The sequence below is a fragment of the Chloroflexota bacterium genome, from assembly GCA_026713825.1.
Taxonomy (GTDB): domain Bacteria; phylum Chloroflexota; class Dehalococcoidia; order Lucifugimonadales; family UBA1127; genus UBA1127.
In genome coordinates this window covers 1-56,501 of sequence record JAPONS010000051.1, presented here as the reverse complement: position 1 = coordinate 56,501, position 56,501 = coordinate 1, and the positions used below count along the sequence as shown (strand labels likewise).

General features: G+C 63.5%; 57 protein-coding genes (1 of these 57 running past the window's edge). 29 read left to right on the top strand and 28 right to left on the bottom strand.

From position 1 onward, the window contains the following. Positions 1-511, bottom strand: partial view of a Rieske 2Fe-2S domain-containing protein gene (locus tag OXC99_06875; protein ID MCY4624704.1) — the start only. Its footprint begins 860 nt before the window's first position; the window shows 511 of its 1,371 coding nt (coding positions 1-511); its start codon is at positions 509-511; the stop codon falls past the left edge of the window. A gap of 31 nt (positions 512-542) precedes the next feature. Then, a complete protein-coding gene (locus tag OXC99_06870; GenBank protein ID MCY4624703.1) occupies positions 543-2,249 on the bottom strand; it encodes a thiamine pyrophosphate-requiring protein in 1,707 nt (568 codons plus the stop codon). 225 nt (positions 2,250-2,474) lie between these two features. On the opposite strand from OXC99_06870, the gene OXC99_06865 reads away from it, so the two are divergent. Further along, positions 2,475-3,986: a 4-hydroxyphenylacetate 3-hydroxylase gene (locus OXC99_06865; protein ID MCY4624702.1), complete on the top strand. Its 1,512-nt coding sequence runs from the start codon at positions 2,475-2,477 to the stop codon at positions 3,984-3,986. Between the two features lie 627 nt (positions 3,987-4,613). Here the strand turns inward: OXC99_06865 and OXC99_06860 are convergent. Next, complete coding sequence (locus OXC99_06860; GenBank protein MCY4624701.1) at positions 4,614-5,309, bottom strand: uracil-DNA glycosylase; 696 nt, start codon at positions 5,307-5,309, stop codon at positions 4,614-4,616. A gap of 18 nt (positions 5,310-5,327) precedes the next feature. Then, positions 5,328-5,552 (bottom strand): Lrp/AsnC ligand binding domain-containing protein, encoded by a 225-nt coding sequence (locus tag OXC99_06855; protein ID MCY4624700.1) that lies wholly within the window; start codon positions 5,550-5,552, stop codon positions 5,328-5,330. A 101-nt stretch (positions 5,553-5,653) separates the two neighbouring features. On the opposite strand from OXC99_06855, the gene OXC99_06850 reads away from it, so the two are divergent. Further along, a complete protein-coding gene (locus OXC99_06850) occupies positions 5,654-6,055 on the top strand; it encodes a zinc ribbon domain-containing protein (protein ID MCY4624699.1) in 402 nt (133 codons plus the stop codon). A 111-nt stretch (positions 6,056-6,166) separates the two neighbouring features. Here the strand turns inward: OXC99_06850 and OXC99_06845 are convergent, their stop codons facing one another. Together OXC99_06845 and OXC99_06840 are read right to left on the bottom strand one after the other, a co-directional pair. Continuing rightward, positions 6,167-7,219 (bottom strand): amidohydrolase family protein, encoded by a 1,053-nt coding sequence (locus OXC99_06845; protein ID MCY4624698.1) that lies wholly within the window; start codon positions 7,217-7,219, stop codon positions 6,167-6,169. A gap of 157 nt (positions 7,220-7,376) precedes the next feature. Next, positions 7,377-8,324 (bottom strand): NAD(P)-dependent oxidoreductase, encoded by a 948-nt coding sequence (locus tag OXC99_06840; protein MCY4624697.1) that lies wholly within the window; start codon positions 8,322-8,324, stop codon positions 7,377-7,379. A 269-nt stretch (positions 8,325-8,593) separates the two neighbouring features. Here OXC99_06840 and OXC99_06835 point away from each other — a divergent pair, with 269 nt between their 5' ends. From OXC99_06835 to OXC99_06765, 15 genes are all read left to right on the top strand, one after another. Then, positions 8,594-9,541 (top strand): cobalamin-binding protein, encoded by a 948-nt coding sequence (locus tag OXC99_06835; protein ID MCY4624696.1) that lies wholly within the window; start codon positions 8,594-8,596, stop codon positions 9,539-9,541. A gap of 80 nt (positions 9,542-9,621) precedes the next feature. Beyond that, a complete protein-coding gene (locus tag OXC99_06830; protein MCY4624695.1) occupies positions 9,622-10,293 on the top strand; it encodes a DUF5668 domain-containing protein in 672 nt (223 codons plus the stop codon). Between the two features lie 412 nt (positions 10,294-10,705). Further along, positions 10,706-12,127, top strand: a complete 1,422-nt coding sequence (locus tag OXC99_06825; GenBank protein ID MCY4624694.1) for an aromatic ring-hydroxylating dioxygenase subunit alpha — start codon at positions 10,706-10,708, stop codon at positions 12,125-12,127. Positions 12,128-12,159: 32 nt separating this feature from the next. Continuing rightward, positions 12,160-12,405 (top strand): hypothetical protein, encoded by a 246-nt coding sequence (locus OXC99_06820; protein MCY4624693.1) that lies wholly within the window; start codon positions 12,160-12,162, stop codon positions 12,403-12,405. 24 nt (positions 12,406-12,429) lie between these two features. Then, positions 12,430-12,969: a 3-phenylpropionate/cinnamic acid dioxygenase subunit beta gene (locus OXC99_06815; GenBank protein MCY4624692.1), complete on the top strand. Its 540-nt coding sequence runs from the start codon at positions 12,430-12,432 to the stop codon at positions 12,967-12,969. A 57-nt stretch (positions 12,970-13,026) separates the two neighbouring features. Then, a complete protein-coding gene (locus OXC99_06810) occupies positions 13,027-13,377 on the top strand; it encodes a hypothetical protein (GenBank protein MCY4624691.1) in 351 nt (116 codons plus the stop codon). Between the two features lie 116 nt (positions 13,378-13,493). Next, positions 13,494-15,284 (top strand): ABC transporter substrate-binding protein, encoded by a 1,791-nt coding sequence (locus tag OXC99_06805; GenBank protein ID MCY4624690.1) that lies wholly within the window; start codon positions 13,494-13,496, stop codon positions 15,282-15,284. A 79-nt stretch (positions 15,285-15,363) separates the two neighbouring features. Next, complete coding sequence (locus OXC99_06800) at positions 15,364-16,308, top strand: ABC transporter permease (protein ID MCY4624689.1); 945 nt, start codon at positions 15,364-15,366, stop codon at positions 16,306-16,308. A 114-nt stretch (positions 16,309-16,422) separates the two neighbouring features. Then, positions 16,423-17,253 carry an ABC transporter permease gene (locus OXC99_06795; protein MCY4624688.1) on the top strand — a complete coding sequence of 277 codons (831 nt, stop codon included), beginning with the start codon at positions 16,423-16,425 and terminating at the stop codon, positions 17,251-17,253. Between the two features lie 8 nt (positions 17,254-17,261). After that, on the top strand, positions 17,262-18,200 hold the full coding sequence (locus tag OXC99_06790) for an aldo/keto reductase (GenBank protein ID MCY4624687.1): 939 nt from the start codon (positions 17,262-17,264) through the stop codon (positions 18,198-18,200). Next, positions 18,197-19,210 carry an ABC transporter ATP-binding protein gene (locus tag OXC99_06785; protein ID MCY4624686.1) on the top strand — a complete coding sequence of 338 codons (1,014 nt, stop codon included), beginning with the start codon at positions 18,197-18,199 and terminating at the stop codon, positions 19,208-19,210. The genes OXC99_06790 and OXC99_06785 overlap by 4 nt, the downstream gene beginning before the upstream one ends. A gap of 71 nt (positions 19,211-19,281) precedes the next feature. After that, positions 19,282-20,223 (top strand): ATP-binding cassette domain-containing protein, encoded by a 942-nt coding sequence (locus OXC99_06780; GenBank protein MCY4624685.1) that lies wholly within the window; start codon positions 19,282-19,284, stop codon positions 20,221-20,223. A gap of 57 nt (positions 20,224-20,280) precedes the next feature. Continuing rightward, positions 20,281-21,003 carry a hypothetical protein gene (locus OXC99_06775; protein ID MCY4624684.1) on the top strand — a complete coding sequence of 241 codons (723 nt, stop codon included), beginning with the start codon at positions 20,281-20,283 and terminating at the stop codon, positions 21,001-21,003. 27 nt (positions 21,004-21,030) lie between these two features. Next, positions 21,031-21,813: a hypothetical protein gene (locus OXC99_06770; GenBank protein MCY4624683.1), complete on the top strand. Its 783-nt coding sequence runs from the start codon at positions 21,031-21,033 to the stop codon at positions 21,811-21,813. A 498-nt stretch (positions 21,814-22,311) separates the two neighbouring features. Beyond that, positions 22,312-23,172, top strand: a complete 861-nt coding sequence (locus OXC99_06765; protein MCY4624682.1) for an isocitrate lyase/phosphoenolpyruvate mutase family protein — start codon at positions 22,312-22,314, stop codon at positions 23,170-23,172. A gap of 10 nt (positions 23,173-23,182) precedes the next feature. Here OXC99_06765 and OXC99_06760 read toward each other — a convergent pair whose 3' ends face one another. From OXC99_06760 to OXC99_06700, 13 genes are all read right to left on the bottom strand, one after another. Then, positions 23,183-23,959, bottom strand: a complete 777-nt coding sequence (locus OXC99_06760; GenBank protein MCY4624681.1) for an AAC(3) family N-acetyltransferase — start codon at positions 23,957-23,959, stop codon at positions 23,183-23,185. A gap of 15 nt (positions 23,960-23,974) precedes the next feature. Next, positions 23,975-25,030, bottom strand: coding sequence for an Ldh family oxidoreductase (locus OXC99_06755; GenBank protein ID MCY4624680.1), 1,056 nt, complete (start codon positions 25,028-25,030; stop codon positions 23,975-23,977). A gap of 64 nt (positions 25,031-25,094) precedes the next feature. Then, on the bottom strand, positions 25,095-26,075 hold the full coding sequence (locus tag OXC99_06750; GenBank protein ID MCY4624679.1) for a D-2-hydroxyacid dehydrogenase family protein: 981 nt from the start codon (positions 26,073-26,075) through the stop codon (positions 25,095-25,097). A 71-nt stretch (positions 26,076-26,146) separates the two neighbouring features. Next, positions 26,147-27,070 (bottom strand): 2-dehydropantoate 2-reductase, encoded by a 924-nt coding sequence (locus tag OXC99_06745; GenBank protein ID MCY4624678.1) that lies wholly within the window; start codon positions 27,068-27,070, stop codon positions 26,147-26,149. A gap of 9 nt (positions 27,071-27,079) precedes the next feature. Further along, positions 27,080-27,472 (bottom strand): arsenate reductase ArsC, encoded by a 393-nt coding sequence (locus tag OXC99_06740; GenBank protein ID MCY4624677.1) that lies wholly within the window; start codon positions 27,470-27,472, stop codon positions 27,080-27,082. Further along, positions 27,469-28,197: an MIP family channel protein gene (locus OXC99_06735; protein MCY4624676.1), complete on the bottom strand. Its 729-nt coding sequence runs from the start codon at positions 28,195-28,197 to the stop codon at positions 27,469-27,471. The genes OXC99_06740 and OXC99_06735 overlap by 4 nt, the downstream gene beginning before the upstream one ends. A 605-nt stretch (positions 28,198-28,802) precedes the next feature. Further along, positions 28,803-28,997, bottom strand: coding sequence for a glutaredoxin family protein (locus OXC99_06730; GenBank protein ID MCY4624675.1), 195 nt, complete (start codon positions 28,995-28,997; stop codon positions 28,803-28,805). Between the two features lie 104 nt (positions 28,998-29,101). Beyond that, positions 29,102-30,106 (bottom strand): extradiol ring-cleavage dioxygenase, encoded by a 1,005-nt coding sequence (locus OXC99_06725; GenBank protein ID MCY4624674.1) that lies wholly within the window; start codon positions 30,104-30,106, stop codon positions 29,102-29,104. A gap of 52 nt (positions 30,107-30,158) precedes the next feature. Further along, the gene (locus OXC99_06720) at positions 30,159-31,469 is read right to left on the bottom strand and encodes a Rieske 2Fe-2S domain-containing protein (protein MCY4624673.1); all 1,311 of its coding nucleotides are present in this window, start codon (positions 31,467-31,469) and stop codon (positions 30,159-30,161) included. Between the two features lie 42 nt (positions 31,470-31,511). Continuing rightward, a complete protein-coding gene (locus OXC99_06715; protein MCY4624672.1) occupies positions 31,512-32,810 on the bottom strand; it encodes a Rieske 2Fe-2S domain-containing protein in 1,299 nt (432 codons plus the stop codon). A gap of 48 nt (positions 32,811-32,858) precedes the next feature. Then, positions 32,859-33,953 (bottom strand): amidohydrolase family protein, encoded by a 1,095-nt coding sequence (locus tag OXC99_06710; GenBank protein ID MCY4624671.1) that lies wholly within the window; start codon positions 33,951-33,953, stop codon positions 32,859-32,861. A gap of 26 nt (positions 33,954-33,979) precedes the next feature. Beyond that, positions 33,980-35,074: an amidohydrolase family protein gene (locus OXC99_06705; GenBank protein MCY4624670.1), complete on the bottom strand. Its 1,095-nt coding sequence runs from the start codon at positions 35,072-35,074 to the stop codon at positions 33,980-33,982. A gap of 70 nt (positions 35,075-35,144) precedes the next feature. After that, on the bottom strand, positions 35,145-35,894 hold the full coding sequence (locus tag OXC99_06700) for an SDR family oxidoreductase (GenBank protein ID MCY4624669.1): 750 nt from the start codon (positions 35,892-35,894) through the stop codon (positions 35,145-35,147). A gap of 365 nt (positions 35,895-36,259) precedes the next feature. Here OXC99_06700 and OXC99_06695 point away from each other — a divergent pair, with 365 nt between their 5' ends. Beyond that, positions 36,260-38,059 carry an AIPR family protein gene (locus OXC99_06695; GenBank protein ID MCY4624668.1) on the top strand — a complete coding sequence of 600 codons (1,800 nt, stop codon included), beginning with the start codon at positions 36,260-36,262 and terminating at the stop codon, positions 38,057-38,059. Between the two features lie 105 nt (positions 38,060-38,164). On the opposite strand, the gene OXC99_06690 is transcribed toward OXC99_06695, so the two are convergent. Beyond that, the gene (locus OXC99_06690) at positions 38,165-38,914 is read right to left on the bottom strand and encodes an SDR family oxidoreductase (protein MCY4624667.1); all 750 of its coding nucleotides are present in this window, start codon (positions 38,912-38,914) and stop codon (positions 38,165-38,167) included. A gap of 153 nt (positions 38,915-39,067) precedes the next feature. Further along, complete coding sequence (locus tag OXC99_06685; GenBank protein ID MCY4624666.1) at positions 39,068-39,961, bottom strand: cytochrome c biogenesis protein CcdA; 894 nt, start codon at positions 39,959-39,961, stop codon at positions 39,068-39,070. 148 nt (positions 39,962-40,109) lie between these two features. Between OXC99_06685 and OXC99_06680 the strand changes: the two genes are divergently transcribed. Next, on the top strand, positions 40,110-41,558 hold the full coding sequence (locus OXC99_06680) for an MFS transporter (protein ID MCY4624665.1): 1,449 nt from the start codon (positions 40,110-40,112) through the stop codon (positions 41,556-41,558). A 1-nt stretch (position 41,559) separates the two neighbouring features. Here the strand turns inward: OXC99_06680 and OXC99_06675 are convergent, their stop codons facing one another. From OXC99_06675 to OXC99_06655, 5 genes are all read right to left on the bottom strand, one after another. Continuing rightward, a complete protein-coding gene (locus OXC99_06675; protein MCY4624664.1) occupies positions 41,560-42,726 on the bottom strand; it encodes a pyridoxal phosphate-dependent aminotransferase in 1,167 nt (388 codons plus the stop codon). A gap of 150 nt (positions 42,727-42,876) precedes the next feature. Then, a complete protein-coding gene (locus OXC99_06670) occupies positions 42,877-43,338 on the bottom strand; it encodes a hypothetical protein (protein MCY4624663.1) in 462 nt (153 codons plus the stop codon). A 9-nt stretch (positions 43,339-43,347) separates the two neighbouring features. Then, on the bottom strand, positions 43,348-44,556 hold the full coding sequence (locus OXC99_06665) for an amidohydrolase family protein (protein ID MCY4624662.1): 1,209 nt from the start codon (positions 44,554-44,556) through the stop codon (positions 43,348-43,350). Between the two features lie 491 nt (positions 44,557-45,047). Then, entirely contained in the window at positions 45,048-45,329 is a 282-nt protein-coding gene (locus tag OXC99_06660; protein ID MCY4624661.1) for an antibiotic biosynthesis monooxygenase, read from the bottom strand. Positions 45,330-45,532: 203 nt separating this feature from the next. Further along, a complete protein-coding gene (locus OXC99_06655; protein MCY4624660.1) occupies positions 45,533-46,339 on the bottom strand; it encodes a hypothetical protein in 807 nt (268 codons plus the stop codon). Between the two features lie 338 nt (positions 46,340-46,677). Between OXC99_06655 and OXC99_06650 the strand changes: the two genes are divergently transcribed. From OXC99_06650 to OXC99_06615, 8 genes are all read left to right on the top strand, one after another. Then, positions 46,678-46,962: a carboxymuconolactone decarboxylase family protein gene (locus OXC99_06650; protein ID MCY4624659.1), complete on the top strand. Its 285-nt coding sequence runs from the start codon at positions 46,678-46,680 to the stop codon at positions 46,960-46,962. Positions 46,963-47,064: 102 nt separating this feature from the next. Continuing rightward, the gene (locus OXC99_06645) at positions 47,065-47,346 is read left to right on the top strand and encodes a hypothetical protein (protein ID MCY4624658.1); all 282 of its coding nucleotides are present in this window, start codon (positions 47,065-47,067) and stop codon (positions 47,344-47,346) included. A gap of 219 nt (positions 47,347-47,565) precedes the next feature. Then, positions 47,566-48,483 (top strand): hypothetical protein, encoded by a 918-nt coding sequence (locus tag OXC99_06640; GenBank protein ID MCY4624657.1) that lies wholly within the window; start codon positions 47,566-47,568, stop codon positions 48,481-48,483. Positions 48,484-48,587: 104 nt separating this feature from the next. Continuing rightward, positions 48,588-48,905, top strand: coding sequence for a non-heme iron oxygenase ferredoxin subunit (locus tag OXC99_06635; GenBank protein ID MCY4624656.1), 318 nt, complete (start codon positions 48,588-48,590; stop codon positions 48,903-48,905). Positions 48,906-48,911: 6 nt separating this feature from the next. Then, entirely contained in the window at positions 48,912-49,199 is a 288-nt protein-coding gene (locus OXC99_06630; protein MCY4624655.1) for an acylphosphatase, read from the top strand. A 25-nt stretch (positions 49,200-49,224) separates the two neighbouring features. Then, positions 49,225-49,965: an arsenite methyltransferase gene (gene arsM, locus OXC99_06625; GenBank protein ID MCY4624654.1), complete on the top strand. Its 741-nt coding sequence runs from the start codon at positions 49,225-49,227 to the stop codon at positions 49,963-49,965. Between the two features lie 3 nt (positions 49,966-49,968). Continuing rightward, positions 49,969-50,118 carry a hypothetical protein gene (locus OXC99_06620; protein MCY4624653.1) on the top strand — a complete coding sequence of 50 codons (150 nt, stop codon included), beginning with the start codon at positions 49,969-49,971 and terminating at the stop codon, positions 50,116-50,118. A gap of 18 nt (positions 50,119-50,136) precedes the next feature. After that, positions 50,137-50,367 (top strand): OsmC family protein, encoded by a 231-nt coding sequence (locus OXC99_06615; protein ID MCY4624652.1) that lies wholly within the window; start codon positions 50,137-50,139, stop codon positions 50,365-50,367. Positions 50,368-51,555: 1,188 nt separating this feature from the next. On the opposite strand, the gene ilvD is transcribed toward OXC99_06615, so the two are convergent. Together ilvD and OXC99_06605 are read right to left on the bottom strand one after the other, a co-directional pair. Then, a complete protein-coding gene (gene ilvD / locus OXC99_06610) occupies positions 51,556-53,241 on the bottom strand; it encodes a dihydroxy-acid dehydratase (protein ID MCY4624651.1) in 1,686 nt (561 codons plus the stop codon). A gap of 183 nt (positions 53,242-53,424) precedes the next feature. Continuing rightward, positions 53,425-54,222, bottom strand: coding sequence for a hypothetical protein (locus OXC99_06605; GenBank protein MCY4624650.1), 798 nt, complete (start codon positions 54,220-54,222; stop codon positions 53,425-53,427). Between the two features lie 227 nt (positions 54,223-54,449). On the opposite strand from OXC99_06605, the gene OXC99_06600 reads away from it, so the two are divergent. Further along, the gene (locus OXC99_06600; GenBank protein ID MCY4624649.1) at positions 54,450-55,793 is read left to right on the top strand and encodes an MFS transporter; all 1,344 of its coding nucleotides are present in this window, start codon (positions 54,450-54,452) and stop codon (positions 55,791-55,793) included. A 4-nt stretch (positions 55,794-55,797) separates the two neighbouring features. Beyond that, on the top strand, positions 55,798-56,501 hold a 704-nt coding region (locus OXC99_06595; protein ID MCY4624648.1), incomplete at its 3' end, for a Gfo/Idh/MocA family oxidoreductase.

Here is a 56,501-nt window from a genome sequence, read left to right as displayed (position 1 = left end):
GCACCCAGTTGCACTCCTCAACCATGATGTGGGGAGGAAGCACGTTTTCTTCCGGAAGGGTATTGATCTCAAATGCGGGGAAGGGCGGCGGCGTTTCCCGCGGCCCCATGTAGGCCCACAGCATGTGGTTGACGTCTCGGACGGGGTATGCGGTCGCGCGCACCTTGTCCTTGAAGTTGCTCTCCGCCGGCTCATTCGGCATGTCAATGCAGGCGCCGGTGGTGTCGAACTTCCAGCCGTGGTAGTTACAGGCGAGGCCGGCGTTCTCGTTTCGGCCGAAGAAGAGCGACGCGCCCCGGTGCGGGCAGTTCTCTGCGACAAGGCCCACGTCACCGTTGGAGTCGCGGAAGCAGACGAGGTCTTCGCCCAACAGACGCACGCGCTTCATCGGCCCGTCGACCTCCACGTCGCGGGAGGGCATGAACGGGTGCCAGAACTGACGCAGCAGCTCGCCCATGGGCGTGCCCGCACCAACTCGAGTCAAGAGTTCATTGTCTTCTGTGGTCAGCATTTGCCATGCTCCTTTCCAGGTAGTGCTTGACTTACCCGCCTACAACGTTCAGCAGGGCCTGACGCTTTTCAACACGCACTGCGTGCAGCGCGCGCTGGATGGCGGCCGGGACCTCTGCCGGATCTTCCACCCGCTCGCCATAGCCGCCAGACGCTTGGCAGATCATTTCATAGTTGAAGCCCTGAGAAAGCGTTGTCACGGCCCAAGTGTCCGTCTGCGCAGCGTAGCCGTTCGGGTTCATGTTCCGGGCTGAGCTCTTCACGGCGTTCCAGATGCCGTTGTTCCAAACAATGTACAGCACCGGCAGGTCCTGGGCCTGTGAGACGATGTGGCCCGCGGTCCCGGAGCCGAAGATGTAGGAGCCGTCGCCCACGCAGCACACGATGGTCTTGTCCGGGGCTGCCAGCTTGGCGCCAAGGGCCGCGCCCACGGCCCAGCCCAAGCTGCCTGCAGGCGAGATGCCGTAGGTGGCGCCCGGCGATGTGAAGGCAATCTGGGTCAAGTCGATGCCGAGCTCGGAGAGAACGATGGTGTCGTCGTCCAATGCCTTCCCCAGTTCGCGGCTGAAGTAAGCTTTGTTGATTGGAACCTCAGCCTTGCCGGCCTCGGCCCTTGCTGCGGTGGCCTCTCCTCGCTTCTGCCGAGCCTCCGCCCACTTGGCTGTGCGTTCCTTCACCGCCCCGGAGTCCACGCCGATGCGCTGCACGGCTTCGTTCAGCGCCGTGAGCGTTTGCTTGGGGCTGCCAGCCAGCGTCACGTCAATGCGGTACCCGCGGATGGGGTAGCGGGAGTACAGGGGGTCCTCGCCGATGGCGATGACTGTCGCGTCCTCGCGGGGCCCGGTACGCTTGGGCGTCCAGGGCGCGTCGACTTCCATGATTATCACAGCGTCGGCCTCTGCCAGGGCGCTTGCAACATCGCCGCCGGCGTGCAGCGGGTGGCCCTGTGGGAAGTTGACAAAGGAGAGCCCGGACTCGAAGACGGGCATGCCCAGCGTCTCGGCCAGCGCCACCAGTGGCGCAACCGCCCCGGTGTCTCTGCCCGATGCTCGTGTGACCAGTATCGGGTTCTTGGCAGACGCCAGTACCTGTGCGGTTTCCTCAATGGCCTCCGGAGAAGGCATGGTTTCCTTGGCAGGCGCCATCCGAGGTTTGTCCGCGTAGGAAAACTCCTCAATGCGCTTACCCAGCACTTCACGGGGCAGCGTCAGGTAAACGGGGCCGGCGGGCTCGGACTGCGTAAGCGCCATCGCCCGGTCCACCACACCCTCAACGTCGGAATCAGAGCGCAGTTCGTAGTCCCACTTTACCCACTCGCGCACCATGGAACCCTGGTCGAAGGACTCCTGTGCCCAGTGGATGCCGCCGTCGCGAGAGCCACTCAGGTCGCCCTCGGTCAACGGCGTGCGTCCGGCGGTGAAGAGCATCGGTGTGTTGGAGCGAGCGGCGTTGATGATGCCGCTCGTCGCATTGGCCGTGCCGGGGATCGTGTGCACCATGACCACCTGGGGTTTGCCGGTCACCATCGTGTAGCCGTGCGCCATAGCCACAGCCGTGATTTCGTGGGGAACGGGAATCGGCTTGGGCAGCATCTGCTCCTGCGTGAACCGCTTGGCATAGGCCTCGACAATGGGCGCGAAGTCCGTGCCGCCGTTGCCGAAGAAGTAGTCCACACCCCGTGCCGCCAGCAACTCCAGGTACGCCTCGGCAACCGTGTCTACTTGGACAGTCTTTGCCATCCTATACCTCCATTATTCGCAATTCTGATGCTCCGACATAAGTGGCGTTATGCTATTCCTGCCCCCTGTAACTGTCAACACACGCGCAGCGCGCGTGCGATGTAAAACTGCACTTGAACAGCCGACGGCATGGGCGTATGCTACGGAACCGAGGATTGGGACTCCCCTCATTCAGAAACTTGTGGCAAGACACGTACTGGCAGGGGCCGCTACGAGGAGGCAGCTATGGTAACCGAAACAACGAAACCCCATGGCGCGCATACCGCTGAGAGCTTCAAGGAGAGCCTGCGCGACGGCCGGGAAGTCTGGGTCGACGGGGAAAGGGTGGCCGATGTCACGACGCATCCCGCCTTCAAGGACACGATTGACGAGCTTGCCCGCATCTACCAACTCCAGCACACGGACGAATATCGTGACCAGATGACCTTTGTCTCGCCGGAGAGCGGCATCCGATGCAGCCTCTCATACCTTTTGCCAAGGAGCGCCGAGGACCTGCGCAAGAAGCGCCGCAACAGCGAGATCTGGAACCAGCAGGCGTGGGGCCAGTTTGGGCGCGGTCCTGACCTCCTGCCCCAGTTCGTCCTTGGCCTGTACAACAACCGTGAGGCCCTGAGCGCCGTCAAGAATCCCCACTGCGACTTCGGCGAAAACGTGGTCAACTATCACACGTTCTGCCAGGAAAACGACATCTTCCTGACGCACGCTCTCGGTGACCCGCAGGTCGACCGCAGTCTGCAGCCTCAGAATGAGACGCGGCAGGTGAAAGAAGAGGACCTCTCCCTCCACGTCGTGGAGGAGACCAATGAGGGCATCATCGTTTCCGGCGGCAAGCAGGTTTCAACCGCCGCCCACATGAGCAACGACACCTACGTCTCCCTCTCCGCCACGTTCGTCCGCCGGGCTGACCCGCGCTTCATCCAGGCCTTCTCCATTCCGTCCGGCAGCAAGGGCTTGAAGATCTTTTGCCGGGAACCCGTCTCGCAGTACCCCGGACACTATGGCCACCCCTTTGGCATCAGGTACGACGAGCAGGACTGCATGCTCTTCTTTGACAATGTGCTGGTGCCTTGGGACCGTGTCTTCATGCTGTATGACGCATCCGCTATGGTGCAGCGGCTGGCCGGCGGAGCCAACTTCATGGGTTGGAGCAACTACGTCCGTATCCATGAGCGGATGAAGACCATGACGGCCGTGGCCTCAATGATCGCGGAGGCTATCGGCGTCAACGAGTTCCGTGAGGTCGCCGCCAAGCTCGGCGAGATGATCATGTTCACGGAGGTGTGGCGCCACGCCATGAACGGGTTGGAGCACGGCGCCTACATGACGCAGGGCGGCCTGATGTCCCTGGGTCGTGGCACCGGCATGAACCTTTTCTTCGCCCAGTTTTCCCAGCGCATGGTGGAGCTGCTCCGGCAGATCGCCGGCTCCGGCGTCCTGATGCAGCCTAGCGAACGCGACCTCGCCAACCCCGAGATCCGCCCCTACCTCGACCGCTACATGCGCGGCAAGGACGTCGGCGTCGAGTACAAGTCCCGCCTCTTCCGCTTCGCCCACGACCTCGCTGCTTCCTCGTTCGCCATGCGTCAGGAGGTCTACGAGTACTGGCACGGCGGCGACCCCAACCGCAACCGTGTGAACCTCTACCGCGGCTACGACCAGAGCGAGATGATGGACCGCATCCGGGAGATGGTCTCCGAGCCCCTGCCCTACACCGGGCCGATGGAGTCTACCGGCTAGCAATTCCCTCGGCTTTGACACACGCAGAAGCGCAGCAGCCCCGCCCGTCACGGGCGGGGCTGCTGCGTTGCTATCAGCGACTCCTCATTCCGGCGAAAGCCGGAATCCAGTGGGGCGAGGATGCCCCCCTGACACATACCCCTCGCGCGAAACCCGCCGCCCCCGCTACCCTCAGTCCATGACATACGCATCCAAGCGCATCCACCACGAGAACAGCGGGCACGCAACCACCCCGAGTGCCGAAAGAGCGACACAAAACTGCACAAAAACGCAGTCTTTTGTAACTCGTAGGCGGCTCGACAAGGCTCGACACCCACTGGGCGTGTTCAATCGAGTCGTATCTGTAGAGGGCAGTTTCGTAGGGGATTCATTCCGCAAAACTTCACTGGGAGCGACTCGAATCGAATCGAATGAGGCCGGCCGTGGAAGGTCGCCGGCTAAGCCCGGGTACCCGCAGTCTCGGCCGTGGTGCGAGACACGTTGATGACGCCCTTGATCCCGTCCAGCCGAGTGAACAGCCGCGAAAGCTGCGCCATCCCCGCCGCGTCATTCCGCGAAGAGCTTCCCCCGTACCCCGATACGGGGTGAAATTCCAGAAGGGAGGTCCTGGAACAGTGGGAGAGCGCCCTACGCGCCCCGCAGAAACGCCTGGATGTCGTTCAGCACGTCCACAAGCCCATCGTGCGTGAGGCGTCCGGTGTAGGTATTGTGCGGGCTGGGGTGGTAGGAGCCGAACAACGTGGGAAACCCGTCGCCAAGGTCGTACCGGACGCCGTGGCCGAAGACGACGCCGCGAGGCCGAGGTAACCCCATCGCCTGCGCCGTCCGCAGGTAGGCGTCGAAGCCGAGCTTGCCCAGGCCCAGGACGGCCTTGAGGTTGGGCATCAGCCGCAACTCCTCAATGAGGTAAGGCAGGCACCGTGCCTGCTCTTCGGCGTTGGGTTGGTTGGCCGGAGGCGCGCATTTCACCGCGGAGGTGATGTAGGCGTTGATGAGGGTCAGCCCGTCGCCGCGGTGCCGCGAGGTTGGCTGGCTTGCGAAGCCGCCCGCGTGGAGGGCCGCCGCGAGGAAGTCGGCCGACGGGTCACCGGTGAACATGCGCCCGGTGCGATTGCCTCCATGGGCAGCGGGAGCCAGCCCCACAATGCACAGCTCGGCGTCCGGTGCCCCGAAGGCAGGGACGGGTCGCGCCCAGTAGTCCCACTCACGGTACCTGCGCACCTTTTCGACGCCCGCTCTCTCCCGGTGCTCCACCAGTCGGGGGCACGCCCGGCACGCAGCAACGCGCTCCATGAGGGCGCGGTGTTCAGAAATCGCCGTCATAGGTTGGCGCTTGACCGGCTACATGACCGAGCAGGTCAGCGTCGTGTTGACGCCGCGAAGCGAGCGGATGCTGTTGCGAAGCGTTGCGGCGAGATCCTCGGGCGTGTCCGCCTCCAGGTCCACGATGAAGTCGAATGGGCCGAAGACTTCATAGACCACGGCGCCACGAATGGCCTTCAAACGCTCGGCAATGCGGTTTGTCTCTGTGGGCTCCGTGTTGACCATGATGAACGCCTTGGCCATGGCCACCCTCCTGGATGTCGAATGGGGAACGGTCGCTGTCTGACCCTAGTGTACAATAAGGGGTTGGCGCAATGGGCGCACCCGACTATACTGGCCGAACTATGCCCATATATGAGTTCCGGTGCAAGAGCTGCAACGCCAGGGTATCCATCTTCTTCAAGTCTATGAAGGTGGACGCGACTGGCACGTGTGAGCGTTGCGGAAGTGAGGACCTTGTTCGCATATTCTCCAGCTTCCGGGTGCTTCGCACTCCGTTCGACATCAGCAACTTCAACAAGAAGGAGTTGCTCGACGGCGTCAACTATACGGACCCCCATTCCATGGCCAACATGTTCAAGCGCATGCAGGAGACTTTCCAGGACGAGCCCAACGAGCACATGGATGAGATGGTCCAACGCTTAGAGCACGGCGAGGCCGTTGAAAAGGCAATGGACCTCAATATGGGCTCAAACTCCAAGGGAGACTCTCACGGTCACGGACACAGCCACGACGGCGGAGAATAGCAGCAGAATTCGAAGCGCTCTAGCTAGCGGAAAAGGAGAGGGGACCGCGTGAGCGGTCCCCTCTCCTTTTGTCCAGATTCGTGTCTGAATCTAGCGTGACTTCTCGGTGGACTACACCTTGGCGAACTGCGGGAAGACCTTCAGCGGGTTGTTGTGGATGATGTCAACAACATCCTCTGCCGACAGAATGCCCTGGTCGATGTAGTACTGGAAGATGGGCAACAGGTCGTCGGAGGTCCTGCCAAGGTTGGCGTCGGACTTGTGGTCGCCTGCCTGGCGGACTGCGCCGCCGGAACCGGGAGCCTCAGTGCCGAACGCCGTGGCTGCAGGGCCCCACTGCCGAATTGACAGGGCCAAGTAGTCGATGTCGTACAGGCAGGTGTCAAAGTAGAGGTTGCCGCCTTCCCAGTCACCGCGGTGCCGGGATGAGTCGATGAACCGGTCAAGCGCGCCGCCGCCGTGGGCGATGCAGATGCGCAGGCCGGGGAACCGGCTAAAAAGGTTTTTGCTGTCATAGGCGAGGATGCGGGAGGCCAGGAAGGTCTCTACCACGAAGCCGACCTGGTAGTTGCCGGGGATGTGCGCGATGCGCTCGTCCAGGCAGTTGGTGCCGTGGATGAACACGGGCACGTCGTACTTCTGGCAAATTTCGTAGACGGGGCCCCAGTACTTAGTGTCGTTCATGCCGGGGGAGTTATGGCGGCCGTCGGGGTCGGGGCTCAGGTACGTGCCGGCGAAGCCGCGCTCCTGGATGTTGTACTCGAACTCCTCCACGCAGTTGCCGAGGTCCGGCGCCTCCGCGATCTGCGGCAGCATGGTGGTGGACAGGAAGCGATCGGGGAAGTTCTGTGTCTGGTGGTGTATGGTGTCGTTGGTGAATTCGCACCATCGCTTGAGCAGGTGGCGCGGCATCCAGCCCATCATACGGAAGGGCCGGGGGCCGATGACCTGCACGTCAATGTTGCGGTCGTCCATGAAGTCCACGTGGTACTTGTTCCGCTCGTACATCAGCTCGTCGCTGAGGTTGGCGGGCCTGTTCCCGCCGGAGCGAAATGGGCTCTCGCCCACATGGCCGGAAGCGAATCCCATGTCGATCCAGCTTACCGTGCCGGGCGGTCCGGATACGTGACCATGGACATCCAGGACTTTCGTGCCGTTGAACATAGTGCTCCTCCTTTGTTTGGGCGCCGGTTGCCCCATGTATCAGTTTGGACTGGCGCACATGGTACCACAACAGTCAATTACTGAGACGCGATTGGCTCTTGCGCGCAATGCGCGACCTTATGTCAGCGCCCCCTTTCCGCCTGCGGGCTGTCGACGATTACCGCCAGTCCGGCGTGGCCCGCATCCACTCGGCGTACTCCGCAATGGCAGGCCCGATGGTGTACTGCGGCGCGTAGCCGAGTTCCTCGCCGATGCGCGATATGTCCATGAATGGGTCTGGCCGGAAGGTCGGACTCTTGCCCGGTTGAAGCTCGAAATTGACGCCTGGCACGGCAGAGGAGATCGCTTCAGCGACTTCCTGGTTGGAGGTTCCGCGACCGCTGCCAATGTTGTAAGTGGTGTGACTCAGGGAGTCGGCCATTGACAGGAGCTGCACGCCTTTGGAGACATCCTTGACATATGTCCAGTCGGTGAGGTCATCGGAAAACGGGACGCCGCCTCGGCCGTAGTCCGGGGGGTTGCCCGTCACCGCAGCACGGGTCATGCGGCTGGGAAGGTTGAAGCCGCTGTAATACAAGGGGCCGTAGATACTGCCGATGCGCATATATACCACGCTGATGCCCGTCTGGCTGGCGTAAAGGGAGCCCAGGGTCTCAAAACTCTTCTTGTAGGCCTCTGTTGCGTTGCCGGTCGCAATGGGTAGAGGCGCGTCCTCAGAGAAGGGGCCCTGCTTCAGACCCAAGTACACGGACTGCGAACTGGCCACGAGCACCCGGTCTACGCCGCAAATGCGGGCGGTCTCCATCACACTGATGAGTCCACCCATGTTCGTGCGGTACTCGTCGCCCGGCGAGAGGGAACCCAGCCGTGGCGCCACCATATGCGCGATGCGGTTGACGCCGTGTTTGCTGACGGCTTCCACGATGGACAGCGGGTTTGTGACGTCGACAGAGGCGATGTGAACACGCTTGCCGATCTCGTCCCTAAACAGATCAGGCTCGCGGCGGGAACTGTGGACCCCGATGACCACGTCCTCGCCAGCGTCCAGCACGTGGCGGACCGTGTGCATCCCGATGAAGCCCATCCCGCCGATGATGAGTAGCATGCATACCCCCTCGTGTTGGCGGCGCACTAGGCGGGGGGCGTAGGTTGCCCCTACCTGTACAGCGTAGGCGGTAGGATATGCACGCGTTTGGGGGGTGTCAACCCTTGTCGTAGCTGCGGCAAACGTGGCCGAATCTTGCGCCGTGCGACGACATTCACCTTGACACTGACACCCCTCGCCGATAGATTCAAACCAGCTTGACCGCATTCCAGACCCCAAGGCTTCGGGATGGGCCGCTCCCCGAGGCGGCGTACGAGAGGGAGGGCGATATGGTCCAGAGCGCCCAGCGCATCTGCTCGCTCCTGCCGAGCGCCACGGAGATTGTCTACGCCCTTGGCCTTGGTGACCGCCTCGTTGCCGTCACGCACGAGTGCGACTATCCCCTCGACGCGTCGGGGCATCCCGCCGTGACCAGCGCCGGCTTCAACCCGGCCAGCATGTCAAATAAGGACATACACAACCATGTGACCGAGAACGTCCATAGCGGCAGCAGCATCTACACCCTCGATCAGCCTCTATTGGAGCAGCTCAACCCAGACCTCATCCTGACGCAGGAGTTGTGCGACGTGTGCGCCGTCTCCTACGACACGGTGAAGGACGCCGTGCGTCACCTTTGCGGCGACAACACCATTCTCTCGTTGGAACCGACATCGTTGGCGGCCATCCTCGACACCATCATGCAGGTCGGCAGCGCCACAGGCACCGAGTCGCAAGCTGAGCAAGTCGTAGCCGAACTGAAGGCACGCATTGCGGCGGTGAAAGAGCGCGCCGGGGCGGCGGCAGAGCGGCCCCGCGTCTTCACGATGGAGTGGATGGACCCGCCATTCGCGGGTGGACACTGGGTGCCGGAGATGGTTCGCCTCGCGGGTGGGACAGCCGGCATCGTACTCGCGGGGCAGCCGTCGCGAGAGGTCACGTGGGACGAGATCGTGACGTTTGACCCGGAGATCATCGTGGTTATGCCGTGCGGCTACCACCTTGACGCACTGGAGTCGGAGTTCCGCCTGACACCGTTTCCTGCGGCTTGGGGCGACCTCAAGGCCGTGCGCCGAGGGCAGGTGTACGCCGTCGACGCGACGGCATACTTCAGCCGGCCCGGCCCCCGCGTCGTAGACGGGCTTGAGGTTATGGCGGAAATCATCCACCCGGAGATCTTCCCCCGCCAGAAGCCACTCGATGCGTGGCGAGCGCTGGAGCTCCGCGACTGCGAGCAGTAAGCGGGAGAGGCCCCGGCTAAATGCCCAACCATCAATCATGATGTCGTGCTCACGTGCGAGCGCGAACGAAGCAGGAAGTGATGAGTAGCTCAAGGTTCTGGCATCGCCTCTTCTTCGGCGCCCTCCTGATCGCCGTAGGAGTCGGATTCCTGGTGGAGAATCTCACTGACTACAACATTGCTTGGGGCGACTGGTGGCCTGTGATACTGATTGGCTTGGGCGTTTTGAATGTACCGTCATCACGCTGGGTCGGCGGCCTCCTGCTGTTCGTGGGAGCGGTTTTTCTCGTCGACAACCTGGACATCCTGGACCTCGACATTGGCGACTTCTGGCCCGTGTTCCTGGTGGTCGCTGGTCTTCTCGTCATCTTTGGCGGGAGGGCTAACTGGCGCACAAGGGGAAAACAACCGCGCAAAGCGACGTCAGCGGACATCCTGGATGTGTCCATTGTCTTCGGCGGAAGTGAACAACAGGTGACGAGCCAGAACTTCAGGGGCGGAAGCGTGTCGGCAAACTTTGGGAGCGTCACGATTGACCTTCGTGGCGCCTCCCTCGCCGATGGAGCAGCCACTCTGCAAGTAGACGCGATTTTCGGCAGCGCCGAGATCTTTGTGCCGAGCGACTGGATGGTCAACATCCAGACTTCCGGCAACTTCGGCGGCGTGGAGCTTAAGCGCGCACAGCCTGCAGCGTCCACGGAAACACTCACCGTCACCGGCTCATGCACCTTCGGTAGCATCACGATCGCGTAACGGGACACCATACAGTCACAGATTCAGGCCTTACAGCGCCATCAATATACTGTCCGTAGACGTGGCCTCAAGGAAACTCAGAAGCCGCGTCCGCTCCTAGTCGCCACGCGCATCGCTCAGGAAGAAGCTGCGTTGTACCCGCCGACTACCCTGCCATCGTGCCCCAAATTGCTGAACTGCATCAGGGAGTTGCCAGGGCCCATGCGCCGACCCGCGCTACGGTGAAGGCGCCAGGGCAGCTTGGCGACGGCATGGGCAAAGAAGGCGATGTGTTGGCCCCATTCCAGAATGGAGACTATTCGGACACTAGGGGAATTGACAAACATTCACAGTTAACATAGGTTTATGCAACAACGCGGGAAGTGACTCGCGTACTAGTGGCGTGTGGCTATTGAGCAAGGAGGACGAGGACATGGTCACGTATATCAAGGGTAGAGGTGACCGAAACCTTCGGGACCTTGTGGACCTCGAGAGCGGCGTGATTAGCCGGGAGGTTTACGTTAACGAGGACATCTACGCCCAGGAACTCGAGCAGATCTACGGGCGTGCCTGGCTCCTCGTGGGCCACGAGAGCCAGGTGGAAAACCCCGGCGACTTCGTCCTCGGTCGAATGGGCGAGGAGGAAGTGATCCTCACTCGCGACCGCAAGGGGAAGATCCACGTCTTTCTGAACACCTGTCGCCACCGCGGCATGAAGGTCTGCCGCTACGACGACGGCAACGCCCTCGTCTTCACTTGCCCCTTCCACGCCTGGACTTACGACACGGACGGCCGGCTGGTCGGCGTGCCCCACCACCGGGACGCCTACTTTGAGGAGTTGGACAAGAGTCAGTGGGGTCTGGCGGAAGTTGCGCAGATGTGCAACTACTACGGCTCCATCTGGGCGACCTGGGATCCCAAGGCCCCGTCCTTCGAGGACTACCTCGGGCCCTTCCAGCGGACGGTTCGCTGGGCCTTCCAGGCATCCGACGGCACCGACGCGGGCGTCGAGCTCTACAAGCCCGCGCAACGTTGGCGCCTCCCCTCGAACTGGAAGTTCGGCGCCTTCAGCTTTGCCGGCGACAGCGCCCACGCCGCCATGACGCACCTCTCGGTCAACGCCGCGGCCATCGGCCCGCAGGGCGAGGTCGAAGGCGGCGGACGGCACCCGTTGGCGGCGCCGTTCCCGTCCAAGCGCGGCTACATGTCGAGCCGGGAACTCGGCCACGTCGGCCAGCTCGCAATCTACGAGCAGCCGGGCGTCGCCGACTACCGCGACACGTGGCTGCTCGAACCCGGCGTCGACGACTACTGGCGCGAGACGCGGGAGATCAAGCAGCAGCGCTTTGCTAACGAATACCTCCACATGCAAAGCGACGGCCAGTTCCACATCTGGCCAAACGCCACCATGTCCGACTGGCGCATTCTCATGTGGCACCCTCACGGCGTTGGCATGACGGAGAGCTGGCGCCAATATCAGGTCGACAAGAACGCCCCCAAGCACGTCAAGGACGCCAAGCGCCGCTACGTGATGCGCTACTGCGGCCCTGCCGGCATCACCGAGTCCGACGACATGGAGAACTGGAACTACGCGCACCCGGCCAGCCTTGGTATGGTCGCGCAGAGGTTCCCGTACAACTTCCAGCTCGGTTTGCACCACAACCACCAGGACGAGCGCATTCCCGGCGTGACCATCGGCGACCGCGGGCCGTCGGAGGAGAACCAGCGCGCACGGCTCCGCCGTTGGGTGGAGTTCATGGAGGCCGGCAGCTGGGACGACATCTTCCCAGTGCGCAAGAACGGCAAGTCCAACGGTAAGCCACGTGGCGGCAACGGCATCAGCTCGTCGTGGTAGGCGCTGCCTGACGCATCATCGGAGGGCGCTCTATGACAACTGAGGGCGGCAACAAGTCGGAACGCAAGCGGGTGAATACCCCCGACGGCATGTTCATTCGGGACATGCCGGAAGGCACGAAGCTGGAGTTAAAGAACGGAGACCTGGTTGAGATCACGCTCAACGCCAAGGACGGTGGCTGGCTCGTGGGCCGGGTCATCGAGAGCGAGCGGCCGGAATCGATCGACTCGGAGGACTGGATTTTCTTCGCCGAGGTGGCCGCGGAGATAGAGTCCTAGGAAACCCTACAACGGAGGAAGTCCGTGACTATCCAGAGCGCAGACACCGCATGGGAGCGGATGCTCCTCGAACGGGAGATTGAGCGGTTCCTGTACGACGAGGCCGCCCTGCTGGACGAACGCAGGTTCAGCGAATGGGGCGACCTGCTGGCCGAGGACATCCACTACCACATGCCGATCCGCCGCAACGTAAAGTTCGGCGAGCAACACCGAGAGAACACCGACACCGAGTCCGAGATTTCCTGGTTTGACGAGGGCAAGCGCACACTGATGGGCCGAGTCCGACAACTCAATACCGGCGTCCACTGGCCGGAGGAGCCCTTCTCGCGCGTGCGTCACATTATCACCAACGTCCGCGTCATGTCGGTGGACGGCGATGAGGTGGAGGTCAGCAGCAACTTCTTCGTATGGTCTAACCGTCTGCGCGACGAGTGCGTCATGTTCATCGGCACACGGCGGGACATTCTTCGCCGGGACAGCGAGACCGGCTGGAAGATCGCCAATCGACTCATCCTGCTTGACCAGAACGTCCTCCTGGCCAAGGTGTTTTCGACGTTCTTTTAGGAGTGCGCCAGTTGATAGGGCACTTGAGTGCTCAAGAATCTTGGGGGAAAGTCCGGCATGGCCCTTAGTGCAGAGTGGCGGTCCAGAGGCGCCAAGAACGACGCCATTTTAGTGTTGGACGGCGAGGGCGCTATTCGTGAGGCAATCGTCGCTGACAACGCCATCCTGTCCCGTTTCCTCACCGAGCAACTTGCGGACCTCGACAGCTGGCGCGGGCAGTCGCTCGTCGAGGGCGAGAAGCGCGAGCCTGAGGCTTGGGGCGAACTCGTAATCTCCCGTGCCGACACTGGGGAGGTCATCGAGGCCGACCCGGAGCTCTTCTGGCAGGGTATCTACCTTTGGTTTCGTTCCCACGGCGTTGACTACGACACGCCCATGAAGCGGAGCAACTCGCTGATTGAGGACTGATCGCTGGGAACCTCCGGAGCAGATCCGGCGTTTAATACAGGGTTTAGGACGGGAGCGCGCCCAGGCCGCCCCGTCACAGCTTAGGGAAGAAGGTCAAGATTAAGAGGAGGGGCGCAATGAACGGCAGGTTAAGGTATGGCTATCTCCTGTTGGCCCTACTGGTGTCGATGGCACTGGTGGTGGTCGCTTGCTCCGGTGGTGACGGAGACGGCGACGGCGGCGGAAGCGCCGCGACCACGACGACTACGACTACAACCACCGCCGCAGCAGAGCCGGCCAGCGACGACTCAATGACCAAGGCCGACGACGCCATGATGGAGGGCCCCGAGCCCGTCTACGGCGGCAAGGTCACGTTCGGCCAGAGTCGTGATGTTCGTTCCGGCTTTGACCCGCACGGGACCAGTGGCGGGCAGTCCCAGCACCAGAACACCAACAGTTGGTGGTACAACAACCTGATGTCCCGCTCAGTAGGTGTAGACGTACCAGGTGGCACCCGTGAGTCCTACCCAGACCTCGCAGAGTCCTGGGAAGTCTCCGACGGCGGCCTCACCTACACCTTCAAGCTTCACGAGGGTGTGAATTTCCACAACCGGGCCCCCGTTAACGGCCGCGAGATGACATCCGCAGACGTCAAGTGGAGCTACGAACGGTTCCTGAAGGGGCCGGACTCTTACCAGTTCCAGCTGGCTGACATCAGCGCGGTTGAAGCACCCGACAAGTACACGGTAGTCTTCCGCCTGCATGAACCGGTTGCCTCCTTTATGATTCACGTTGGTGAACCGTTGGCCTATGTCACGCCAAAAGAAGCGGCCAGTTCGCCGCCGCAGAGCCCAGCCCTGGAGGGTGTGCTGGATGAAGAGTTCCTCTCCACGCCAGAGGGCATTATTGGCACCGGGCCATGGATGTTTGACTCGTGGGAGAAGGACAAGCGCTTGACGGCCGTCCGCAACCCCGACTACTTCAAGACGGACGCACACGGCAATCAACTCCCCTTCATCGACACGCTTGAATATGTGGTGATTCCGGACACCCAGGCACGTAGCGCGGCCTACATCTCTGGCGACATCGACACCTTTGGCCCGCCGTCCGGCAGCACTGCGGACTTTAAGGAGCGGAACCCCGACTCCAACTTTGCCCAGGACCTGCCCAGCACGGCCCCCACGCTGAACTTCCGGCTTGACCGGACCCCTGCGTTTAATGACATCCGTGTGCGGCGCGCCGTTGCCATGGGCTTTGAGCAACAGGCCATCATGGACTTGCTCCTGGGATCGGTAACGGAGCCCACCTATGGTGGTATCCCGGCTCTGGTGTTCCCGGAGTACGCAATTACGCCCGCGGAATTGGGCGACGCTGCACGGTGGTGGGAGTACAACCCCCAGGCCGCCGCTGAACTGCTCACCGAAGCGGGCTACGGCCCCAACAACCCCTTGGAGATCACCTACCAGTTCAGCAGCTGCTGCAAGGCAACCTACTATCCGGAACTGGTCGCCGACATGATGGATGAAATCGGCGTGAAGATGAATCTGCAGGAAGTCGACCACTCGGTGCACCTGAAGACCAGCAACATCGGCATGGGCGACTACGACATCGCGCACTCTCGGCTGAAGGCGGCTGAAGTCGACGACCTCCTGGTCAGCTTCCTCCCCGGCAACAGCAAGAACAACAGTCACATCGACGACGCGCTGTTGACCGAGATGATCAAGGCCCAGCGCCTGACGCAGGACCCGAACCAGCGGTTCAACCAAGTCAGGCAGATCCAACGCTACCTGGCGGACCAGGTCTACCTCATCCGTATCCCGGACCGGTTCACCGACTTCTTCTGGCAGCCGCGGATCAAGAACTTCCGGCCCCACGTTGGCAACACGGAAGGCCGCGACTGGGAGATCGCCTGGATCGAAGAGGGATAGCCTAGTAGCCTAGGAGTCTCTAGAGGGATGCTTGGCGGCCCATCGTGGGCCGCCAAGCATCCTTCATTGAACATATGCCATGAGAACGTACGCAATCCAACGGGTCCTCCTGCTCATACCAACTCTGTTGGTGCTGAGCTTCATTGCCTTCGCCCTGATACGCTTCATCCCGGGCGACGCGGCGCTGCTCATGACAGAGGAATTGGGCTACGCTCCGAACCTGGAGAAATTGCAGGAGCGCCTGGGCTTAACGGAGCCCATCCACACCCAATACCTCAAATGGGTAGGCGGCTTCTTCAGGGGTGACTTTGGACGTTCCCTGTGGGATGGCAGCCCGGCCGCAGAGGAGTTGGTGCGCCGATTGCCCGTTACGTTGGAGTTAGCCTTCTTCTCCCTGTTCCTTAGCGCTATCGTCGCTATACCTATCGGTGTCTTTTCCGCCATGCGGCAGGATACGAAGAGCGACTACATAGTCCGCAGCACCGTGGTGCTCGCGGACGCCGTTCCCCACTTCTGGCTTGCCACCCTGATCCTGGTGCTCCCTGCCGTCTACATTGGCTGGTCACCTCCTGTGGGCTGGCATTCCCTTTCGGAGGACCCTGTCAAGCACCTGCTGCTGTTGCTGCTGCCCGCATCAATCATCTCCGTGAGCTCGGCGGCATCCCTGGTGCGCATCACCAGGACGATGATGCTGGAAGTGCTTCGGCAGGAGTACATCCGTACAGCCTGGTCCAAGGGACTCTCAGAGCGGTCCATCATGTACCGGCACGCCCTCAAGAACGCCCTTATCCCTGTAGTCACGGTCTTCGGTCTGCGTGTCCCCAACGCGTTGAACGGCTCGGTGGTCATGGAGGCTGTCTTCGGCATACCCGGACTGGGCCGGTGGACCATCGACGCCATCAACTTTCGCGACTATCCGCAGCTGCAGGTCGCCTTAATGTTCACGGCTATCACTGTGTTGATAGCGAACTTGATCGTCGACCTTGCATACGGCTGGCTCGACCCACGGGTCCGGTACAGGTAATGGGTGCGGAGGGCATACACGATGGCCGATGAAATCGTCCTCCGACCCGGTGTGGCACCCGGGTCCCCGCTTCCACTGAGGTGGGCGCGTGGTCTCTGGTCGTTTGTGGCCACTATGGTGCGCTACAAGCCCCTGGGCGCAGTAGGCCTCTTCATCGTGGTGCTCTTGATGTTCACAGCCATCTTCGCCGACTTCATCGCGCCCTATGAGTACAACGACACGAATCGGCACGATCAATTCGCTCCGCCCAGTTTCAAACACCTCATTGGCGCCGACCACCTTGGCCGCGACCTCTTCAGTCGCATTGTTCACGGCTCACGCATCTCCGTCTCCATCGGGTTCGGTGCTGTGGCCGGAGCGATGTGCATTGCCATTTCTCTGGGCCTGCTGACCGGCTACTACGGTGGATGGTTGGACAAGATAATTCAGCGAATTGTCGACGGCTGGATGACTTTCCCCGGCATCGTGATCGCGCTGGCCATGGTGGCTATAGCCGGGCCTGGTTTGTGGCAACTTATCATCATTCTGGGACTGCTATTCGGCATCAGGGGTTCGCGCGTGGTTCGTGGGCAGGTCTTGTCCGTCATGGCGCGGCCACACATGGAAGTTGCGCGCTCGGTCGGTGTTGGTGACCTGCGGCTCATGCTTGTCCACCTGTTCCCCAATGTTCTCCCGCTGGTCATCATCCTCGCGACCATTGAGATTCCTTTGGCCATCACCATTGAGGCGTCCTTGAGCTTCCTTGGGTTTGGCATTCCGGCGCCGGCACCGTCCTGGGGCCGGATGCTCTCTGCTGAAGCGCGGCAGCACATGCTCATGGCACCTTGGTTGGGCATTGCCCCAGGGCTTGCGCTGAGCCTCACAATCTTCGGGTGGAACATGTTCGGAGATGCCATGCGCGACTTGCTGGACCCAGCCATGCGCGGCAGCTTGGGCGAACGCTAGGGGGAGACATGCGGTATAGCGAATTGGGCGGCACAGGAGTACAGGTCTCGGCCATTGCCTTCGGCTGCGGACCGACGGCAGGCATGATAGTGAAGGGCACGCCGGAGGAGCGCCGCCGAGGCGTGTCCTGCGCGCTCGACCTTGGCGTCAACCTGTTCGACACGGCATCCATCTACGGCGCCGGCGCCTCCGAAGCACACCTGGGGGAGACGCTGCAGGAGCTCAAGGCACGCCCGGTCATCGGGAGCAAGGTCGCGCTGGAGCTGCCAGACCTGGACGACGTAAAGGGCAACACTATCCGATCCGTGGAGGAGAGCCTCGAGCGGCTCCGGGTGGAGACGATCGACCTCATCCAGCTCCACAACCGCGTTGGTCTTGAGCGGGCGGAGCGTTCCGACATGGGCGTGGGCGCGCAGCTTACCGTCGATGACGTGCTTGCTCCCGGCGGCGTCCTCGACGCCTTTCAGGTGTTGCAGCAGCAGGGCAAGGTGCGCTACTTCGGGTTCACGGCCTATGGCGGGCTGCTCTCCTGCGTCTACCAACTCATCGACAGCGGACAGTTCCACAGCATCAACGGCCTATACAACATTATCAACCCCTCCGCCGTCCGTCCGGCCGCGGCCGTGGACCGCGATTTTGGCCAGGTCTTCGACCGTTCGGCCAATCTTGGCATGGGCATCATCGTCATCCGCGTTCTTGCCGCGGGCTTGCTGGCTGGCGCCGGCGATGATCCCGCGGCCGCACGTGTACGAGAGGTGCTCGACGGGCACGGCATCGCCCCTGTCGAAGGCGCGGTGCGGTATGTGCTCAGCAACCCCATCGTTGCCACGTCCGTCATCGGCTTTTCTGAGGTGGAGCACATTGAGGAGGCATGCGCCGCCGAGGAGAGAGGCGCGCTGCCAGACGACGTGCTCATGGAGCTTGAAGCAGTGGTGCCGGCTGCATGACCGAATTTGGCGACATCTCTGAGTACCTGCTTACTGTAGAGGGTCTGAAGACGTACTTCTTCTCCCATAGCGGCGTCGTCAAGGCTGTTGACGGAATCTCCTATGACGTCCGCGAGGGCGAGACCCTCGCCATCGTGGGTGAGAGCGGCTGCGGGAAGAGCGTCGGTGCGCTGTCCATCATGCGCCTCGTCTCCAGCCCGCCGGGCCGCATCGTCGACGGCCGCGTCCTTTTTGACGGCGCGGACTTGCTGGAAGTGAGCGAGTCGCAGATGCGGACCATTCGTGGCAACCGCATCGCCATGATCTTCCAGGAGCCAATGACATCGCTTAACCCCGTGCTAACCATCGGCAAGCAGATCACGGAGTCGCTTGAGCTGCACCTGAAGATGCAGGGCGCGGAGGCGCAGCAGCGCGCGGTCGAGCTGTTGGAGATGGTGGGCATCCCGGACGCGCCCAGCCGCCTGAAGCAGTACCCCCACCAATGCAGCGGCGGCATGCGCGAGCGGTTGATGATCGCGATGGCCATGAGCTGCAACCCGAGATTGCTCATCGCGGACGAGCCGACCACCGCGCTGGACGTTACGATCCAGGCGCAGATCCTGGAGCTCATCAAGAACCTCAGCGCCCAGCTTGGCACCGCAGTCATCATAATCACGCACAACCTTGGCGTCGTGGCGCGCTATGCCGACCGGGTCAACGTCATGTACGCCGGCAAGATCATCGAGCGCGGCACGGCTATCGACATCTACGAGAACCCGCAGCACCCGTACACGCAGGGCCTGTTGGACTCTGTGCCCAGGCTCGACGAGGACCGCAAGCGAAAGCTCGAGTCCATTGATGGGATGCCCCCGGACCTGATGAACCTTCCAACGGGCTGCGCATTCCGGCCGCGCTGCAAGTACGCTATAGAGCGTTGCGGCGAGGAAACGCCGCCCCTATTGCCCGTCGCCGAGGGGCATACTGCGGCATGCTGGGTGACCGCCGGCTCGGCCTCGGAGGTCGGGGCATGACGCAGATGCAGGACCGCGCACCGTCGCCGGGGCAGGAGGTTGCGCCGCTCCTTGAGGTGAGGGACCTCAAGATGCACTTCCCCGTGACCTCCGGTTTCATCCTGCAACGCAAGGTTGGAGACATCAAGGCTGTTGACGGCGTCAGTTTCTCCATCCGACCGGGCGAGACCCTTGGCCTGGTGGGGGAGAGCGGCTCCGGCAAGACGACCGTCGGCCGATGTATCATCCAGCTCAACGAGCCCACCTCCGGGCAGGTCTGGCTGGATGGCGTCGACCTGACCAGGGCCAAGGGAAAGCAACTTCGGGGCATGCGGCGACGCATGCAGATGGTCTTCCAGGACCCCTATTCCAGCCTCAACCCCCGCATGAGCATCGGCACGATCGTCGGTGAGCCGATGCTCGTCCACAATATCGCCCACGGCAAGAATGAGCTACGGGACCAGGTGTCCGAGCTCTTGCACGTTGTCGGGCTAAACCCCTCCATGGCGGACCGGTACCCCCACGAGTTCAGCGGCGGTCAGCGGCAGCGAATCGGCATCGCCCGCGCCATCGCTGTCCGGCCTGAATTCATCGTTGCCGACGAGCCGGTGTCGGCCCTCGATGTCTCCATTCAGGCCCAGCTCATCAACCTGTTGGAGGACATCCAGGAGCAGTTCAACCTGACCTTCCTCTTCATTGCCCACGACCTCTCCGTGGTGCGGCACATGTCCGAGAACGTGGCGGTCATGTACCTGGGCAAGATCATGGAGCTGGCTGACCGCAACGAGCTCTACGAGAACCCGCTCCATCCCTACACGCGGGCGCTGCTCTCCGCGGTGCCCGTCCCCAACCCGCGCGTCGAGGCGCAGCGCGAGCGCATCGTGCTGCAGGGCACTATTCCGAGCCCCATGAACGCGCCGTCGGGCTGCGTCTTTCACACTCGTTGCCCTATCGCCGTCGACGACTGCAAGGTTGTCACGCCGCCCCTCAAGGAGTATGCTCCCGGTCATTGGGCGGCTTGCATCAAGATATAGTGTTGCGCAGGCAGGCCCGCGTCCGGTGCGGGCGCGGATTGGCGCGAGGAGGCACACATGGCGACGAGGACGAACGATTGGCAAGAGGCGCTCCAGCCCGGCGAGTTCATCGAGGAGCTTGAGGGCATCCGCGCCGAATGGCGAGAACGCTTCCCCTTCCGCATCCGCGAGATCATGAGCAAGGACGAGTTACCACGCCTTGCGGCGGCCAAGCGCCGGGCGCACATGGGCGGCGACATCAACCACCGCTTCGAGGGTGAGCGCTACCTGAACACCACCGACAAGGCAAGCCGCCGCATGCAGCTCCGTAAGCTGGTCGACGAGGGCGGACAGGACACCGTCGGCGGCCCGCAGGTAAGCCATCCGCTGCTCTCCCGCTGGGAGTCTCACGCATACGGCGTGAGCCCCGAAGAGGTCGACGCGCTTGAAAAGGGCGACTGTGACCCCGCCGAGTTGGTGAAGCGCGGCTGGTGGGTTGCCATGATGCGAGACAGCGCTTTCGGTGTCGCCATTGGCTCCGGCATGGTCATGGAAGGCGAGAACAAGATCCAGTCGGACAAGCTCCTCGCCGCCATCGAGCGTGACCGGCAGCGCTTCGTCGAGTGGGGTGTCGAGAACCCGGACCAGGCTCTCGAGAACCGCCACGAGCACGCGGGCATCGACATCGACCACGCTGACTTCAACGAGGAAGTCGCACGGCGCTTCGTGAATACGCCGGAGCTCCAGGAGGAGCTTCGCAAGGCCTACATCCTCCGTCTGCAGATGACCTCCGGCGGTTAAACCGCAGCTTCGAGCAAGGAGGACGCCATGGGCGCCCAACCTCCACTTGGGCCGGAGGAGCTCTCCGTTCCTCCGCTCTCCGGTGATGACTTCCTGGCACTGCTCGACGAGCAGTTCAAGGCCAAATGCCCAGAGCCGCCGACCTTCCTGCAGGCGCTGTGCGATGGGAAACTGTCCCAGGAGCACCTGCAGATGTGGGTGAAGGACCAGTACCCCTACTGGGACGAAGGGCTGGTCTTCAGCACCGGCGCCATCTTCATCAAGACAAACGACGAACCGACGCGTACCCACATGCTCCGCCGCATCGTGGACATCGAGGGCGAGGACGTGGTTGGCGACCTCTCCGGCTCTGACATCCCCTCTTGGGAGGAGTTGTGGCTGCGGTTCGGCACGGGCGTCGGCCTGAGCCAGAGCGAGGCGTTGGAGTGGCACCCGTTCACGCGCACGTATTTCGCCATCCAGACCCTCCGCACTTACTCGCGATTCTGGGACTGGACGTGGCTGGACGGCGTCGCCTCCTTCTATGCGTCTGACCTTTACGGCAGGGAGTTCCTGGGCCGCGCCCACGAGGCCCTTCGCGACCACTATCGTGTGCCGAACCATGCGCTCGAATTCTTCCGCGTCTACCTTGGCGACGTGGACTCGCACATCCCGTGGGAGCGAGAGGCGCTGGCCTACTGGTGCTGCACGACGGAGCGGCAGATAACGGCGGCCCGCGCCTTTCGCGAGCGGCTGGACATCGAGCAGCAGCTCCTTGTCGGCCTCGAGCAGACGTGTCTGGGGGGCGAACCTGCGTTCCAGGTGCCGTAGCCGCCCACCATCTGCCTCGTCCTCTGATTGCCGGTCCAAATTGCCCTAAAGCCTTGTCTCCTTGCCTTAGCCCTTCCGCAAGCCTTACCGCGCACATCCTGTCACCAATGGGTTGCGTGGAAGGGGACAACCCGTTGCAGCGTGGGGTTGTTTGCGATTTGACACTTAGCTGGTTTGGCACATTTCAGATAGAAGACAACGAAATTTTTCAGCAGGAACAGCCCTCCAGAATGAGCAAGCGAATCCGACACGAATCCAGCCGCAGCCCCAAATTCAGGGAGAGCGCTTGCGGCAGGGACGGTCCATTGCGACGACTGAGTTGGCCAATGTTGACGTGCATGGCGAAAGGCTAGCGATTGGCGCGATGTTCGGGCAAGGGCACCGTGTCAGGGCGCGGCAGCGCAACGGCGGGGTACACTGCATAGCCAAACCGGTCATCGTCGGCTAGGATGCGTTGGGCCAGAGCTGTAGCCACATCATGAACGTATGAGGAGCGCCATGAACCCCACGGAGCGTCGTCAGCGGTATCGCAGTTACCTGGGGCGGGAGCAGTGCATCCAACCCGCCTCCATCTTTGACCCCATCTCTTCGCGGCTGGCAACGCATTTGGGTTTCGAGATTGGGATGTTCGCCGGTTCTGTCGCCTCCGGCGTCGTGCTGGGGGCGCCCGACCTGACGGTCATTACGTTGAGCGAATTTGTGGACCAGGCGCGGCGCATCACGCGTGCAAGCGACATCAGCCTTATGGTCGACTCGGACCATGGGTACGGGAACGCGCTCAACGTCATGCGGACGGTGTCCGAGCTCGAGGCCGCCGAGGTCTGCGCCATGTCTATCGAGGACACGGCGCTTCCAACGCCGTTCGGCGCAACAAGCGTGACGGTGATCTCGCTGGAGGAATCGGTCGGGAAGATGAAGGCGGCCGTTGCGGCCAAGCGCGACCCTGCGACGATTGTCATTGGGCGGTGCGCGGCCATGCCCGTCGAGGGCATCGAGGGCGTGGTGGCCCGGGCAGCGGCGTATGAGGCAGCAGGGGTGGACGCGCTCTTCTTCACCAACCTGTCCACCAAGGACCACGTCGAGGCAGTCGAGGCGGCCACAACGCTGCCGCTGATGCTTGGGTCGGCGCCGGCGGAGCTGCAGGACGCCGCCTGGCTGGCGGCGCACCGCGTCCGCATCGCACTCAAGGGCCACTTGCCATTCCAGACGATGATCCAGGGAATCTATGAGGCGCTCAAGCACCACGCAGACGGCGGAGAGCCTGCCGGGCTCAGCCATCGCGTTCCGGCCGCCGACGTCATGGCGCAAGCGCTGGCAAACGCAGACTACGATGGGTGGCAGAAGGAATTCTTGCAGTAGGGCAGGCCCGTTAACCCTGCATGCTTGCCCACGCGTCGTCGCACTCCGCGTCGGTGCCAATTGGATGCAGGAACGCTGTTTCGTCGACGCGCAGGCGCTCTACCACAACGTCGACGACGGCCCTCGCGGGTACGAGCCGCGCCTCTGCGTGACCAACGATTCCCCGACATTGAAGTCCTCGCTCTTCCAGCCAGCCGTCCACCAGCGCGAAGCGCTCGCAGCAGTGGTCAATCTCCTCATACTCGTATCGCAACGGCCCGCCGTCGTTCAGCACCGTAACGTACTTGCGACGGCGGTAGCGGACTCCGGCGAGGAGCTCGGCGAGGTGGACGGTGGTGTTGGCGTCGTGTCCGACGCCAAGCAGGAGGACGTGGCCGGCGAGCTCCTGCACGCGGCCGACAGGGCTATCGGGGCCATGCGGCGGCTCGATCGGATGTGGTGAGGTGATGCGCTCGGCGTGCGGGCCCACGGCTGCGAAGGCGTGGGGACTGTCGCTGCGGAGGACGCCTGGGAGCCTCCAGAAGGTGTCGGCGGTGACGCCCATGCCGAGGCAGGGCGTGCTTCTCGGTTCAAAGGGGTGGTCGTCGTCATCGGTCATGCTGGGCATGACGAGGGTGCCATCGGGGCCGATGGCTTCGCGGAGGGCGTCGATGAGGCCGAGAGGGCCGCCCTCGATGGGGCCGGTGAGCGAGAATGAGGTGTGGACTTGCAGCGTATGCCCGCGCTCGACGCCCAATGCCCGCAGTTGCTCCGTGACAGCGGCGATGCTGAGGGGATGCTTCGGCATCGGGGTCGCCGGGAACTAAGTCGGTTCGCCGACTAGGGACTCGATGCCGTACTCCTGCATGATCCCGGTGAGGTCGCTCCAAACGGAGTCCTCCACCGCGATGCCTTCCGCTCGAAGCCTTGCCTCCGTGTGCTTCTCGGCCTCTCCGGGATAGAGGATGCCTGGGCTGCCCGCAGCCAGAGGCGACGTCTTGATGAAGGCGATGAAGTCCGACACCTGCTGCTTGAACCATTCCAGGTCGGCAAAGGCATCAATGCGCCACGCGGCGATGAAGCTCCCGTCGTTGTGCTTGCCCTCTGGGTCCAGGCCGAAGCCGAGGGTAGTCAGGATGCCGGAAAAGACCTCGCCCATAAAGCTGAGGCCGTAGCCCTTGTAGCCAAGGTCGCCGCCGACGGGGAGCAGTGCGCCGCCCTCGTTGTAGGCGTTGGGGTCCGTGGTGTCGTTGCCGTCCTTGTCGATAATCCAACCGGTCGGTATCGGCAGGTTGCGGCGGCGGTACACCGCCAGTTTGCCGGCCGCCACGGCGCTGCTCGCCATATCGATGAAGACGGGGCTGTCCTCGTTCGACGGGACGCAGATGCAGACGGGGTTGGTGCCGAGCCGGCGGCCGCGGCCGCCGAAGGGCGCGACGGCCTTGGGGCCTCGCCCGGAGTCGGTGAACATGATGGCGGCCAGTCCCTGCTCGGCGCACATGGCCGCGTAGGGTGTCAGGCGGCCAATATGGCTCTGCCGGTAGATGGTGACTGCGGCGATGTTCTGTTCCAGCGCCTTCTCGATGAGCATCTGCGTGGCCCGCTTGGTCACGGCGAAACCGAAGCCCCAGTTGCCGTTGATGACGGCGGTGGTGCGTGTCTCCTTGTCGACGACGTAGGGCGCGTCCGGGATGATGTGCCCCGCCTTGATGCGGTCGACGTAGACGGGCACCTGCCCGACGCCGTGAGAGTCGTGACCGGCGAGGTTGGAGCTGATGAGGCCTTCGGCGACATCCTGCGCGGCCTCGTCCGGCGTGCCGGCGGCCTTGAAGATCTCGTAGGACACCTTTCGGAGGTACTCGTGAGAGAAGGTGGGCATAACGATCCTCGTTCAGTTCAGAGTGGGTGCAGTGTATGACGGCCCTAGGTGGCTGGCAAGCTGGCTACCCCTGCTTCTCCAAGGCTTCCGGGTTTATCGCGTTGGTGGGCTCGCCTGCCATGAATGCCTTGATGTTGGCCAAGGCGCTGCGGTAGAAGGACTGGTAGCCTTCCTCCGTCACAAAGCCAATATGCGGCGTCAGGAGCGTATTGGGCAGGCTCAAGAAGGGGTGGTCCTTCGGCAGCGGCTCCTCATCGAACACATCCAAGCCCGCGCCGCCGATCCTTCCCTCCCGGAGGGCATCAACCAGAGCGGCCTCGTCGACGATGGGGCCGCGCGACGTGTTGATGATGAAGGCGTTCGGTTGCATCATCGCGAGGTCTGCCGCGGTGACGAGGCCCCGGCTCTCGGCCGTCAGGGGAATGTGGATGCTAATTACGTAGGACGTCGAGAAGAACTCCTCGCGGCTCAGCAACTGCGCGCCGCTCTCCGAAGCTCGCTCCTCCGTCTGCCATGGGCTCCACGCGACGAGTTTCATGTTGAAGGCCTGGCCAACCTGCGCCACCCGCTTGCCGAGGCGACCGAGGCCGATGATGCCCAACGTCCTTCCCGCAAGGGTCGGGCTGAGGGAGGTTTGCCACTGCCCCTCTCGGGTCTCGCGGTCCTCCTCCCGCAGGCGCTTGGTCAGGCCGAGGATGAGGGCCCACGTCAGCTCCTCGACGCTGCCGCCCGCGGACCCGCCAGTCCTTGTAAGCAGGATGCCGCGCTCGGTGGCGTGAGGGATGTCGATGGAGTTGTAATAGGCGCCGCCGGTACCGGAGAGCATCCGCAGGTTGGGCAGGGCGTCGAGAAGCTCGGCGCTGAACTCTGTCCGCTCTCGCATGAGCTGAATGATGTCATAGGGCTGGAGGCGTTCCACCAGGGCGTCCTTGTCCGTCAGGTGGTCCTGGTAGAAGTCGACCTGTGAGCCTTCCGGGAGCGAGTCCCATTCCGCGAGGGTACTGGCTAAGTTCTGGTAGTCGTCGATGACCGCGATGCGCACCATGAGGCGCCTCCTTGGTGTGGTGAGGTCCTTGTGTGGAAGTGTACCTGACTGCGGGGAGTGTTGCAGCGGGACTAGCCCCTCGCGCGTTGCTCCTGTGGCAGCAGGCTTCCGTAGATGAAGTCGTGGGTGGGCGTTGGCACGCCGGACTCGCGGCCGAGGCGGACGACGGCGCCGTTCTGCGACTCAAGCTCCGAGGGGCGCCCATCCTGGATGTCGCGCTGCATGGAGGCCTCGCCACCTTCCGGCTGGCGGTCGATTGCGGCCATGCCGGTGGCGACGGCGGTGTCGGGAAGGTTGATGCCACGGGCGCGCGCGACGTTGTACGTCTCGGTCATGGCGCCCTCGAGCATTGCTCGCGTCAGGGGCAGTGAACGGGTGACGCCGACAGCGGAGCGGGTGACGGCGCCGACGCCTCCCCATGCGCAGATGAAGAGAAACTTGGCCCAGAGCGCTGCGTAGATGTCGGGCGGGGTCTCTGCCTTGAGACCCGCCTCGGCCAACGCGGCGCGGACTCGCTCTACGCGCTCGCTCGGCTGGTTGTCGAGCTCCGCGATGCCGACGAAGTCGTCGCCGCCGCCGTGCCGGATGTGGCCGGGGCCCTCGATGAGGGCGACGACACGGCATAGGCCGCCGACCACGTTGTCGGGCCCGAGGCCCTCGATGAGCTGCGGCGCGGCTTCGACGCCGTTCTGGAGCGGCACCACGACCGTGTCCGGGCCGACGAGCGGCTGAATGAGCGGGGCGACCTCGGAGACCTGCCACGCCTTGACGGCAACGAGCACGGCGTCGACGGGGCCGACTTCGGCTGGCGAGTCGGTGGCCCTGGCGCCCGCGACGGCGAAGTCGCCGTGGACGCTGCTGACACGGAGACCGTTGGAGCGTATGGCGTCAAGGTGGGCGCCGCGCGCGATGAAGGTGACGTCCTCGCCGGCCTGCGCGAGGCGGCCGCCGAAGTAACCACCGACGCCCCCGGTCCCGTATATCGCTATTCTCATGGTGTTGGACTAGCCCTCCCGTTCCAGCAGCTCTGCGACCTTTATTCTAATCTGGTCACGGATTTGCCGCACGGTCTCGAGGGGCTGGCCAGCAGGGTCGTCGAGGCCCCAGTCCTCGGCGGGCAGGAACGTGGCGGGGCAGGCGTCGTCGATGGCGCAGCCCATGGTGAAGATGAGGTCTGCGTTGTCGGCCATCGCCTGTGTGATGACCTTTGGCGCGTTGACGCTGATGTCTATGCCGACCTCCCACATCGCCTCTGCCACGATGGGGTTCACGTGCTCGGTGGGTACTGTTCCCGCGGATTCGCCGACCAGCCGGTCGCTACCGGCCGCATTCAAGAAGGCCTCAGCCATCTGGCTCCGACCGGCGTTGTGGACGCAGACAAAGAGGACGTTCTTCATTGCTCTTCCCCGTTTTGCATGGCGTTGCCCTCCCGCAGCCAGGCGTAGGTGAAGGCGGCGGCCGCTGCGCCGACTATCGGGCCGATCCAGTACACCCAGTGGGCGGTCCAGTTGGCGCTGACCAGCGCGGGGCCGAATGATCGGGCGGGGTTCATGGACGCGCCGCTGATGGGGCCGCCGAATATGGCTTCCAGCCCTACCGTTGCGCCGATGGCCAGCGCCGCCGCCGTGCCGACGGCCCGGATGTCCGTGGCCATCGCCATGATGACGAACATGAGGAAGAAGGTGAGCAGCGCCTCAAAGGAGACGACGACCCACTCCTCGGCGCCGGGGAGCGTGGCGCCCATGTCAGCGACGTTGCCGAAGAGGCCTCGGAGGACGAGGCAGGCGGCGGTTGCGCCGAGAAGCTGCGAGCCCCAGTACATGGGCACGAGCTTCCACGGGAAGTGCCGCGCGAGGGCGAATCCGAGGGTCACCGCGGGGTTGATGTGCGCGCCGGAGATGTGGCCCGTCGCGAAGATCATTGCGGCGACGGTCAGGCCGAACACGAGGCCGATCCCGACGTTGGTGACCGTGCCGCCGGAGATCTCGTTGATCATGATGGCGCCTGCGCCGGCGAAGAGGAGGCCGAACGTGCCAATGAACTCGGCGACGCACCGGCGCGGCAGGGATGGGGGCTGCTGGGCCATGGCTATGCGTGGCTCCTTGTGGTTGCTAGCTCTCATGTGCCGCAGTCTACTCTATAGCCTCGGACGCTGTCGTTGCGAGTTCGGTTAAGGGACTGTTTACGGGCGCGTTGATTCGACAAATCTGAGTTGTTGCCAGCATACGGAAGCAAAGCGCACCTGACGCGTTTCATAGTGAAGACTGGATGAGGAGCAGAATGCAGGAGAAAGGCTTTAGGGGTGCGTCACCCTCTGCGCCGGACAAGGTCTTGAGCCTACCGTTGCGCAAAGGGGTTGCACAGGTGGGTACGCTTCTACGCAGCTTGGTCTGGTGGAATTCTGCAGACCATTAGCGCTCCCACGCTAGATCCGGGGGCCTACTTACGGGGGCCGTTGGTTCTGCCGCCGCCTGAGGGGTTGCCGGTAGTGCTTGGGTAGCCCGGGTTACCCAAGCCGCCACCGCCTTTGCCGCTGCCGCCCTTGTTCTGGGGAGATGTAAGAAGAAGTGGCAAGATACTCATATGCGTCCTCCTTTCTTTGAATTTGGCCCTTCATATTATCATTGGGAGGTTTCCTTATCAACACGGATGTTTCAGGGCCGACGGGCACAAGAAGAGGCGCCCCCAAAAGAAGGCGCCTCTCGCATGTCCTGTAGTGGTCAGCTGCTAGGCCACACCCTCCGCGGCGAGGGCTTCGTCAATCTGAGCCCGGTCGAATCCCAGCACCTTGTGTCCGCCTATGAGGGTGACCGGCGTGCTGCGGTGCCCCATGTCGATGACGGTCTGTCGCGCCTCAAGGTCCTCGGAGATGTTCCGCACGGCGTAGTCGACGCCCTTCTGTGAAAGGTACCCTTTCACCATCTCGCAGGAGCCTCAGTTGTTGGACGAAAACACCGTGATGGCAACGTCGCTCATGTCATTGACCACCTTTCTGTGATTATTACCAGTGTGCGCCACGTTGGCGGCTATGTCCACTGGGCAAAGGCCATCGCGCAGCCGGTGCCCGCGGGCGACCGGTAGCAGGGCACGTAGTCGAACAGCTCCATGTCGAGGTGCTCCGCCGCGCCGGCCAGGGACATCCAGTTGCGGGCCTCCGAGTTGCCGGAGTTGAGGCGCTCCCGTGGGAGCTGCTGCAACTTGACGATGTTCTTCTCCTGCAGCCCCTCCAGAGTCCACGTGTCGAGCTCCTCGTCGACGACGAAGTGACTCAGGCCGCCGGAAGCGAGGACAGCGACGCGCTCCTTGCCCGACCATGCCTCGATTGCGCTGCGGACGGAGCGACCGATGTCGTAGCAGCGCTTGGGCGTGGGCTGGTTCGGCGGGTAGTAGGTGTTGACCATGATGGGCACGGTGGGAATGTTGAGGCCCTCCATGATGCGGTGGTGGACGTAGGCGAAGGCGTGGCCGATGCCGCCGCGCGAGCGCCCGCCACGGTCCGGGTCAAGGAAGCGAGAGTACCCAACGTCGTACTCGGCCTCGGTGAGGAACTCAATCATGTGCTTGCCGAGGGAGCCGTGGGTGGGGACGACGCTGTCCTCCGGCGGGTAGCCGATGAGGGGCTGGTAGCCGGTGGCGGCCGTGTATGCCTCGCCCTGGCCGAGGACCTTGACCTCATTGCCCCAGTAGATGCTGAAGGCCGGCATGTTGTCGTCGGTCAGATACTCCTGCTGGTCGTCGCCGAACATCACGAGGACGTCCACGTTGGCGTTCTTCAGCGCCTCCGCCACCTGGGCGATGCCGCGCTGGTTGCGCTCGTGGCGCTGCATCTGCAGCTCCGGGTCGAGTTCCCGCTCGAGGCGCTTCTTGTCGACGCGCGCCAGCAGGTCCTCGTAGTTGGACACGATGCCGTCTGTGCCGATGAGGGCGGGGTTGCGCTGGTCGTTGGCGCCCGCACGGGATGCCCACGCCTCCGGCAGCATGCTCAACTGCGGGCTGTGTGACGTTCCGAGCCCGATGACTACCTCTGCCATGTCATTCCTCCTTCGTGGTGCTTCTGTGATGTTGCCTCGTTGTTTGACGAGACTATAGCACTCCGACTGTCTTCTCCCCTTCCGCCTCCAGCAGCTTGAGGAAATCGCCCTCCGGCGACTCGGTGTCCAGCGCGCGGACGTGGAACACCTCCGGGTGGCCGGCGGCGTAGGGCTCGATGCCCTCCTGAAGGTCGCGGACCGCCCGCAGCAGGATGCGCCGCGCGGCGATGATGGCGGTATCGCTAGTGCCGAGGTGTTCCTTCGTGCGATCCGAGACGCCGCCCATGCTGTCCGTCATGGCGAAGTCCTGGTGCCTGCCAAAGAGGATGCCGGTGTAGTTCTGCTTGCGCTGCATCTCCCGGTCGATGAGGTAGTCGTTCTCCGGGGCGCGCACGCTGCGGTAGGTGTCGATGATGCCGCCGTCGGGGAGGGTGTACTTGACGCGCTGCAGCTCCATCGTGTCGACGGCGCGGGCGCGCTCCTCCGGCGTGATGGGCCGCTCGCCGTTGTAGCTGTACTGGAAGGTGATGATGTGCTCGTCGTCGACGGGCACCCAGCCGCGGCCGCCGCGAGGCCAGGCTGGGCCGGGGATGAGGCTGAACATCGGCAGCATCCACTGGGTCACGCGCCAGTAGTAGTTGCCCTCCTCCGGGCCCCGGCGCGAGCCGTAGGTGAAACCGTAGTCGGTCTCCTTCACGGTGAGCTGGGGAGCGCCGAACTTGTAGCTGAGGACGGAGTTGCGGCCGCCCTTCTGCTCGCCGGTCCGCATGTCGCGGTGGTAGTCGATGCTCAGGTCAAAGACGCTGTGGAGGAAGGAGACGTGGCTGGAGTCGATCTCGCCCTCCGTGCACTGCATGTAGTTGGAGTGCTGGATGAAGCGAGTCACGACGCGGTGCTCGTCCGGCACGCGCGCCCATTCGAAGGCCGGGAGATCGGGCTGCAGCTCGCGCGGGCCCATGTAGATCCACACGCAGCTGCCGTAGTCGCGGGCGGGGTAGGACTTGATCTTGACCTTGTCCCTGAAATTGGACTCAGCGGGCTCTGAGGGCATGTCGACGCAGTCGCCGTTCACGTCGAACTTCCAGCCGTGATAGACGCAGCGGAGCCCGCACTCCTCGTTGCGGCCGAAGAACAGGCTGGCGCGGCGGTGCGGGCAGTAGTTGTCGACGACGCCCACGGCGCCGTTCGTGTCCCGGAACGCGACAAGCTCCTCGCTGAGCACCTTGATGCGCACGGGCGGGCAGTCGGGATCCGGGAGCTCCTCGGAGAGGAGGGCGGGCATCCAGAAGCGGCGGAAGAACTCGCCCATGGGTGTGCCCGGCCCCGTCTGGGTCAGCAGCTCATTGTCCTCCCTGGACAGCATGTCTTCCTCCCGCTTGTATTCGGCTGTTGAGGGCGGCCCCGACTAGACCTTGGCCTTGCCGGCGTCTCCGTGAAGTTCCATGAACTTTATGAAGTCGCCTTCCGGGCTGACGATGTCCATGGAGCGGACGCCGTACTTGTCGCCCTGGTGCGCAATGGCGGGCTCGATGCCCTCCTGCAGGTCACGCGCCATGCGCAGCAGCCCGCGGCGGCCGGCGATGGTTGCCTGGTCGGCGGTGCCGAGGTGCTCGCGAGAGCGGTCGACGATGCGGCCCATGCCCTCCTGGAGCCCGCGGTCCTGCTCGTTGACGCCCCAGATGCCCGTGAAGTTCACGGTGCGCTGCATGTCACGGTCGATGAGAAAGTCGTTGGTCTTGTTGGCGACACCCACGTTGTGGTCGATGACTGTGCCATCAGCCAGCTGGAACTTCTCACGCGTGGTGCGGGGCGGGAAGGCCCGGCCCGACTCGATCATGTCGATCTGCTCCTCAGTCAAGGGGGCTTCGGCGTTGTAGTTGTAACCGAAGACGTTGGTGTTCTCGTCGTCGATGGGCACCCACGCCCGGCCGCCGATTGGCCAAGTCTGCGCGGCAATGACGCTCCACATTGGGTAGAGCCATTGGGTGACGCGCCAGTAGTAGTCGCCGTTACCGGTGTTGCGGCGGGCGCCGTAAACGAAGCCGTAATCGGTCTGGTTCAGCGTCAGGATGGGCGCGCCGTCAACGATGGTGAAGTTGCGCTGGGCGTTGCGTCGCTGGGGCGCCTGACTCTGGTCCATCCAGCGGTGCAAGAAGGAGATGTGGGAGGTGTCGATCTCACCCTCCATGCCCTGCGCCCAGTTGGTGGTCTGCAGCCAGCGCGCGTGGTGGCGGTGGGTCTCCGGGACGCGCCCCCACTCGAACTGCGGGAGTTCGGGCTTGAGGTGCGCCGGGCCCATGTAAACCCAGATGAGTCCGCCCCACTCCTCGACGGGGTAGGCCTTAATCTTCACCTTTTCCCGGAAAGCGCTCTCCGGCGGCTCGTTCGCCATCTCGACGCAGGTGCCATCCACGTCAAACTTCCAGCCGTGGTAGACGCAGCGGAGCCCACACTCCTCGTTGCGGCCGAAGAACAGCGGGGCGAGCTTGTGGGGGCAGAGGGCGTCGAGGATGCCGACCTTGCCGTTGGTGTCCCGGAAGGCGACGAGGTCCTCGTGCAGGATGCGCAAGCGCACGGGCGGGCAGTCGGGCTCCGGGAGCTCGTTGGGGATGAGGGCCGGGAGCCAGAATCGCCTGAACAACTCGCCCATTGGCGTGCCTGAGGCCGTACGAGTCAGCAGTTCGTTCTCTTCCCTGGACAGCATGGGTTTTCCCCCTTTGTGTTGATGTGGCTGCCTAACAGCTGTGCTGGCCTACTCTATGCCGTAGAGCTTCTTGGGATTGTCGGACATGATCTTCTTCATGGACTCGTCGGAGATGCCGTCCATCTCCTTGAAGACGGAGATGGCGTCGACCTCACTGGACGGGTCGAAGTGGCCGTAGTCGGTGCCGATGAGTATGTTGTCGTCGCCGGCGCAACTCAGGATGTACGGCACGTCGTCGTCCGTCTGGCAGGTGACGAAGATGTTGTACTCCTTCAGGACGTTGTCCGGGAACCTTCGCCCCGCGCCCATGTAGCGGTTGCGGGACTCTGTGATAATCCATGGGACCCAGCCGGCCGATGCCTCGATGAAGCCCCAGCGCAGCTCCGGGAACCGCTCGGGGATCTTGCTCATGATGAGTGCGTGGCAACTGGCGACCGTCGGGATGCGGAAGATGCCGAACGCCGAGCCGGGGTCCTCCGGCGTGCGGAGGATGTTGACGATGCCGGGGTTGGCGTTCGCGATGTGCACGGCAACGGCCATGTCCAGCTTGATGGCCTGCTCGTAGATCGGGTAGAAGTACTGGTCCAGGATGGTGCGCTCTCCCTCGATGGGGCGCATGGTCACGGCGACGGCACCGTTGGCCTTGGCTTCTTCCATGATCTCCAGCGCGGCTTCCAGGTTGCTGTACGGGGGCACACACGACCACCGCAGCCGTCCGCCGCTCTTCCGCCAGACATCGCCGACCCAGCGGTTCCAACCCTTGCAGATGGCGAGCTCCACCTCAGGCTGCTTTGCCACCTGTTCAATCCAGAGCGTGTGGTGCAGCACCTGGACGTCGATGCCGAGGCGGTCCATGTCCTCGAGCCGCAGGGCGACGTCGTCGAGTTCGCGGGCGGCCTGTGGAGTCGAGATGTTGCGCCAGCGCTGGGAGCGGGCCTCCTGCTGCATCTCCGTGAGCGTGGGGAAGCGGAAGCCCCGCACCTCGCCCTCGATGACCCAGTGCTGACGTGTGGGGTCGTGCAGGTCCTGCACCAGCTTCGGGCGGTACTGCTCGTCCTCCGCGTCCATGAAGTCCCACGTCCGTTCCGTCTCCACCACGTGGGCGTCGGAGTCGATGACCATGTAGCCGACCTTGGTTGTCATGTCTTCCCCCTTGGCTGCGTCAAGCCCTACAGGCCGTACAGGGCCTTTGGGTTGTCCGAGAGAATCTTGCGCATGGCCGTGTCGCTGATGCCGCCCATTTCCTTGAAAACGGAAATGGCGTCCACCTCACTGGAAGGGTCAAAGTGCCCGTAGTCGGTGCCGATGACGATGTTGTCGTCGCCGGCGCATTCCAGGATGTAGGGGATGTCGTCGTCCGTCTGGCAGGTGACGTAGATGTTGTACTCCTTCAGGACGTTGTCTGGAAACGGGCGCCCCGCGCCATTGTAGCGGTTCTTGGCCTCCGTGATGACCCACGGCACCCAGCCGGCCGAGGCCTCGATGAAGCCCCAGCGCAACGTCGGGAACTTCTGCGGAATCTCGCTCATGATGAGGGCGTGGCAGGAAGCGACGGTCGGGATGCGGAAGAGGCCGAAAGCGGTGCCCGGGTCGTAGGGTGAGCGCATCACGTCGACGATGCCCGGGTTGGCGTTGGCGATGTGCACGACGATGGCCATGTCCAGCCGCACGGCCTCCTCGAGGATGGGGTAGAAGTAGGGGTCGATCATGGTGCGGTTGCCCTCGATGGGGCGCATGGTGACCGCGACGGCGCCGTGCTCCTTGGACCACTGCATCTCCTCGACTGCGGCGTCGAGGCTCATCCACGGCGGCACGCACGACCAGCGAAGCCGGCCCTGGCCCTGCCGCCAGATGTCGCCCAGCCAGCGGTTCCAGCTGTGGCACATGGCCCGCTCGATGTCCGGGCGCTCCGTGACCTGCTCGATCCAGAGCGTGTTGTGCAGCACCTGCACGTCGATGCCGAGGCGGTCCATGTCCTTCAGCCGCAGATCGACGTCGTCCATTTCACGCGCTGCCTGCGGCGTGACGATGTTCTTGCCGGACTTCTTGGAGCGCTCCTCAAGCTCCATCTCCGAGAGGCTCTGCGGCTGGAGGCCGCGGATCTTGCCGTCGACCTGCCAGTAGCGCTTGGGCGGCGACTCCTGTGAGAAGAGGAGGTTGGGGCGGAGCTGCGCCTGGGAGTCGTCTATGTACTCCCACGTGCGCAGAGTCTCGACTACGTGGGCGTCTGCGTCGATTACCTGGTAGCCGGTGGTTGTTGCCATTGCGTCACCCCTCAAATCTGAACGTCTGTGCCTCGCCTCATCCCGCTCATGGGGAAGGTGATGCGGAGGCCTACCACATGCTGGTCCCGCCGTTGACGGTGATGTTCTGCCCCGTGATGTAATCGCTGTCCTCGCTGACGAGGAAGACCATCGTGCCCGTCAGGTCGTCTGGCACCTCACGACGGCCGAGCAGGTTGCCGGAGTTGGGCGGGACCTGTGGGGAGTCGTCGTCCCGCCCAACGACAGCGCCGCTGGCGGTGCCGCCGGGGGCGAGGGTGTTCACGCGGATGCCGTACTGTCCCAGCTCGCGAGAGAGCGCTCGGGTCAGGCCGGTGACGGCGGCCTTGCTGCTGACATAGGCGGGCGTGCCGCTCCCTCCCCAGTGCCAGATGCCGGAGCCAATGTTGATGATCTTGCCGTACCCCTGCTCCATCATCTGCGGGACGACAGCGCGGCAGCACAGGAAGATGCCCTTTACGTTGACGTTCATCACGCGGTCCCACTCCTCCATGTCCGTGTTGAGGATGGTGCGTGAGTGCAGGCCGTCAAAGAGGCCGGCGTTGTTGACGATGGCGTCGATGCGGCCGAAGCGTTCGATGGTCTGGCGGGCCAGCTCCAGCGTGTCCTCCTCGCTGGACACATCGGTGCGCAGCGACAGCACGTCTGCGCCGGCCTCCGCCACCATCTCGGCGGTCTCGCTGCAGTCGCGGACGTCGCAGATGACGACCTTGGCGCCCTCCTGGGCGGCGCGGACGGCGTAGGCCTGGCCGATGTGGTGGGCGGCTCCCGTGATGATGACCACCTTGTCCTGCAAGCGCATGTCGCCCTCTCTTTCGCGGCAAGTGGCTGGTGCGAGGTTGCGCGTATTGTACTCGCAGGTAGGTCGAGTCTCAAGCCCGCGCGTGGGCGCGTATGATGCTTAAGGAGGATCCTAAATTGCACCCTCTCTGATGATAGGCCATAATCTACGGATGTTCTGTCTGGCCCACCAACATCATACCCTTGGCACAAGGACTCTCTACTCTAATTTCGAAGGTTTTCTCCGATCCCCGTAGAGTGCGAACCCGAATCAAGTTCGGTGGTTAGTAGCCCATTGAGGCATGCACTTGAGGCGCAATGGGAAAATTATCCTGCGCCTTGCCCGCCAGCATTGCATAGTAGCGGAATCTTGGGGAGGCACAAGCGATGCAAAACGATTCTGGCTTTGTTCAATGGAAAAAGGAACTTCTACAACAAATAGACGCCGAACCTGACACCGTGGCCAAGGGAGATTCCTTTGTCCAACTCGTTCTGCGTTACCGTTACCAACTATCTGACGATGATGCCGTTAACGCGACCGACATGGCAGGGGGCGGTGATTATGGTATTGACGGGCTGATAGTTGAACCCTCCGAAGATGCCAATCCTCCGCATGGAATAATTGTGCAGGGCAAATATGGGACTGCTGGGTTGCAGGTATCTCCCCTTGATGAGTTCAGGAAGTTTTCCGGGGGTCTTGATCGGACTAGGAACGGAGAGCCCCTCACTGATGCACTTGAGCAGTGCGCTTCTGTGCTCCAATCTGGAGGTGCCCTTCAGTACATAGTGGCAACGGTGGATCTGTTGACTGAGGCTCAACTGGGCGCTCTGGATGATGCACGAGCAATCGCAAATCAACGTTATGGCCTTAGTGTCAGCCTTGAAGCCATATGCCTTCAGGATTTGTACGACGAAATAGGAGGAGAAGAGACTCCTGAGAGTAGTGTTTTCCTGACCTGCAAAGGGGTCTCTGTAGAATCAAAGACCTATGTCGGAGTAGCTACGCTTGTTGACGTGTATCAGATGCTCCGTCAATATGCACAACTTCACAATGCTTCCGTTGACAGTATCTACGATCGGAACGTGCGAAAGTGGCTAGGGAAAAGAGCCAAGTCAGTAAATGACGGTATTAGCAACACACTATTGAAGAGTCCAAAAAGCTTCATTGCCTACAATAATGGCATTAGTGTGGTATGCAGGAATTTTGAGTCAACAAGTGAAGGATTACGCATCGATTCACCGCAAATCGTGAATGGCTGTCAAACAACCAGAACACTGTTCGATTTCATGGAGAATCGCTTTGCGGGAGTTCAAGCAAAGCTGACTGTACTGCCAGATGCAGGGCCTTACCGAGAGGCGTCACTGGCTTTCAAATTGATCGCAGTGGATGATTTCAACAGTGACTTTGTTAGGAACATCACTAGATTCTCCAACAAACAGAATGCAGTGCGAGGGCGTGACTTCCTAACCCTTGAAGAAAACTTTCACCGACTTAAGACGGCCCTTCGGGAACAGGGGTATTTCTTGGAGGTACAAACAGGTGAGTACAATGTACTACCCAAGGCAGAGAGGCAAAGGTTTGCTCAAGACCGATTAATCAATGCGTTTGACGCGCTACGATTTTATGGAGCTTCAGTCTTGAGCAAACCACACACAGCGTTTGGGCGAAGCGGAGAGTTTACACCCGGGGGTAGTGAATTCGAGGAAGCAACCAAGGACCTGACTCAAGATGATTTGCTTATCCCGTGGCTCATGGCAAGGCACGCCATGGAGCGGGGGTATTCAATAGGTTCAAAGAAGAATGCAACGCTAAGCGATTATCGGAACCAAACCCGATACCTTTACCTCTATGTAGTGTTTAGGATAGCCAGTCAGGTGCTTAACGGTTCACAGCAGATCGATCGGTCGAGTCGTGACGTGTTCTATGGGCAACTGGCGCAGCTAAGAGATGACTACGTTGCCAACGATGAAGGGAACACTGCCTTCGGGGCAATTTTGGACATAGCTGACGACTTGGTTGCCACCTATATGGGCCTGGCACATCAATTACACTGGTTCTACGATCGGAACGCGTTTCTGAAGAGCCAAGAACTCTTAAATGAGGAGAGAATAGCTCAAGCAAGCGGACAGTTGTTCTTGAAAGCGGGAGAGCTGGAGGAAAAGGTGAGAGCAGCGCTTGCACAGTAGGGTCACTGTGCGCTTCGAATGCAATTTTCTGTAGGTATTCGAAGACCCTTCACTCATCTGAGCGAACTTCTTGTTGCCCCGAGGTTGAACGAAAGGTTGCGGAGCCTAGTGCATGCCGGCGCCGCCGGTGACGGCGATCATCTGGCCGGTGATGTAGTCGCTGTCCTCCGAGGCGAGGAAGACGACGGTGCCGGTGAGGTCCTCGGAGACCTCACGGCGGCCGAGGACGTTGGGAGAGGGAGGAGGAGTCTGCGGGGCGCGCTCGTCGCGGGTGACGACGGCGCCGCTGTTGGTGCCGCCGGGCGCGATGGTGTTGACCTTGATGTTATCCGCGCCGAGCTCGCGAGCCAAAGCTCGCGTCAGACCCGTGACCGCAGCCTTGGATGCGACGTAGTGGGGAATGCCGGAGCCGCCGAAGAACCAGATGGCGGAGCCGATGTTGATGATCTTGCCGCCGCCCTGCTCGCGCATGTATGGCACGACGGCCCGGGTGCAGAGGAAGATGCCCTTCACGTTGACGTCCATGACCCTGTCCCACTCGTCAAGGTCGACTTCCAGCATGGAGCGGGCGGTCAGGCCGTCATAGATGCCGGCGTTGTTGACGATGCAGTCGATGCGGCCAAAGCGCTCCACCGCTTTGCGGGCCATCTCGAGAGTGTCCTCCTCGTTGGCGACGTCGGTGTGGAGGGCGAGGACTTCGGCGCCGGCCTCGATGCACATCTCGGCAGTGTTGCCACAGTCGCGGATGTCGCAGATGACGAGCTTGGCGCCTTCCTGGGCGCAGCGGAGGGCGTACGCCTGGCCGATGTGGTGGGCGGCTCCCGTGATGATGATCACCTTGTCCTGCAGGCGCATGTCGGCCTCACTTTCGAAGCAGCTGGCAATTGCGAGTCTGGGCGCATTGTAGCCGCGTCGAGCGACTGTCTCAAACGCGCGTGGCTTGGTCGAGGAATAAAGTACAGCCGGCCCGAGCACTTGCCCGGACCGGCTGTCTGCGTTTGGGTGAGGCTAGAGGAGGTCGAGGCCGAGGGTGAGCCAGTAGAAGATGATGTACGCGCCTGCCAGCAGCATGATGGCGGCGCTGGCGGGCTGGATGTACGGCAACGCCTTGCGCAGGCCGCCGACCATCGCGCCCTTGAAGACCGCCATCCCGAGGGTCAGGATGAGGATGACGGAGCCCATGCCGAGGCCGTACAGGACGAACTGCCCGAGGGCACTCAGGAAGCTTGTGGTGGTGCCGAAACCTACAACGGCGATGAAGATGGGCAGGGTGCAGCTCAGCGAGGCCGTGCCATAGCTCAGCCCGAAGAGGAAGTAGCTGCGGAGGTTCGTCTGGCGGGCGTCGCCCATGTGGGACGCGGCGCGACTGAAGGCGCCGATGTTGAGCTTTCCGCCCAGCAAGACCCACGCGCCCGCAAAAGTAAGCACCACGCCGATGATCAGTCCCAGCCAGGGGATGACAGACCGGATTGTCGTCAGTCCGGCGGAGAGAACGATGCCCACGCTGCCAAAGAGCAGGAGCATGCCTGAGGTGACCAGGAGGCCGACAATGGCGGCTTGCCGGAGTCTGCTTGGCGTGGAGGCCGCTCCACCGGAGTCGGCAGCGCCGAGGTAGAGGCCAAGGTAAGCGGGCAGCATCGCGAACCCGCATGGGTTTACGGTAGAGACCATCCCGGCTGCGAATGTGAAGCCGAAGATGCCGACGTTGTCCAACTTGTCACCGGACATGCCGGACAGGCCTTCAATGAAACCGTTGACGCCGCCTGTGGCCTCGGCTCCCGATCCGGAGAGGAAGGCGCCCACGGTGGCGATGCCAACGGCGGCACTGCCCACCAGCAAGGGAAGAAACACGCCTCGGAACCACGGGGCCTTGTACCATTCTGACTGCGTTGTTGCGTCCATTCCGTACCCTCCAATGTCCTAACCTCATTATATGACGGCACATTGAAGACGTCATATGCCTCGTAGTTGCGTTATAGAGCCCGAGTGCAGGGCTGTTCCACACGCCGCGCTTTGCCGCTTGTGCTGGGCGAGAGTAAACTCGGAGGGTATGGCCGCTACGAATCTGAACGCCTCAGCCGCAACGAACCCTCGCGCAAGCTTCGTCTCAACATGGCTGCCGCTTGGGCTGGCGGCGATGTGCACGCTGGTGTTCACGATGGACGGCTCGATGAACATCATCGCGCTGCCGTCCATCGCGTCCGAGTTCCACGCCTCCCCCGCCGGCGCGGTGTGGGTGGCCGTCGTCCTCCAATTCATGATCCTTGGGCTGGCGCTGCCGGTGGGCTCGCTGTCGGCGGGGTTCGGTCGGCGGCGGCTGTTTGTGATTGGGCTTGGCGTCTTCCTCGTCGGGCTGGTGGCCTCGTACCTGTCGCCGAACCTGCCGATGCTCATTGCAGGGCGGGCGGTGCAGGGGCTGGGGTGCGCGCTCTTTCTCTCGACGCGCAACGCCATCGGCATGGGAGGCTTTCCTGAGCACCGGCGAGGGATGGCATTGGGGGTCATCATCGCCGCGGTGGGCATCGGTGCGGGGACGGGTCCCCTGCTGGGCGGCCAACTCATCGACGCATTCGGCTGGCGCTCCATCTATATTGCCGCCGCGCCCCTCGCGGTGACGACGACCCTGCTGGCCGTCGTCTTCCTGCGGCGCGAGCAGCGTCTGCCGCTGGCGAACTTTGACTTTCTCGGCGCGGGGCTCGTCTTTGTCGGGCTGGCTTCGCTGGTGGTGGCGCTGAATCGCACGGCGGACTGGGGCGTCACCTCGGTGGGCGTAGTCGGGCTGGCGATTGTCGGCGTCGTCGGGGTGGCGCTGTTCGCATGGCAGCAGGCACGGGCCACGACGCCGGTGCTGGAGCTGAGCATATTCCGGAGCCCGGCCGCCGTCGTGACGAGCCTCTGTCTAGTGCTGCAGGTTATGGGACAGAGCGCGGCGACGCTGGTGTTGCCCTTCTTCATGGTGCACGCACTGGGCATGAGCGCGACGTTATCCGGAATCCTCTTCGCGATAGCCCCAGCCTTCATGTTTGCGGGAAGCACCGTGGCTGGACGCCTGTCCGACCGAATTGGCGCGGGGCCGGTCATGGCTGTGGGGATGGTCGGGCAGGTCTCCGGCGCACTGGTGCTGGTTACGCTGAACGAGACCTCGGCGCCGTACCTGATAGGCGTGGCGCTGGCGCTCATGGGCGCTGGGTCCGGGTTCCTGCAGACCTCGGCGGGCGCGGCGCAGATGAATGCCGTGCCTCCCGCGCACATCGGCATGGCGTCGGCGCTGTTCATCGGGCTGATCATGCTGGCGGCGACGGTCGGCGGGACGCTGGGCGGCATCCTGATGAGCACGGGCGACATCGAGACGGCGCGTGCCGCGCAGGTGGCCGAAGCCTACCACCGCGTTGCGTTGTCGGGCATCGCCATCCTGCTGGTTGGCATGGCCGGGTCGGTGTACTACTGGGTCGGCAGCCGACGCTTGTGGCGGGCGGGCGGCGTCGAAGCGGCGGGCTAGCTTACAGCGACTCCACCATGTCCCGCAGCCGCTCGATAGCCTTCTGGATGTTGTCGATCGAGTTGGCGTAAGAGAGCCGCACGCAGTTGTTGCCATAGCCGCCAAAGGCGCTGCCCGAGAGCACGGCCACCCCCGCTTCCTGGAGCGCCCTCGCCTCGAACTCGCCGCTGGAGAGGCCTGTGCCACTGATGCTGGGGAAGGCGTAGAAGGCGCCCTCGGGCATGGGGCAGGTGACGCCGGGGATGCTCCGCAGTCCCTCGACCACGACGTCGCGGCGCTTCAGGAACTCCTCCCGCATGGCGCTGACGGTGTCCTGCGGGCCCTCGAGGGCGGCGATCATCGCCATCTGGGAGAAGGCGTTGGCGCACGAGACGCTGTTCACGGCGAGCTTCGTCACCCCTTCGACGAGCGGCTGCGGGAAGACGCCGTAGCCGAGGCGCCAGCCGGTCATCGCGTAGCTCTTCGACAGGCCGTCCAGGATGATGGTGCGGTCCTGCATGCCGGGCATGGCCGCGATGCTGACGTGCGAGCCGGAGTAGAGCAGGTCCTTGTAGACCTCGTCCGAGAGCACGTAGGCGTTCGACTTTTCCTGCACGATCTCGGCGATGGCGGCGATCTCCTCGCCTGAGAGGACGGAGCCGCAGGGGTTGTGGGGCGAGTTGAGGATGACGAGGCGGGTGTTCTCATTGACCAGCGATGCGAACTCGTCAAGGTCCGGGTGGTAGTTGAGCTTGCCGCGCAGGGGCATGGAGACGGGTTTGGCGCCGCAGAAGTTGACCATGGACGCGTAGATGGGGAAGCCGGGGTCGGGATAGATGACCTCGGCGCCGGGCTCCGCGAGGGCGAGAAGCGTGAAGAACATGATCGGCTTGGCGCCGGGGGTGATGATCACCTGCTGCCAGTCGTACTCGAGGCCGCGGCGCTCGCCGGCGTTGCGGGCGACGGCCTGGCGGACCTCGGTGATGCCGGCGGAGGGGACGTAGTGCGTGTAGCCGGCGTTCAGAGCATCGATCGCCGCGGCCTTGATGTGGGGCGCCGTCTCGAAGTCGGGCTCGCCGATCTCGAGGTGGATGACGTCGACGCCCTGGGCCTCCAGGGCCTTGGCCCTGGCGAGCACCTCAAAGGCGGACTCCGTCCCCAACCGGCCCATGCGTTCAGCGAGTTCCATGGCGTGACCCCCAATGCGTCAATGTGCGTAGGAGCAATGCCCCCGTTCTAGGGTACAGGGAGATGGCTTGTGCGTACCAGCCAGCGAGAGAATTGGCCTATCGCTCGGGTGCGGCGCCATTACCGGCGCACTACTGTCTTCTGATTCTTACTATGTGAGCCTCGTCAGGAGATCAGCGAGGCTGGCGTCGGTGGGGAGGAAGCCGTCCCACTCGGTGACGCCGCCGGAGCCGTCGGGAAGGTTCATGACGAACTGGATGGGAGCGCCTTCCGGTGGGACCATTAGCACGAGCTCCTCGCCGGACGTGCCGTCCCAGTCGACCTCGACGCTGCCGTCGACCACCGGGACGACCAACGGCTCCGCGATGCGGTTGCCGTAGAGGCGGTCGGCGAGGAGGAGCAGGCAGGCGGCTGAGCTGATGGCGGCTTGGGGGATGGGGAGGCTGTCGTCGTCGCGCCAGCCAAAGCCCAGCTTGGCGAAGAGGGACAGGCGCTCGGCGGCGTCGGCGTTGACCTCGCGCAGGGCGTCAAGCGGGTTGGTGACATAGAGGCTGGCCGAGACGGCTGGGTCTCCGGCGGGGCCGAGGAGCCGCTCGAATTCGGCGGCGTTCACTGGGGCCCGCTACACCGTGATCCGGTTGCAGAGGCGGAGGGCGTTCTCGCCGAGGATCTTGCGCTTGGCGGTGTCGCTGATGCCCTCCCACTCGACGACCTGGTTGACGGCCTCGGGCCACGCCGTGTCGCCGTGGGGCCAGTCGGAGGCGAAGAGCAGGACGTCCTCTCCGACACGGTCGACGACGTAGTCGAGCGTCGACTCCCAGGTGTCGATGCCGTGGAAGTACTGGCCGCTCTTGCGGACGATCTCACTGGGCATCTGCTTGAGCAGGGGCACGTGGCCGGGCGACATGATGTAGTGGGCGTCGAAGCGGTCCAGCACGGACGGGAGCCAGCCGGCCGCTGTCTCGACCACCGCGACGCGGAGGCGGGGGAAGCGGCTGAGGACGGCGCCGCCGACCAGGGCGCCCATCGAGGCCATGCCGGCCCAGGGGTTGGAGAGGCCGTGCTGCAGGAACCACGTGCCCTGCAGGTCGAAGGTGCCGGGCTGGTAGGGCGGGCGAGCCGTGCCGCCGTGGATGAGGATGGGCAGGTCCAGGTCCTGCGCCACCTGGTAGATGGGCATCAGCGCCGGGTCGTCAAGGAGCATATTGTTGGGGCCGTTAGGGGGCATGTAGATGCCGACCATGGTCTTGTCCTCTGACCAGCGGCGGACCTCCTCACATGCCTCGAGGGGGTCGCGCATGCTGGCGACGACCGTCCACTTCAGCCTGTCCGGGGCCTGCGCGGAGAAGTCGTGGACCCAGCGGTGGTAGGCGCGGTAGAGGGCGCTCTCGAAGCCGACGTCGTGGAGGGCGCAGTAGCTGGACACGTGTGTGGGGAAGATGACGTCGATGTCGACGTAGGAGTCGTCCATGCCCTGGAGGCGGGCCTTGTAGTCCCAGCTGACGGACTGGTCGATGGGGCGGAGCTCGCCGCGCTCCGGACGGCCGAAGTTCCGGCGGCCGCCGGTGTGCTGCAGGATGAACTCGCGGCCGACGCTGCCGAAGCCGTCATGGTCGCCCATGGGGTTGTCGGAGACGATGGGGGCGACGACGGCGTAGCGGCTGGACGCGATGGCGGCGCCGACGCCCTTCTCGGCGTTGGAGTCCAGCGCGTGCTTCATCCGGGCGAACTTGTCACGGTAGTCGGCGTCGATGTAGTCGCCGTAGATCTTGGCGGGCTCTTCCCGCACGTGGGAGTCCATGTCGACGACGGTCCAGCCGTTCCAGGCCATAGCGCACCTTCCAGTCTCTATCTGATGGCGAACGAGAACCATTGTAGCACGGGGTTTGCCCATGCCTGAATGGAGCGATCCAACACCGGCTCAGGGCGACCCTCTTCCGAGAACCTCAGGACAGGCCTCGACGGGCTCAGGGCGGGCGGTGGCAGAGGGGGGATTGAGTTGAGTTTCGGAGTGAAATTCTGCGTGATGATGCTATCTGAAAGCGCTGCGACCAGCTTGACTCGAATATCGCTATTGGGCATGGCAAATGGCAGCTGCCCGTAGCTGGAGCCCGATTGTGTTGCATTAAGCCGCAATGCGTTGCAAGAGACAACTCGTAGGGGAATCGGGTTGTGTTGAATTGGCCCGTGGCAGTCAATCCTGCGGGCTTTGGTCATGGCGTGCGCGTTACTGTGGCGCATACGACAAGCGTCCATGCGGCTAGCGTACGGTCGCACGGGTCACAGGCGCAACGCCCGCGTGGCAGGGCCGGCGGCGGGGCGCTAGATGATGCTGACGTACTCGCGATGCCCAGTGCCCTTGCGGAGGTGGGAGATGTCAACGCCCTGCTGCTGAACGAGGATGCGGTGGGCGTCGAGGGCGGCCTCGTTTTCCCACTCCTCGTGGAGGATGAACTGGTTTGGGTTCTCGACGTTGCGGTAGAAGGAGAAGTTGATGCAGCCGGGCTCCTGCCGGATGCCGGGGCAGCGGCCCGCATAGCTCGCGGCCAACTCGTCGCCGCGTCCTTCGACGGCTTCCATGAAGATGTTCATCCAGATTGCCACGTTACGCCTCCTTGAGGGATATCGGATGGCGCACAGGGTAGCACATCGCATGGGACGGGGTTAGGCTTCGCCTCAGAGCGTCAAAGGGATAGCGCCGTAGGGGGGCGGATTCAAATGACGCAAACGAGGCCCAATCATTTGGCCAATGGCTCATCAGTGACCGGTGGGGCAGAAGAAACCCGTGTATTCAGGGGCCCACTCTCCTAGAGGTCGAACCTCGTGAAGAACTCGAAGAAGTCCAACTCGCAGACCATCTCAAAGGTCACCACCGGGCCGCTGCGGTCAACGTCTGCGTCATCGCAATCACGGGGAAGGTCGTCGTCCTCGATGTCGTCCTTGAGGTCATCCTCCTGGTCCTCGGCGTCGTCTTCATCCTCATACAGAGCAGTCTGGACGAGCTTCATTTCATCCGAGCCCGCTTTTTCGAGGGAGCTGGCAGCGAGGCAGTCGCTTCCGCACTCAGTGACCACAACAAGCTGCCCTCCAGGGGTATCGGAGACGATGTCTTCCACCTCGTCGTACAGGGAGGATGAACCGCGGTCCATGCGGCGGAGGACGTCCTCCATGGTGTCTTCATATTCCGCTATCAGCACCCTGCCGCCGTCAAGGAAGGCTACGGCTTCCCAAGAACGGGAGGTGTCTATCCAGACCTCGATGCCCCGGATCTCGTCATCGTCGTAGTCCTGGTCGTCCAGCTCGTCCCTGAGGTCGTCGAGGTCTTCCAGGCCGCCCAGGAGGAACAGGTCGTCGCCGTCCGTTTCTCCGTAGACGAGGTATGTGAGGTCCTCCAGCTCGATGTCAAAATCGTCCTCGAAGCCCGTGTCATCCCATTCGCCCTCTGCGTCGCGGCGTATGGGCCTGAGGTCGTCGTCATCATAGAGGGCGGCGACGTCAGCGTACACCGCGCCTTCGGCGTCGCGGGGAAGGAGGCGCAGCATGTCTTCGACGGCGCCGGAGCCGCCCCCGCCGCCGCAGGCAGCCAAGGCGAGGAGCAAAAGTGCGGGGATCACGGCGATAAGCCCTGTCCTGCTTGTCCTTTCGCCGCCTTGGGGAAGCAACTGACAAGTTTCGTCGGGTGACATCGGCAACTCCTCATCTTTTCTGATGGTTAGCGAGTTGCGCAATAATTGCAAATGTCAATGGTTCCTTTGTGTCGGGTAACGGTATACCACATTCACCATACCGTCAAGGCGCGCAACACGTATTGCATCCTGTGGCATGGACGTTCAGCAATCGACGCCGGCCTGCCGTGCGCCTGAATATGAGAGCGATGCCTGTTGACAAGCGTTCGGCGCAGTGCTGTCATGGGCCAAACCCCAATTACATGCCGCAATGGATGGAGGCGCGTATGCCGTGGATCAAGATCATCCGACCGGAAGAGGCGGAAGGGGAGTTGAAGGAGGTCTATCGCAAGCTGGCGGCGCAACGGGCGGGCGAGGCCATCAACCAGGCGCGGGAGGCCACGACCAGCCCGCCAGCCACGCCGCCGATGCTGCACAGCCTGAACCCGAAGGCGATGTGGCACACGGCCGAGCTGATGTGGGAGGTCATGCGCGGCGAGTCGCGGCTCTCGACGGCGCAGCGGGAGATGATCGCGACGGTGACCTCGGCGACGCTCAACTGCCGGTTCTGAACGGTCGCCCACGCAGAGTTTCTGCGGCAGGAGGGCGGCGACGACCTGACCACCGAGCAGGTCAAGGACGATTGGCGGAAGGCGGACCTGTCGGAGGCCGAGGTGGCGATGCTGGAGTGGGTGGAGAAGCTCACCCTTGCGCCGAGCATGATGACAGAGCAGGACTTCCAGGGCCTCAAGGACGCCGGGTGGTCGGACCGTGACATTCTGGACATCGCCCATGTGTGCGCGTACTTCAACTTCCGCGTCCGTATGGTGGACGGCCTCGGCCTGGAGCTGGGCGACTGGCAGCTAGAGCGGGCGGCGGCCGGGGCGGAGCGGGCCTCGGCGCTGGCGAGCAAGCGCGGCGTCGCCATGCCCGCCGACCCGTGGGGCGTGCGGTAGGGCGTGGGGTAGAGGGCGCAATGCAGGGCAACTACGAGGGTTTCTCCTACAGCGCGGCCCTCTGGATACCGGCATTCGCCGGTATGATGGATGTGAGAATGCCCTTCGGCGGGTCCAGTGAGAGCGGCGGTCAATCCGATGAGAGCGGGGGGTCAATTGACGCGCCCGCTCGCGAGTGAAACAATTACTGGCGGTTCACCAACGTTACGGAGGCATAGTATGACTACGCAGGCAGACCTTAAGAAGGTACGGGTTTCCATGATGAATGCCGTCCATGACCTGGCGGTGTTGGTGGCCCGAGACGAGGGACTGTTCAACGAGCAGGGGCTGGACGTCGAGGTCGTGACGACGCCGGGGACGGCGCAGGTGGGCGCGGACCGGCAGGCGATGCGCGACGTCATCTTCGACCGCACGATGGAGTCGCTGTACAACACCGGCGACGTGGACCAATTCCGCATGTGCGAGTGGGGCATCATGAAGCGCACGGTGGAGGCGGAGGACGCGGGTCAGCGCGCGGCGAAGATCGTGGCGCTGGGCTCGGCGATGTCCACCTTCGCCATCATCGCGGCCCCCAACAGCGACTACTACGAGCCGGAGCAGTTCAAGGACGTGCCCATCGCCGTCAGCCCGTACAACGGCTCGCACTTCACGACGCTCAAGCTGCTGGAAGGGTTCGTGGCGAAGGACCACATCAAGATCACCAACGCGGGCACGATGCAGGAGCGGTTGTCGGCAATCGCGAACGGGGACGTGGCGGCGGGGTCGTTCATGGAGCCGTGGATCAGCGTGGCACAGAAGCAGGGCTTCCGCATCATCATGGAGAGCCACTCGACCCGCAGCGAGGCGGCGGGCGACGAGTTGGACGGGCCGACGCTGGCGGCGATGTTCCGCGCACAGGCCGCGGCCGCCGACATGATCAACAACAACCCCGAGAAGTATGAGCACTACTTCCTGGCCGAGGCCAAGGGCCTGCTGGAGCCCGGCGAGCTGCAGTCGTGGCGGCTGCTGTACGGGCCGCCCGTGCCGTACACGCGGGAGCGCTTCGACTACACGTACAACTGGATGCTGAGCTACCCGGATCTGGTGACGCCCGGCGCGACGTACGAGAGCACCGTGGACAACCGAGCCTGGGAATAGACGAAACTTCGGCCGACCATTCATCGCCGGCCTTCACGGGCCGGCGATGTGTTTCATGGGGACTCTCGGCAGTCGTCTGCACGAACAATGAATCGGAGGAACCAATGGCGGACTTTGAAGCGGTCTTGAAGGTTTCCGACCTGCCACCGGGCGAGGTTGCCAAGGTGGAGGTGGGCCTGACTCCCGTGATTGTCGGTAACGTGAACGGCAGCTACTTCGCGGTGGGCAACACCTGCCCGCACGCCGAGTTGCCCATGATCGAGGACCGCGGCGAGCTGGACGGCGAAGTGGTGGAGTGCGAGTACCACGGCAGCCAGTTCGACGTGACCACAGGCGGCGTCGTCAATGGGCCAGCCGTGCTGCCGGTTCAGCAGTTCGCGGTCAAGGTTGAGGGGGACGACATCCTAGTCGGGCCGGCATAGCGCGACATGACGGAGGATGGCCCCGAACGGCTATACGCGCTGGTGCGGGGCCGTGTACAGGGGGTGTACTTCCGGGCATTCGTGCAACGGCACGCGGCGTCGCTGGGACTGCACGGCTGGGCGCGCAATCTGTCGGACGGCTCGACCGTCGAGGTGGTGGCCGAGGGGCCGCGAGCGTCGTTGGACGCGCTGCTTGAGCAGCTCCGCAAAGGGCCGCCTAGCTCGCGGGTGGATGTCGTGGAGGAGAGCTGGCAGGCGGCCGAGGGGCTGGACGGGCCGTTTCGGGTACGCTGACCACATTCCCGTAACAGGAGGCGTTATGAAGTCACCAATTGAACTCAAGGTAGTTGTGTCGCAGTCGTACGCAGACCGGCTTCGTGAGGCGGTCGAGGGAGACGCGGCCTGCTGTGCCGGCGACGCCGAGTCGCTGGCGGCATACCCTGCCGAGGCGCTGGAGAAGCTGCCGGGGAGCGTCGTGACCTTCGGGTGCGGCAACCCCGTCGCGCTGGCGGGCATGCGGCCGGGCGAAACGGTGCTGGACCTGGGCAGCGGCGCGGGACTCGACTGCTTCCTGGCGGCGGAGCAGGTGGGCGAGCAGGGCGCGGTCATCGGCGTGGACTTCACGCAGGACATGATCGACAAGGCGACGGAGAACGCCGCGAAGCTCGGACTCGGCAACGTGACGTTCAAGCATGGGGACATCGAGGCGCTGCCGCTGGAGGACGCGATTGTCGACGTGGTGATGTCCAACTGCGTGATCAACCTCGCGCCGGACAAGGACGCCGTTTTCCGCGAGGCCTTCCGCGTGCTTCGGCCCGGCGGGCGTCTGGTGGTGTCGGACATGGTGCTGACGCGGCCGGTGACGGAGGACGAGATGAACGACATGGCGCTGCTGAGCGGCTGCATCTCCGGCTCGCTGCCCGACACCGAGTACGCGGACACGGTCCGGCGGGCGGGGTTTGCAGAGGTCACCCTGGAGGGCTCGCCGCCCGGTGGCGACGGGTGGGACGGGCAGTTCTGGTACAGCGCGACCATTTCCGGCGTGAAGCGGCAGGCCTGAGCCATGACAACAGTAACCGTGCACTCAGTCGGCGGCACTCGGTACGTGGCGGAGACGCCGTTCGGCAGCTTTGCCGCGCACGAGGCGCCGCCCACGGGCGACGGCGCGGCGCCGGATCCGCACAGCCTGCTCCTCTCGGCGCTGGGCACCTGAACCGCCGCCACCCTTCGGCTGTATGCCGAACGCAAGGGCTGGGCGCTGGGTGAGGTGACCGTGGAGGTGTCCATGGAGCACGACGCCGCCAAGGGCACATCGGGCTCAGTCGTGCGCAAGCGCGTGCACGTTACCGGCGACATCGATGAGGGGCAGCGCGAGCGGCTGCACCGCATCGGCGACCGGTGCCCGGTGCAGCGCATGCTGGAGGGCGGGCTGCAGGTGGATTCGGCGCTGGAGGCGGGGTAGGAGACGGGCGCCCTTTGGCAGGGTCAGGGGCAAGGGTCGCTAGTAAGGTGGGTCACAGCGTCGCCTCCGCCCAGCGATCCAGACAAGCCCCACCAATAGCCCTATAACCGAAAGGTCTGCGCTGTCAGGTGATGGCCCACACCCGTTACTAGTTTTCATATTGTCCGCCCCAAACCAGGGAACGGTGGGTGTCGGTGCGATTGTGCCCTCCAATGGAGCCTGTCCCTCACCTAGCTCAGCCACATGATCTGCAGCACTCGGGAATGGCAGTGTCGGGGTACACCCATATAGTTCAAATTGGTCTCGCAAGTACACTACATATTGGGTGCCCTTCACAAGGGGCGCCACATTAATTTGTCCGTAATCAGACCTGACAAACATTGTCTGGTACACCGGTCCTTTCCAGACAGTCGTGACGTTAAATTCGTATATCCGATCCCACCCAAGGTACTTGGCCTCGTCTTCCTTTTTCACACTTGAACTTATCGAGACGACACGACCCAAAAAGACGGAAGAGGACCTTGCCAATTCTTCGGAAGGTGATCCGGGTTCGAGGCAACTGAAAGCATCAACCCGTTCCAGATGCGAAAAGAGCAAGGTACCGGCCAATAGAACAACAGTCGACACGCGAACCACTGGGAAAGCGAAAACGCGCAACATAACTACGTCACCTTGAACGAAACTCCAAGTCATTGTACCAGCCAGAGGTAGGGAACTCGAGTGATCTCGTCCTTTGTGGATTTACTTCGCCTGACCCCCAGCCGAGGCCCATGTGAATCGAAAAGGCTTGGGGCTTGGTGCGGGAGAGCGCCTGCTCGCCATGGTCCCATTACGTTACCCACAGCAACTGACCTGCTCCCCGCCTTAGATTCTCTCCTTCGCAAGAACGACGAGTGGAAGTGCATGCGTCCGTTCGTGTGACCCTTCGACTGGCTCAAGGCGAACGGTTCAGGACACACCGCCCTTCTGGGTTCCGGCCTGCGCGGGAACGGCGAATTGGGGGTGGGTCAGGGTGAAGGGATGGGCTAGTGGGGTTGGTCGCGTTTGTCGTGGTTCCTGCGCAGGAACCACAGGTATGGGGGCGGGTGATGCGGCGACCGTTGGGCATACAGTTTCTGGATACCGGCGTGCGCCGGTATGGGGGACAGCTGCGCCCCGCCGTACCACCCCTCTGGGTCCCGGCTTTCCTTAGCTGGTGACAGCGCCCTGGGACGCTGTGCCGACGAGCTTGGCGTACTTGGCCATGACGCCGACCTCGTAGGGGATGGGGCGCGGCTGCCACGCGGCGCGGCGGCGGGCCATCTCCTCGTCCGAGATCTCCACGCTGAGGTCGCGGCTCTCCACGTCGAGGTGGATTATGTCGCCCTCCTGCACGAGCGCGATGGGGCCGCCGACCGCGGCCTCGGGGGCGACGTGGCCGATCATCGGGCCGTGGGTGGCGCCGGAGAAACGGCCGTCGGTCAGGAGCAGGACGTCGTTGCCGAGGCCCGCGCCCATGATGGCGCCGGTGACGGCCAGCATTTCCTGCATGCCGGGGCCGCCCCTGGGGCCCTCGTAGCGGATGACGACGACGTCGCCGGCGTTGATCTCGCCGCGGGTGACGGCCTCGAAGGTGGCGCGCTCGCCGTCGTAGACGCGGGCGGGGCCGCGGTGCTGCAGGTGCTTGGTGCCCGACACCTTCATCACGGAGCCCTCGGGCGAGAGGTTGCCGCGCAGGATGACGAGCCCGCCGGTGGGCGAGCGTGCGTCGGAGACCGCGTGGACCACGTCGCCGTCTGCGGCAGGGATGTCGAGGTCGTCAAGGTTCTCGGCGACGGTCTTGCCGGTGCAGGTCATGACGTCGGGGTGGAGCATGCCGGCGTTCAGGAGCTCTCGCATGACGACTGGCACGCCGCCGACTCTGTCGAGGTCGGACATAACGAAGCGCCCGGCGGGCCGGAGGTCGGTGAGGTAGGGGGTCACGCGGCTGAGGCGGTCGAAGTCGTCGATCTTCAGGTCGACCTTGGCCTCGTGGGCGATGGCGAGGAGGTGGAGGACGGCGTTGGTGGAGCCGCCCATGGCGAGGACGACCATGATGGCGTTCTCGAAGGCATCCTTGGTCATGATGTCGCGGGGCTTGATGCCGAGATCGAGCATGTTGTAGACGGCTGCGGCGGCCTGGTGGGCGATGCCCTCGTTCTTGGGGTCGACGGCGGGCACTGACGCCGCGCCGGGGAGGGACATGCCCATGGCCTCGATGGCGGAGGACATGGTGTTGGCGGTGAACATGCCGGCGCAGGCGCCCTCGCCGGGGCAAGCGATGCGCTCCATGGCAAAGAGCTCCTCCACCGTGAGGTTGCCCTTGGACCAGGACCCCACGGCCTCAAACATGTCCTGGATGTTGATGTCCTTGCCGAGGTAATTGCCGGGCAGGATGGCGCCGCCGTAAACGAAGATCGAGGGGATGTTGAGGCGGGCCATCGCCATCAGCGAGCCTGGCATGTTCTTGTCGCAGGCGGCAACGGCGATGAGGCCGTCCATGCTCTCGCCGAAGCAGACGGTCTCGATGGAGTCCGCGATGACCTCGCGGCTGACGAGGGAGGCCTTCATGCCCTCTGTACCCATGGATATGCCGTCTGAGACGGTGATGGTGCCGAAGAGGAAGGGGAAGCCGTTGGCGCGCCGGACGCCCTCCTTGCAGGCCTGGGCAACGCGGTCGAGGTGGACGTTGCAGGGTGTGACGTCACTGGCGAGGTTGGCGACAGCGATAAACGCGCGGTCCATGTCGTCGTCGTTCATGCCGACGGCGCGGAGCATCGCCCGGGCGGGCGCGCGGTGCGGGCCGTCCGTGACGATGCGGCTCATGTGCTTCACGTCGTGCTTGGTGGTGGTCATGATCTCTTCCTCCCGACAGGGCCGCACCCGCAGAACGAGGGCGGCGGATTTCGTTGGGGAAAGTGTGCACCATGTGAGCGATGGTCTGCAAGTGAACGCAATGGCCCAGCCCGTTCTGCAACCCTTCGACAAGTTGAGGCGAACAGGCTGGGCCCCGCACGTTCCGGAGTCCCAGGCGCGCGGCTAGTCTTCCACGACGAGCACAGTGAGCGTGGTGTTCCGCAGCAGCGGACCGATGTCGGCTCGGTTGAAGCCGAGCAGGTAGATGGTGTGGGCGCCGGCGGGCAGGGAGAACACGCTGCCGATGGACACCGGGATGCTGTGGGGGAGCTGGAGGTTGTTCAACTCGAACTCCCGGGAGTCGGGGGGTTGCCGCAGCTCGGTATTCAGGGCGAGCCGGAAGTTGTGGCCGCATTCCAGGCCAAGGGGGCAGGTGACGGAGACAGTGGCGTTGGCCAGCACCAGGACCTTGGCGGGGTTCGCCAGGGTGACGGGCTGGGAGATGACGCCGACCCAGGCGCCGCGGCTGACGGCGAGGTCATAGTTGGTGCCGCCGAGGTTGGCCGGCGGGGCCAGGATGGTGAGGTTGCCGTCCTCGCCTTTCACGCCGGGAGGGCCCTGGGCGCCTCGCTCGCCGCGCGGCCCCTGGGCGCCGGACTGGCCGGGCGGGCCAATGGGGCCGGTGTCGCCCTTGGGTCCCTGCGAGCCGGTGGGGCCCTGGGGTCCCGCAGCGCCTGTATCGCCGTCGCTGCCGTCGTCGCCCTTGGGCCCTTGGGGGCCAACGGCGCCCTGAGGGCCCTGCGTCTCCGAGAGGCGGTTGGTGAGCGCCTGGTTGACGAGGTTGGCAAGCTCGGCCTGGGTGGGGGTGCGGCCGTCCTGGCCGTCTTCGCCCGCCGGACCTGACTCGCCCTCCGGTCCCTGGCATGCAAGCAGCAGGGCGACGGTCAGGAGCAGTAGTACAACAACAAATAGTCTTCGCATCTAACTACCTCCCGGGCTGCGCCACAGCGGACGCGGCCCCAGCAGTAACTGACGCATCACCGGCGGTTGGGCCCGGCGATACGGTTGCCGCCACGCGGCCTGACGCCATTGTATCACCTCCGTCCAGAACCGGGAGAAAGACCAAATGCAGCGGGCTGTATATTCCTCTTTACCTCTCTCGTATACTGTGTAGGTTGCTCTCCCAAGACACATCCTGCACCTAAGGCATGCCCTTGACGACATCCAACGCCGAGCTCTCACAGCGGCCCCCTTGGCAGGCGAGGCTGCCTTTCTTCTTCGGTTGGGTTATTGTCGCGGTCATTTTCCTGCGTGCCTTCACGACGGCCGGGGCCATTTGGTCCACCGCAGTTCTCTCCGTGCCTATGCAGGAGGACCTGGGCTGGAGCCAGTCCGCCATCTTCCTGGGCATCACGCTGCGAACCCTTGGCGCCGCTGTTGGGGGGTTCTTCCTCGGCCGTTTCCTCGACTCGCGGCGGGGCGCGCCATTCCTGGCCGTGGGCAGCGCCTTCGTGTCCGGCTTTGGGATCATCGCAGTGTCCTTCGTCACCGAGGTGTGGCAGTTCTGGCTCATCTTTGGCGTGTTGAGCGGCGTGCTCGGCGCGGGGCCGGGCGCGCTGATGCAAGCCGCGATTGTGCCCGAGTGGTTCGTGCGGAAGCGCGGACGCGCAACGGCGCTGGCGTCGATGGGCACTGGGTTGGCGGCGTTTCTGCTGCCCTTCACCGTGGCCAACGTGGTGGAGGCGCTGGACTGGCGGACCACGTTCCAGTTGCTGGGCGTCATGACCCTGGTGTTCGCGGTGTTGCCCGCAATGCTCATCAAGACGCGGCCGGAGGACGTGGGCTTGCGGACGGACGGCGACAAGGAGGGCTCGGAGGCGGCGGCGCGGGCACGCGCGGCGGACACGAGCCTCACAGCCGGTGAAGCTTTCCGCACGACCACTCTGTGGCTGCTTGTTGGCGCCGTATTCTTTGCCAGCTTCTCCCCCACCGCCTTCCCCGCCAACTTGACGCCGACGTTCAGCGACAAGGGATTCGACCTTACAACGGCGGGATTTGCCTTCAGCGCATACGGGTTCACAAGCTTCTTCGGACGCTTCTTCTGGGGCTGGCTTGCCGACCGCATGCACATTCGCAAGACCCTGCTCATCGTCTGCGCATGGAACGGTCTGACCGTGCCCCTTCTGCTGCTCTTGCCGGGCACCAGCGTGCTTGCCGCGGGCGCGATTGCCGGGTTCGGAATCGGCGCCTGGGTGGGCCTCAACCAGGTGGTCTGGGCGGCCTACTTTGGGCGGGCGAACCTCGGCGCCATTGCCGGCCGGGTCAGGCCCCTCATCACACTGTCCGGCGGCACGGGGCCGTTCCTTGTGGCCGCAATGGCCGATTTCTTTGGCGGCTTCGGCGTGGGCATCGTAGTCATGGCGCTGAGCTGGTGGGCGTCTTCCTTCTTCCTCTTCATCGTCCGCCCCGTCCGGCGCCCCATGCTTGCCGACGCGCCTCCGGCCGAGGCAGGCGGTCCCGCCAACCAGGCAAACCCGAGTCAGGGAGGGTAAGACAATGGCGACAGAGCAACAGCGACTCCGCATCGGCTTCATCGGGCTTGGGATGGCAGGGTCCGGCATGGTGCGGAGTATGGTGGAGCACCCCGACGTGAGCATCGCGGCGGCCGCGGACCGGCACGCCGAGCCGAGAGAGGCCTTCGCGCGGGACTTCGAAGCGGAGGTGTACGAGGACGCTGAGGAGCTGTGCGAGAGCCCCAACGTCGACTTCGTCTACGTCGCGACGCCGCACCAGTTCCACAAAGAGCACGTCATCATGGCGGCCGAGCACGGCAAGCACGTCATAGTCGAGAAGCCGCTCGCGCTGACGATGGAGGACTGCGACGCCATCATCGAGGCCGTCGACCGCACCGGCGTCAAGGTGATTGTCGGGCACACCCACAGCTATGACCCGGCCATCCGCGTCATGCGGCAGATGATCGCGAGCGGCGACTACGGCCGGCTCGGAATGATCAACACCTGGAACTACACCAACTTCCTCTACCGGCCACGGCGGCCCGAGGAACTGGACACGTCACTGGGCGGCGGGATCCTCTTCAACCAGGTGCCCCACCAGGTGGACAGCGTGCGGGTGCTTGGCGGCGGCGTCGTGAAGAGCGTACGGTCGGCGACGGGCGTCTGGGACCCCGACCGGCCGACGGAGGGCAGCCACCTGACGTTCCTGCAGTTCGAGGACGGGGCGGCGGCGTCGCTGGTGTACAG

Bases quoted from the DNA above. Each gene is read 5' to 3' on its own strand.
- OXC99_06600 (MCY4624649.1), top strand. From the start codon at position 54,450: ATGCCCTTGACGACATCCAACGCCGAGCTCTCACAGCGGCCCCCTTGG.
- OXC99_06800 (MCY4624689.1), top strand. From the start codon at position 15,364: ATGAGAACGTACGCAATCCAACGGGTCCTCCTGCTCATACCAACTCTG.
- OXC99_06685 (MCY4624666.1), bottom strand. From the start codon at position 39,961: ATGGACGCAACAACGCAGTCAGAATGGTACAAGGCCCCGTGGTTCCGA.
- OXC99_06725 (MCY4624674.1), bottom strand. From the start codon at position 30,106: ATGGCAGAGGTAGTCATCGGGCTCGGAACGTCACACAGCCCGCAGTTG.
- OXC99_06735 (MCY4624676.1), bottom strand. From the start codon at position 28,197: ATGAGAGCTAGCAACCACAAGGAGCCACGCATAGCCATGGCCCAGCAG.
- OXC99_06790 (MCY4624687.1), top strand. From the start codon at position 17,262: ATGCGGTATAGCGAATTGGGCGGCACAGGAGTACAGGTCTCGGCCATT.
- OXC99_06825 (MCY4624694.1), top strand. From the start codon at position 10,706: ATGGTCACGTATATCAAGGGTAGAGGTGACCGAAACCTTCGGGACCTT.
- OXC99_06715 (MCY4624672.1), bottom strand. From the start codon at position 32,810: ATGCTGTCCAGGGAAGAGAACGAACTGCTGACTCGTACGGCCTCAGGC.
- OXC99_06630 (MCY4624655.1), top strand. From the start codon at position 48,912: ATGACGGAGGATGGCCCCGAACGGCTATACGCGCTGGTGCGGGGCCGT.
- OXC99_06805 (MCY4624690.1), top strand. From the start codon at position 13,494: ATGAACGGCAGGTTAAGGTATGGCTATCTCCTGTTGGCCCTACTGGTG.
- OXC99_06775 (MCY4624684.1), top strand. From the start codon at position 20,281: ATGGCGACGAGGACGAACGATTGGCAAGAGGCGCTCCAGCCCGGCGAG.
- OXC99_06650 (MCY4624659.1), top strand. From the start codon at position 46,678: ATGCCGTGGATCAAGATCATCCGACCGGAAGAGGCGGAAGGGGAGTTG.
- arsM (MCY4624654.1), top strand. From the start codon at position 49,225: ATGAAGTCACCAATTGAACTCAAGGTAGTTGTGTCGCAGTCGTACGCA.
- OXC99_06795 (MCY4624688.1), top strand. From the start codon at position 16,423: ATGGTGCGCTACAAGCCCCTGGGCGCAGTAGGCCTCTTCATCGTGGTG.
- ilvD (MCY4624651.1), bottom strand. From the start codon at position 53,241: ATGACCACCACCAAGCACGACGTGAAGCACATGAGCCGCATCGTCACG.
- OXC99_06870 (MCY4624703.1), bottom strand. From the start codon at position 2,249: ATGGCAAAGACTGTCCAAGTAGACACGGTTGCCGAGGCGTACCTGGAG.
- OXC99_06765 (MCY4624682.1), top strand. From the start codon at position 22,312: ATGAACCCCACGGAGCGTCGTCAGCGGTATCGCAGTTACCTGGGGCGG.
- OXC99_06840 (MCY4624697.1), bottom strand. From the start codon at position 8,324: ATGCTACTCATCATCGGCGGGATGGGCTTCATCGGGATGCACACGGTC.
- OXC99_06780 (MCY4624685.1), top strand. From the start codon at position 19,282: ATGCACTTCCCCGTGACCTCCGGTTTCATCCTGCAACGCAAGGTTGGA.
- OXC99_06720 (MCY4624673.1), bottom strand. From the start codon at position 31,469: ATGCTGTCCAGGGAGGACAATGAGCTGCTGACCCAGACGGGGCCGGGC.
- OXC99_06680 (MCY4624665.1), top strand. From the start codon at position 40,110: ATGGCCGCTACGAATCTGAACGCCTCAGCCGCAACGAACCCTCGCGCA.
- OXC99_06740 (MCY4624677.1), bottom strand. From the start codon at position 27,472: ATGAAGAACGTCCTCTTTGTCTGCGTCCACAACGCCGGTCGGAGCCAG.
- OXC99_06730 (MCY4624675.1), bottom strand. From the start codon at position 28,997: ATGGTGAAAGGGTACCTTTCACAGAAGGGCGTCGACTACGCCGTGCGG.
- OXC99_06700 (MCY4624669.1), bottom strand. From the start codon at position 35,894: ATGCGCTTGCAGGACAAGGTGGTCATCATCACGGGAGCCGCCCACCAC.
- OXC99_06750 (MCY4624679.1), bottom strand. From the start codon at position 26,075: ATGGTGCGCATCGCGGTCATCGACGACTACCAGAACTTAGCCAGTACC.
- OXC99_06665 (MCY4624662.1), bottom strand. From the start codon at position 44,556: ATGGCCTGGAACGGCTGGACCGTCGTCGACATGGACTCCCACGTGCGG.
- OXC99_06640 (MCY4624657.1), top strand. From the start codon at position 47,566: ATGACTACGCAGGCAGACCTTAAGAAGGTACGGGTTTCCATGATGAAT.
- OXC99_06690 (MCY4624667.1), bottom strand. From the start codon at position 38,914: ATGCGCCTGCAGGACAAGGTGATCATCATCACGGGAGCCGCCCACCAC.
- OXC99_06810 (MCY4624691.1), top strand. From the start codon at position 13,027: ATGGCCCTTAGTGCAGAGTGGCGGTCCAGAGGCGCCAAGAACGACGCC.
- OXC99_06865 (MCY4624702.1), top strand. From the start codon at position 2,475: ATGGTAACCGAAACAACGAAACCCCATGGCGCGCATACCGCTGAGAGC.
- OXC99_06635 (MCY4624656.1), top strand. From the start codon at position 48,588: ATGGCGGACTTTGAAGCGGTCTTGAAGGTTTCCGACCTGCCACCGGGC.
- OXC99_06675 (MCY4624664.1), bottom strand. From the start codon at position 42,726: ATGGAACTCGCTGAACGCATGGGCCGGTTGGGGACGGAGTCCGCCTTT.
- OXC99_06850 (MCY4624699.1), top strand. From the start codon at position 5,654: ATGCCCATATATGAGTTCCGGTGCAAGAGCTGCAACGCCAGGGTATCC.
- OXC99_06820 (MCY4624693.1), top strand. From the start codon at position 12,160: ATGACAACTGAGGGCGGCAACAAGTCGGAACGCAAGCGGGTGAATACC.
- OXC99_06745 (MCY4624678.1), bottom strand. From the start codon at position 27,070: ATGAGAATAGCGATATACGGGACCGGGGGCGTCGGTGGTTACTTCGGC.
- OXC99_06760 (MCY4624681.1), bottom strand. From the start codon at position 23,959: ATGCCGAAGCATCCCCTCAGCATCGCCGCTGTCACGGAGCAACTGCGG.
- OXC99_06845 (MCY4624698.1), bottom strand. From the start codon at position 7,219: ATGTTCAACGGCACGAAAGTCCTGGATGTCCATGGTCACGTATCCGGA.
- OXC99_06835 (MCY4624696.1), top strand. From the start codon at position 8,594: ATGGTCCAGAGCGCCCAGCGCATCTGCTCGCTCCTGCCGAGCGCCACG.
- OXC99_06785 (MCY4624686.1), top strand. From the start codon at position 18,197: ATGACCGAATTTGGCGACATCTCTGAGTACCTGCTTACTGTAGAGGGT.
- OXC99_06605 (MCY4624650.1), bottom strand. From the start codon at position 54,222: ATGCGAAGACTATTTGTTGTTGTACTACTGCTCCTGACCGTCGCCCTG.
- OXC99_06860 (MCY4624701.1), bottom strand. From the start codon at position 5,309: ATGACGGCGATTTCTGAACACCGCGCCCTCATGGAGCGCGTTGCTGCG.
- OXC99_06755 (MCY4624680.1), bottom strand. From the start codon at position 25,030: ATGCCCACCTTCTCTCACGAGTACCTCCGAAAGGTGTCCTACGAGATC.
- OXC99_06620 (MCY4624653.1), top strand. From the start codon at position 49,969: ATGACAACAGTAACCGTGCACTCAGTCGGCGGCACTCGGTACGTGGCG.
- OXC99_06770 (MCY4624683.1), top strand. From the start codon at position 21,031: ATGGGCGCCCAACCTCCACTTGGGCCGGAGGAGCTCTCCGTTCCTCCG.
- OXC99_06855 (MCY4624700.1), bottom strand. From the start codon at position 5,552: ATGGCCAAGGCGTTCATCATGGTCAACACGGAGCCCACAGAGACAAAC.
- OXC99_06710 (MCY4624671.1), bottom strand. From the start codon at position 33,953: ATGACAACCAAGGTCGGCTACATGGTCATCGACTCCGACGCCCACGTG.
- OXC99_06695 (MCY4624668.1), top strand. From the start codon at position 36,260: ATGCAAAACGATTCTGGCTTTGTTCAATGGAAAAAGGAACTTCTACAA.
- OXC99_06705 (MCY4624670.1), bottom strand. From the start codon at position 35,074: ATGGCAACAACCACCGGCTACCAGGTAATCGACGCAGACGCCCACGTA.
- OXC99_06830 (MCY4624695.1), top strand. From the start codon at position 9,622: ATGAGTAGCTCAAGGTTCTGGCATCGCCTCTTCTTCGGCGCCCTCCTG.